Annotated in this window: 57 protein-coding genes and 2 pseudogenes (1 of these 59 running past the window's edge); 25 read left to right on the top strand and 34 right to left on the bottom strand. The window is 70.9% G+C overall.

The window, feature by feature from the left end; all coding sequences use genetic code 11:
- Positions 1-327 precede the first annotated feature (327 nt).
- Positions 328-1,305, bottom strand: coding sequence for a SecDF P1 head subdomain-containing protein (locus tag Q8A52_RS22530; RefSeq protein WP_316754505.1), 978 nt, complete (start codon positions 1,303-1,305; stop codon positions 328-330).
- Between the two features lie 547 nt (positions 1,306-1,852).
- On the opposite strand from Q8A52_RS22530, the gene Q8A52_RS22525 reads away from it, so the two are divergent.
- Entirely contained in the window at positions 1,853-2,545 is a 693-nt protein-coding gene (locus Q8A52_RS22525; RefSeq protein ID WP_316754504.1) for an NPCBM/NEW2 domain-containing protein, read from the top strand.
- 35 nt (positions 2,546-2,580) lie between these two features.
- Positions 2,581-4,257 carry a 5'-methylthioadenosine/S-adenosylhomocysteine nucleosidase gene (locus Q8A52_RS22520; RefSeq protein WP_316754503.1) on the top strand — a complete coding sequence of 559 codons (1,677 nt, stop codon included), beginning with the start codon at positions 2,581-2,583 and terminating at the stop codon, positions 4,255-4,257.
- A 27-nt stretch (positions 4,258-4,284) separates the two neighbouring features.
- Here the strand turns inward: Q8A52_RS22520 and Q8A52_RS22515 are convergent, their stop codons facing one another.
- The gene (locus tag Q8A52_RS22515; RefSeq protein ID WP_316754502.1) at positions 4,285-4,914 is read right to left on the bottom strand and encodes a DUF6629 family protein; all 630 of its coding nucleotides are present in this window, start codon (positions 4,912-4,914) and stop codon (positions 4,285-4,287) included.
- A gap of 190 nt (positions 4,915-5,104) precedes the next feature.
- Here Q8A52_RS22515 and Q8A52_RS22510 point away from each other — a divergent pair, with 190 nt between their 5' ends.
- Both Q8A52_RS22510 and Q8A52_RS22505 read left to right on the top strand, forming a co-directional pair.
- Positions 5,105-5,320 (top strand): DUF4177 domain-containing protein, encoded by a 216-nt coding sequence (locus tag Q8A52_RS22510; protein WP_316754501.1) that lies wholly within the window; start codon positions 5,105-5,107, stop codon positions 5,318-5,320.
- Positions 5,321-5,447: 127 nt separating this feature from the next.
- Positions 5,448-6,344 carry a squalene/phytoene synthase family protein gene (locus tag Q8A52_RS22505; protein WP_316754500.1) on the top strand — a complete coding sequence of 299 codons (897 nt, stop codon included), beginning with the start codon at positions 5,448-5,450 and terminating at the stop codon, positions 6,342-6,344.
- Positions 6,345-6,454: 110 nt separating this feature from the next.
- Here Q8A52_RS22505 and Q8A52_RS22500 read toward each other — a convergent pair whose 3' ends face one another.
- Complete coding sequence (locus Q8A52_RS22500) at positions 6,455-7,105, bottom strand: FMN-dependent NADH-azoreductase (RefSeq protein WP_316754499.1); 651 nt, start codon at positions 7,103-7,105, stop codon at positions 6,455-6,457.
- Positions 7,106-7,227: 122 nt separating this feature from the next.
- Between Q8A52_RS22500 and Q8A52_RS22495 the strand changes: the two genes are divergently transcribed.
- Complete coding sequence (locus Q8A52_RS22495; RefSeq protein WP_316754498.1) at positions 7,228-7,599, top strand: winged helix-turn-helix transcriptional regulator; 372 nt, start codon at positions 7,228-7,230, stop codon at positions 7,597-7,599.
- Positions 7,600-7,865: 266 nt separating this feature from the next.
- Here Q8A52_RS22495 and Q8A52_RS22490 read toward each other — a convergent pair.
- Positions 7,866-8,087, bottom strand: a pseudogene (locus Q8A52_RS22490) (TetR/AcrR family transcriptional regulator); the annotation flags it as partial.
- Here Q8A52_RS22490 and Q8A52_RS22485 point away from each other — a divergent pair.
- Positions 8,053-8,622, top strand: coding sequence for an amidohydrolase family protein (locus Q8A52_RS22485; protein WP_408649233.1), 570 nt, complete (start codon positions 8,053-8,055; stop codon positions 8,620-8,622). The pseudogene Q8A52_RS22490 and the gene Q8A52_RS22485 sit on opposite strands and share 35 nt — an antisense overlap.
- A 250-nt stretch (positions 8,623-8,872) precedes the next feature.
- Positions 8,873-9,445 carry a histidine phosphatase family protein gene (locus Q8A52_RS22480; protein WP_316754497.1) on the top strand — a complete coding sequence of 191 codons (573 nt, stop codon included), beginning with the start codon at positions 8,873-8,875 and terminating at the stop codon, positions 9,443-9,445.
- A 6-nt stretch (positions 9,446-9,451) separates the two neighbouring features.
- Here Q8A52_RS22480 and Q8A52_RS22475 read toward each other — a convergent pair whose 3' ends face one another.
- On the bottom strand, positions 9,452-10,657 hold the full coding sequence (locus tag Q8A52_RS22475; RefSeq protein WP_316754496.1) for a cysteine desulfurase-like protein: 1,206 nt from the start codon (positions 10,655-10,657) through the stop codon (positions 9,452-9,454).
- Between the two features lie 350 nt (positions 10,658-11,007).
- Here Q8A52_RS22475 and Q8A52_RS22470 point away from each other — a divergent pair, with 350 nt between their 5' ends.
- The gene (locus Q8A52_RS22470; RefSeq protein WP_316754495.1) at positions 11,008-11,499 is read left to right on the top strand and encodes a tautomerase enzyme; all 492 of its coding nucleotides are present in this window, start codon (positions 11,008-11,010) and stop codon (positions 11,497-11,499) included.
- A 9-nt stretch (positions 11,500-11,508) separates the two neighbouring features.
- On the opposite strand, the gene Q8A52_RS22465 is transcribed toward Q8A52_RS22470, so the two are convergent.
- Positions 11,509-12,093: a TetR/AcrR family transcriptional regulator gene (locus tag Q8A52_RS22465; protein WP_316754494.1), complete on the bottom strand. Its 585-nt coding sequence runs from the start codon at positions 12,091-12,093 to the stop codon at positions 11,509-11,511.
- A 501-nt stretch (positions 12,094-12,594) separates the two neighbouring features.
- Between Q8A52_RS22465 and Q8A52_RS22460 the strand changes: the two genes are divergently transcribed.
- A complete protein-coding gene (locus Q8A52_RS22460; protein WP_316754493.1) occupies positions 12,595-13,113 on the top strand; it encodes a MarR family winged helix-turn-helix transcriptional regulator in 519 nt (172 codons plus the stop codon).
- A 9-nt stretch (positions 13,114-13,122) separates the two neighbouring features.
- Here the strand turns inward: Q8A52_RS22460 and Q8A52_RS22455 are convergent, their stop codons facing one another.
- The 6 genes from Q8A52_RS22455 to Q8A52_RS22430 form a co-directional block, all read right to left on the bottom strand.
- Positions 13,123-14,820 (bottom strand): PP2C family protein-serine/threonine phosphatase, encoded by a 1,698-nt coding sequence (locus Q8A52_RS22455; RefSeq protein ID WP_316754492.1) that lies wholly within the window; start codon positions 14,818-14,820, stop codon positions 13,123-13,125.
- Positions 14,804-15,877, bottom strand: coding sequence for an ATP-binding SpoIIE family protein phosphatase (locus Q8A52_RS22450; RefSeq protein WP_316754491.1), 1,074 nt, complete (start codon positions 15,875-15,877; stop codon positions 14,804-14,806). Before Q8A52_RS22450 ends, Q8A52_RS22455 begins: the two co-directional genes overlap by 17 nt.
- A complete protein-coding gene (locus Q8A52_RS22445; protein WP_316754490.1) occupies positions 15,874-16,323 on the bottom strand; it encodes an ATP-binding protein in 450 nt (149 codons plus the stop codon). Before Q8A52_RS22445 ends, Q8A52_RS22450 begins: the two co-directional genes overlap by 4 nt.
- Entirely contained in the window at positions 16,320-16,727 is a 408-nt protein-coding gene (locus Q8A52_RS22440) for an STAS domain-containing protein (protein ID WP_316754489.1), read from the bottom strand. Before Q8A52_RS22440 ends, Q8A52_RS22445 begins: the two co-directional genes overlap by 4 nt.
- Complete coding sequence (locus tag Q8A52_RS22435; RefSeq protein WP_316754488.1) at positions 16,724-17,623, bottom strand: STAS domain-containing protein; 900 nt, start codon at positions 17,621-17,623, stop codon at positions 16,724-16,726. The genes Q8A52_RS22440 and Q8A52_RS22435 overlap by 4 nt, the downstream gene beginning before the upstream one ends.
- A 151-nt stretch (positions 17,624-17,774) precedes the next feature.
- Positions 17,775-18,953, bottom strand: coding sequence for a PP2C family protein-serine/threonine phosphatase (locus Q8A52_RS22430; protein ID WP_316754487.1), 1,179 nt, complete (start codon positions 18,951-18,953; stop codon positions 17,775-17,777).
- Between the two features lie 126 nt (positions 18,954-19,079).
- On the opposite strand from Q8A52_RS22430, the gene Q8A52_RS22425 reads away from it, so the two are divergent.
- Positions 19,080-19,565, top strand: coding sequence for a MarR family winged helix-turn-helix transcriptional regulator (locus Q8A52_RS22425; protein ID WP_316754486.1), 486 nt, complete (start codon positions 19,080-19,082; stop codon positions 19,563-19,565).
- A gap of 286 nt (positions 19,566-19,851) precedes the next feature.
- On the opposite strand, the gene Q8A52_RS22420 is transcribed toward Q8A52_RS22425, so the two are convergent.
- Positions 19,852-20,364 carry a PadR family transcriptional regulator gene (locus Q8A52_RS22420; RefSeq protein ID WP_316754485.1) on the bottom strand — a complete coding sequence of 171 codons (513 nt, stop codon included), beginning with the start codon at positions 20,362-20,364 and terminating at the stop codon, positions 19,852-19,854.
- A 96-nt stretch (positions 20,365-20,460) separates the two neighbouring features.
- Between Q8A52_RS22420 and Q8A52_RS22415 the strand changes: the two genes are divergently transcribed.
- The 5 genes and pseudogenes from Q8A52_RS22415 to Q8A52_RS22395 form a co-directional block, all read left to right on the top strand.
- Complete coding sequence (locus tag Q8A52_RS22415) at positions 20,461-21,021, top strand: hypothetical protein (protein ID WP_316754484.1); 561 nt, start codon at positions 20,461-20,463, stop codon at positions 21,019-21,021.
- Positions 21,018-22,319, top strand: coding sequence for a carotenoid oxygenase family protein (locus tag Q8A52_RS22410; protein ID WP_316754483.1), 1,302 nt, complete (start codon positions 21,018-21,020; stop codon positions 22,317-22,319). The genes Q8A52_RS22415 and Q8A52_RS22410 overlap by 4 nt, the downstream gene beginning before the upstream one ends.
- A gap of 249 nt (positions 22,320-22,568) precedes the next feature.
- Positions 22,569-22,724 carry a hypothetical protein gene (locus tag Q8A52_RS22405; protein WP_316754482.1) on the top strand — a complete coding sequence of 52 codons (156 nt, stop codon included), beginning with the start codon at positions 22,569-22,571 and terminating at the stop codon, positions 22,722-22,724.
- Between the two features lie 114 nt (positions 22,725-22,838).
- Entirely contained in the window at positions 22,839-24,254 is a 1,416-nt protein-coding gene (locus Q8A52_RS22400; protein WP_316754481.1) for a diacylglycerol/lipid kinase family protein, read from the top strand.
- Between the two features lie 196 nt (positions 24,255-24,450).
- A pseudogene (locus Q8A52_RS22395) lies at positions 24,451-24,636 on the top strand (jacalin-like lectin); the annotation flags it as partial.
- A 17-nt stretch (positions 24,637-24,653) separates the two neighbouring features.
- On the opposite strand, the gene glpK reads toward Q8A52_RS22395, so the two are convergent.
- A complete protein-coding gene (gene glpK, locus Q8A52_RS22390; protein ID WP_316754480.1) occupies positions 24,654-26,168 on the bottom strand; it encodes a glycerol kinase GlpK in 1,515 nt (504 codons plus the stop codon).
- Between the two features lie 39 nt (positions 26,169-26,207).
- A complete protein-coding gene (locus tag Q8A52_RS22385; RefSeq protein WP_316754479.1) occupies positions 26,208-26,975 on the bottom strand; it encodes an IclR family transcriptional regulator in 768 nt (255 codons plus the stop codon).
- A gap of 187 nt (positions 26,976-27,162) precedes the next feature.
- On the opposite strand from Q8A52_RS22385, the gene Q8A52_RS22380 reads away from it, so the two are divergent.
- The 3 genes from Q8A52_RS22380 to Q8A52_RS22370 all read left to right on the top strand — a co-directional run bounded on the left by Q8A52_RS22380 (position 27,163) and on the right by Q8A52_RS22370 (position 30,244).
- Complete coding sequence (locus Q8A52_RS22380) at positions 27,163-27,588, top strand: ATP-binding protein (RefSeq protein ID WP_316754478.1); 426 nt, start codon at positions 27,163-27,165, stop codon at positions 27,586-27,588.
- A 99-nt stretch (positions 27,589-27,687) separates the two neighbouring features.
- Positions 27,688-27,909 carry a hypothetical protein gene (locus tag Q8A52_RS22375; RefSeq protein WP_316754477.1) on the top strand — a complete coding sequence of 74 codons (222 nt, stop codon included), beginning with the start codon at positions 27,688-27,690 and terminating at the stop codon, positions 27,907-27,909.
- A gap of 223 nt (positions 27,910-28,132) precedes the next feature.
- A complete protein-coding gene (locus Q8A52_RS22370; RefSeq protein ID WP_316754476.1) occupies positions 28,133-30,244 on the top strand; it encodes a SpoIIE family protein phosphatase in 2,112 nt (703 codons plus the stop codon).
- Between the two features lie 118 nt (positions 30,245-30,362).
- Here the strand turns inward: Q8A52_RS22370 and Q8A52_RS22365 are convergent, their stop codons facing one another.
- Positions 30,363-30,731: a low affinity iron permease family protein gene (locus Q8A52_RS22365; RefSeq protein ID WP_316754475.1), complete on the bottom strand. Its 369-nt coding sequence runs from the start codon at positions 30,729-30,731 to the stop codon at positions 30,363-30,365.
- Positions 30,732-30,838: 107 nt separating this feature from the next.
- Entirely contained in the window at positions 30,839-31,204 is a 366-nt protein-coding gene (locus tag Q8A52_RS22360) for a DUF6479 family protein (RefSeq protein WP_316754474.1), read from the bottom strand.
- A gap of 148 nt (positions 31,205-31,352) precedes the next feature.
- Between Q8A52_RS22360 and Q8A52_RS22355 the strand changes: the two genes are divergently transcribed.
- Positions 31,353-31,916, top strand: a complete 564-nt coding sequence (locus Q8A52_RS22355; protein WP_316754473.1) for a hemerythrin domain-containing protein — start codon at positions 31,353-31,355, stop codon at positions 31,914-31,916.
- Positions 31,917-31,960: 44 nt separating this feature from the next.
- On the opposite strand, the gene Q8A52_RS22350 is transcribed toward Q8A52_RS22355, so the two are convergent.
- From Q8A52_RS22350 to Q8A52_RS22285, 14 genes are all read right to left on the bottom strand, one after another.
- Positions 31,961-32,488, bottom strand: a complete 528-nt coding sequence (locus tag Q8A52_RS22350) for a hypothetical protein (protein WP_316754472.1) — start codon at positions 32,486-32,488, stop codon at positions 31,961-31,963.
- A gap of 176 nt (positions 32,489-32,664) precedes the next feature.
- Positions 32,665-33,690 carry an isocyanide synthase family protein gene (locus Q8A52_RS22345; protein ID WP_316754471.1) on the bottom strand — a complete coding sequence of 342 codons (1,026 nt, stop codon included), beginning with the start codon at positions 33,688-33,690 and terminating at the stop codon, positions 32,665-32,667.
- Positions 33,691-33,823: 133 nt separating this feature from the next.
- Positions 33,824-35,089: a cytochrome P450 family protein gene (locus tag Q8A52_RS22340; protein ID WP_316754470.1), complete on the bottom strand. Its 1,266-nt coding sequence runs from the start codon at positions 35,087-35,089 to the stop codon at positions 33,824-33,826.
- An 11-nt stretch (positions 35,090-35,100) separates the two neighbouring features.
- A complete protein-coding gene (gene asnB / locus Q8A52_RS22335) occupies positions 35,101-36,927 on the bottom strand; it encodes an asparagine synthase (glutamine-hydrolyzing) (protein WP_316754469.1) in 1,827 nt (608 codons plus the stop codon).
- 85 nt (positions 36,928-37,012) lie between these two features.
- On the bottom strand, positions 37,013-38,431 hold the full coding sequence (locus Q8A52_RS22330) for an MFS transporter (RefSeq protein ID WP_316754468.1): 1,419 nt from the start codon (positions 38,429-38,431) through the stop codon (positions 37,013-37,015).
- A 3-nt stretch (positions 38,432-38,434) separates the two neighbouring features.
- Entirely contained in the window at positions 38,435-39,265 is an 831-nt protein-coding gene (locus tag Q8A52_RS22325) for an ABC transporter ATP-binding protein (protein WP_316754467.1), read from the bottom strand.
- Complete coding sequence (locus Q8A52_RS22320) at positions 39,262-40,344, bottom strand: FecCD family ABC transporter permease (protein ID WP_316754466.1); 1,083 nt, start codon at positions 40,342-40,344, stop codon at positions 39,262-39,264. Before Q8A52_RS22320 ends, Q8A52_RS22325 begins: the two co-directional genes overlap by 4 nt.
- A 2-nt stretch (positions 40,345-40,346) precedes the next feature.
- Entirely contained in the window at positions 40,347-41,414 is a 1,068-nt protein-coding gene (locus Q8A52_RS22315; protein WP_316754465.1) for an ABC transporter substrate-binding protein, read from the bottom strand.
- 187 nt (positions 41,415-41,601) lie between these two features.
- The gene (locus Q8A52_RS22310; RefSeq protein ID WP_316754464.1) at positions 41,602-42,216 is read right to left on the bottom strand and encodes a sigma-70 family RNA polymerase sigma factor; all 615 of its coding nucleotides are present in this window, start codon (positions 42,214-42,216) and stop codon (positions 41,602-41,604) included.
- A 167-nt stretch (positions 42,217-42,383) separates the two neighbouring features.
- A complete protein-coding gene (locus tag Q8A52_RS22305; RefSeq protein ID WP_316754463.1) occupies positions 42,384-43,052 on the bottom strand; it encodes a hypothetical protein in 669 nt (222 codons plus the stop codon).
- 92 nt (positions 43,053-43,144) lie between these two features.
- A complete protein-coding gene (locus Q8A52_RS22300; RefSeq protein ID WP_316754462.1) occupies positions 43,145-43,666 on the bottom strand; it encodes a copper chaperone PCu(A)C in 522 nt (173 codons plus the stop codon).
- A complete protein-coding gene (locus tag Q8A52_RS22295; protein WP_316754461.1) occupies positions 43,663-45,921 on the bottom strand; it encodes a heavy metal translocating P-type ATPase in 2,259 nt (752 codons plus the stop codon). The genes Q8A52_RS22300 and Q8A52_RS22295 overlap by 4 nt, the downstream gene beginning before the upstream one ends.
- Positions 45,921-46,178: a hypothetical protein gene (locus Q8A52_RS22290; protein WP_316754460.1), complete on the bottom strand. Its 258-nt coding sequence runs from the start codon at positions 46,176-46,178 to the stop codon at positions 45,921-45,923. The genes Q8A52_RS22295 and Q8A52_RS22290 overlap by 1 nt, the downstream gene beginning before the upstream one ends.
- 115 nt (positions 46,179-46,293) lie before the next feature.
- Positions 46,294-47,409, bottom strand: coding sequence for an MBL fold metallo-hydrolase (locus Q8A52_RS22285; protein WP_316754459.1), 1,116 nt, complete (start codon positions 47,407-47,409; stop codon positions 46,294-46,296).
- Between the two features lie 147 nt (positions 47,410-47,556).
- On the opposite strand from Q8A52_RS22285, the gene Q8A52_RS22280 reads away from it, so the two are divergent.
- From Q8A52_RS22280 to Q8A52_RS22265, 4 genes are all read left to right on the top strand, one after another.
- Entirely contained in the window at positions 47,557-48,408 is an 852-nt protein-coding gene (locus tag Q8A52_RS22280; protein WP_316754458.1) for a helix-turn-helix transcriptional regulator, read from the top strand.
- 204 nt (positions 48,409-48,612) lie between these two features.
- Positions 48,613-49,482 (top strand): maleylpyruvate isomerase family mycothiol-dependent enzyme, encoded by an 870-nt coding sequence (locus tag Q8A52_RS22275; protein ID WP_408649232.1) that lies wholly within the window; start codon positions 48,613-48,615, stop codon positions 49,480-49,482.
- Between the two features lie 209 nt (positions 49,483-49,691).
- A complete protein-coding gene (locus tag Q8A52_RS22270; RefSeq protein WP_316754623.1) occupies positions 49,692-50,066 on the top strand; it encodes a roadblock/LC7 domain-containing protein in 375 nt (124 codons plus the stop codon).
- A 197-nt stretch (positions 50,067-50,263) separates the two neighbouring features.
- Positions 50,264-50,632: an ArsR/SmtB family transcription factor gene (locus Q8A52_RS22265; RefSeq protein ID WP_316754456.1), complete on the top strand. Its 369-nt coding sequence runs from the start codon at positions 50,264-50,266 to the stop codon at positions 50,630-50,632.
- 9 nt (positions 50,633-50,641) lie between these two features.
- Here the strand turns inward: Q8A52_RS22265 and Q8A52_RS22260 are convergent, their stop codons facing one another.
- Entirely contained in the window at positions 50,642-51,343 is a 702-nt protein-coding gene (locus Q8A52_RS22260; protein ID WP_316754455.1) for a nucleotidyltransferase domain-containing protein, read from the bottom strand.
- A gap of 188 nt (positions 51,344-51,531) precedes the next feature.
- Between Q8A52_RS22260 and Q8A52_RS22255 the strand changes: the two genes are divergently transcribed.
- The gene (locus Q8A52_RS22255) at positions 51,532-53,169 is read left to right on the top strand and encodes a serine/threonine-protein kinase (protein WP_316754454.1); all 1,638 of its coding nucleotides are present in this window, start codon (positions 51,532-51,534) and stop codon (positions 53,167-53,169) included.
- On the opposite strand, the gene Q8A52_RS22250 is transcribed toward Q8A52_RS22255, so the two are convergent.
- Complete coding sequence (locus tag Q8A52_RS22250) at positions 53,166-53,693, bottom strand: STM3941 family protein (RefSeq protein ID WP_316754453.1); 528 nt, start codon at positions 53,691-53,693, stop codon at positions 53,166-53,168. The genes Q8A52_RS22255 and Q8A52_RS22250 overlap by 4 nt on opposite strands.
- 155 nt (positions 53,694-53,848) lie before the next feature.
- Between Q8A52_RS22250 and Q8A52_RS22245 the strand changes: the two genes are divergently transcribed.
- Positions 53,849-54,055 (top strand): twin-arginine translocase TatA/TatE family subunit, encoded by a 207-nt coding sequence (locus Q8A52_RS22245; RefSeq protein ID WP_316754452.1) that lies wholly within the window; start codon positions 53,849-53,851, stop codon positions 54,053-54,055.
- 19 nt (positions 54,056-54,074) lie between these two features.
- Here the strand turns inward: Q8A52_RS22245 and Q8A52_RS22240 are convergent, their stop codons facing one another.
- Positions 54,075-54,132 carry the 3' end of an acyltransferase family protein gene (locus Q8A52_RS22240; RefSeq protein WP_316754451.1) on the bottom strand. Its footprint extends 1,142 nt past the window's final position, so only the last 58 of its 1,200 coding nucleotides appear in the window; the start codon falls outside the window, past its right edge — the gene reads right to left on this strand; its stop codon occupies positions 54,075-54,077.

Below are 54,132 nucleotides of genomic sequence, written 5' to 3'. Positions count from 1 at the left end.
CGGCGGCACCGCCCCTGCCGGTCGGCCGGCTCCGGCCCGCTCCGGCACGGTCACAGACCGTGCCGCGACCTCACCGGCCAGTCGCACGCTCGGGCGAGCCCATCGGGTGCGTTCAGTACCCCAAGGCAGGAAGGTCGGCCAGGCCCGTGTCGCGCATGATGCGCTCGACGAGGTGGTCCATCCGGTACACCGACCCCGCTCTCCGCGCTGGTCGGAATCCCCGATCTCGCGTGCGACCAGCACGAGCCGCAAGGGCTGCCCTGCCCCTCCCCCTTGTCGCTCCTCGGCCATGACCGTGGGTCCCATCATCGCCCGCGAGCCGCGCGGCTATCCCGAGGAACGGGTGCTGACCTCGGTTACCTTCAACGGAACCGGCAGCGCGCCGGACTCCAGGATCGTGGCGAGTCGCTCGGCCTCCTGCTTGTCGAAGCTGCCTGAGATGTCCGCTCTACCACCAGTCAGGCTCTGGCTGACGTACGGTGCGGACACCACCGCGCCGTCCAGGACGATGGCGAACTCGTTCTGCGGCGCTACTTGTCGGGCCAACTGCCCGGTGAGTGCGGCCAACGCCCGGGCACCCTTCGCATCGAAGTCGAGCCGTACCCGCCAACCGCCTGCCTGCGAGTCGTACACCGCCTTGGCCGAGGCTACGTCTGAACCGTCCAGCGCCGTCGGGCCCAGCAGGTATTTGGTGTTGCGGCCGGAGGTGTTGCCGTCGGCGCCGCAGGCGACGATCAGGTCCTGCGGTCGGTCGTCCCCCGAGGCGCCTGCCCGCTGCTCCGGTTTGGCACAGTCCAGCGCGGCGTACTTCTGCTGGAGCGCCGCGTCGGGCTGCCCGGGCGATCCCGTAGTCGGCGCCGCACTGGCACTGGCACTGGGATAGGCACTGGCACTGGCACTGGCCGACTCGGCGGTGCGCAAACGCACCCCGTCCGTCACGGGACGTCCCTGCTCCGGATGAGGGCTGCTCGACGGCTGCGGTTGGCCCGGCACCTCCGTGGCCACCACGGGCCGGAAGCGGAGTCGTCCGGTACTGCCCAACTCCCGTAGTCGGTCCGTGCTGGAGGCGGGACCCGTGACGACGACCGAGTCGTCGCGCATCTCGACCCGCACGCCGGTGAGCCCCTGCGCCGTGGCCCGTCGGCGCAGCCGGTCGGCGGTCCGGCGCAGGGTGTCGGCTTTCAGCTGGGACGTCCCCTCGAAGGTCACGGTCGCCTGTGCCCCGCCGGTCGGCCCGGAGGGCTCGGCGGCAGGGCCCGAACAGGCGCAGAGCGCCATCGCGGTGACGACAGGGAGTACGGCCATGGTCAAGGCGTGACGGCAGCGCATGGACGGGATGGTTCCAAGGTCGGCCCGGCATGCGTACCCAATGACAGACCATGTTTTCTCTTTTTCCTTTGCTTTCGCTCGGCTTCGCTTGCGCGCGAGTGCGGTTCGGCTTCTTCCGGCCCTTCCGGCTCCTCTGGGCGTGCGCCAGGGGCGCGTGCGGCCGGGCGCACGCCTTGATGTGCGCTCCTTGGCTCAGTGTGCTTCCGCGCGTGGCGTCTGTGGCACGAACTCCGATGTGGGCCTGGTACCGAAGTGCTTAATGTGGTCGCGGCCCATAGGGGGCGGGCAGCCAGTGCCTGGGGAGAGACCTGGCCATCACAGGGGGACAGCACACGGGATCAGGTCGCGGGGCCGTCGTAGCAGGTCAGCAGGGCCGTCGTAGCGCCCAATTGCGCATGCCCGCCGGAAACCGCAGCCATGAGCCATGCGTCAACGCGGAGTTACCGCGCGCGGTCCGAACCACCCGTGCGCGACGTCGTGTGACGCGGTGCGGCTGCAGCACGACAGGTAAGAGGGACGGGCAATGGATCTGAACAAGCAAGAGCGGCGCGCGAGGCGACGGTGGGGCGTCGTCCCGAAGTGGCTGGAGGTCCTCGCGGTGTGCGCCGCCACGATGGCCGCGGGCTTCTTCGGTGGCCGGCAGACGGTGGTCCTGACGGGCGATCCACGACCGGCGGTCACCGTGACCGCCACGGCCACGGTCACGGCGAGTCCGCAGCCGGAGGTGAGCCAGGCGGGCGGCGGCTCCGGCACCGCCACCGACAGCAGCACACCGACCTCGGACGAGACGACGGCGACCGACACGGCTTCGCGGGTCTACCTCGCCGACCTCGATTCCGTGGACAGCGTGGGTGACGTGAGTGCGCAGCCCATCACGATCCGCGGGCACCACTACGCCAAGAGCATCCGGCTCGGCTGCGACGCCACCGGAAACAGCGTCGTCTACAGCACCAGCGGGTACAGCAGGCTGCAGGCCAAGGTCGGCATCCTGGCCGACTCGCACAACGCGATCGGTTCCATCGGGACGATCAAGGTCGCGAACGCGGCCGGCAATCCGATCGGGAACGAGGTGACCGTGAAGTCCAGTGAGGTGGACGACCTCTCGCTCGACATCTCCGGCCAGGACCAGGTCCGGATCACCTGTGTCATGACGAAGTCGGGTGACGAGTCCAGCACGTACTTCTTCAGCGGTCTCGGCGACGCGACCCTGTCCTGAGCGCCGCAGGCCTCGCAACCCAGGAAGGGGAGTTCATGCCTCCTCGTGCCGACGTCGTCGTCTTCACCGCGCTCGGCGTGGAGTCTCTTGCGGTCCGGGAACACTTGACAGGCCCCCTGGTCGAGCACGAGGCCGGCGGTGCCCTGTTCGAGGTGGGAACCTTCACCGGTCTGCACGCCGAGTGGCGGGTGGCCTGTCTGGAGACTGGTGAGGGCAACGTCGCGGCCGCGGCCCTCTTCCAGCGGGCGGTGGCGGAGTTCCGGCCTCGCCATGTGTTCTTCGTCGGCATCGCGGGCGGTCTGAAGGACGTCGTACCGGGCGACGTCGTCGTGGCCCGGTACGTCTACGACTACGAGCGCGGCAAGGACACGGAGGACGGGTTCCGCGCTCGTATCACCACCCATCTGTCGACATTCGCCCTCGTGCAGCGGGCTCAGGCCGTGGCCCGTACCCCGGACTGGCGCAAGCGGATCACGGCCCCGCCGCCCGGGGGCGAGCCGAGGGTGTTCGTCAAGCCGATCGCGGCGGGCTCCAAGGTCGTCGGACATGAACGGTCCGCCACCGCACGTCTGCTGGCCGAGCACTGCGGTGACGCGGTGGCGGTGGAGATGGAGGGCCAGGGCTTTCTGCAGGCCGCCTACTTCAACGCGGGCCTGGAGGCTTTGGTCGTGCGGGGCATCTCCGACCGGCTGTCCGACAAGGGGGAGCACAACGACCGTGTCTGGCAGCCGGCCGCGTCCCGGCACGCCGCCGCGTTCACCTTCGACGTCCTCAGCCGACTGCAGCCGCCGGAGCCCCGGGGACACGGCCTGGGCCGGCCGGTGACGGACATGCGAGCGGTCTCCCGTGCGGCCGAGGGCCAGTCGACGATCGGGTTCGGCCCCGACCACACGGTGGTCGTGGTCTCCGGAAACGGATCCGTGGAACGCTGGGACCTGGACTCGGGTGAGCCGTTGCCCGGAGCCCCCGGCGGAGGGGATCTGCGCTTCGGTCATCAAGCGGTCGTCTCTCCTTTCCGGCACAGCGTCGCCGTGGCCCGTCGGCAGAGTCTCGACCTGCTGCATTTCGCCGGGAGGTCGGGAGAGCACCGCCACTGCTCGGTACCGCTCGGTGGGGAGGAGTTCCTGGTGGCCGGGGGCGGGGACGTCCTCGCCACGCACGACCGGCATCGGGTCGCGCTGCGCGGTTTCGACGACGGCAGGATTCTCCGGGAGGTTCCGTGCCCCTCCGGTCTGGCCGCCTCGTCCATCAGCACGGACGGCTCCGTGGTGGCGCTGGCGACGACCAACTCGGTCCACGTCCATCGCCCGGGGATGCCCGCGACCGAGTGGCCGATTCGCAACCGCCTGGAATTCCTGCGCCCGGGCTGCTGCGTGGCCGTCTCCCCGTCGGGCGCGTACGTCGCCTGCGCCACGTTCCGTGAACTCGTCGTCCGGCGGATCGCTGACGGATCCGTCGTCCTGCGCCGCGACTTCAGCGGACAGGAGAGCCGTGACGGCCTGGGTGCCAAGGGGATGCGTCTGCTGTGCACGGACGCCGGCGGCGTGCTGTGGCTGCGGCGTGGACGGCTCTGCCAGGTCACCGACAGTCCAGAGATCCGTCATCTCGAACAGGCGGGCCGCTACGACGACTTCGCCGTCCACCCCGACGGCGGTCTCCTCGCTGCCGCGGGGAGCCAGAACCTGGTGCGTGTGTGGCAGTGGAGCGGATGAACCGCACCGCGCGGCCGGCGATCCGCTTCAGGTACGCACCTGCGAGGAGACCTGGGGCGCACCCGCCCAAGCGAGCAGGACCACCGAGCACACTGCCGCGAGCGCACACCAGGTCGAGACGAACTCCAGACGCCACAGGGTCCAGCAGACGAGCGCGCCGACGGCCACCACGATCCCCAGCACCACCAGCCGCCGGTCACCGGCCAGGAGCAACGAGCCCACCGTGGCCAGCAGGTAGCCCGCGACGAGCAACTGCGGATGGGAAAGGTGGACCGCGTAGCCGACTGTGCGGCCGCGGATCTCGGCCGTCACCGGGCCGGTGGCAACGGCGTACAAGAGCACCGCGCCCGTCAGCACTCCGACGGTGAGGGGAAGGATCAGCCGGGGCCGGGCCTGCCGTGGGGCGGCACACACCACAGCCACCGGCACGTAGACGGCCAACAGCGGTAGCGCGATGACCGCCCAGACCACGGTGGCGGGTCCGCTGCCCCCGCCCGCTTCCCAGACCATCGACTCGACGATCTGATGGGCCCCGAGCAGCAACGGCAGGGCGGCGAGCGGAAGATCCCGGCTCCTGCGCACGCGTGCCACACAGGCCACCCCTACGGCCGCCACACCGGTGCCGGCCACGAGATCGGCCGTCGCACTCCAGCACATCACGCCACCATGAGGTCCGTCGTCGTGCGCCTCCGCCCTCGCCGCGGACCACGCTACGTCCTTGATACCCAGGCGGCCCGGGTGACACGACAGCCGCCCCGAGCTACCCCTCGTCACCCGGGGATGATTGGCTGGCCCCGGCCATCGCACCCCGGCCCCACCGGGCCGACCCGCAGGAGGACTCCGCACCATGAGCAACCCCTACACATACGAGTACAAGGTCGTCACCTTCCGGGAGTCGCTGATCGGCGACGCCCTGGACAGCGACAAGCTGGAGAAGGTCCTCAACAAGCACGCCGAGGACGGCTGGGCCCTCAAGGCCATCACCTCCGCCGACGTCAAGGGCCGCATAGGCCCCGGAGCCGTCGAGGGCCTCCTCCTGACCTTCGAGCGCCCGCGCGGCTGACGACCCCGGACCGCGGACCACGCCACGCACCCGGCGGCCCAGAGGAAAGCGGGCGTGCCGGGTGCACCGCACTCGAGCGTGCCGGGTGCTGGATGAGCCCTCCGGAAGCAGGCCTACGATCATCCCCATGAGCGCGTGGAACGAGAGTCTTGATGCGGCGGGGATCCTGGACCCGCAGTTGCGAAGCGACTACGACGCTCAGCGGAGGCTGGTGTCGCGCGGCCGCCGCACCGCTTATCTGGCGGCCCGGTTGCTGTTGCCGCGGCCGTCGCTGCCGCACGTGGTCGCGGCAACGGCCGTGATGCATCACGGTGACAACCTGCTGGACTCCGGTCCCGAAGCGCAGCGGTTCGCGGCCTGGGCATCGTGGGAACAGCAAGTTCGCAAGGGGCTGGACGCGGGGGCGAGCGACGATCCGCTGGTCCGCACGCTCGTGCACTCTGCCGCCGCTCATCCGCGGCTGCGTGAGGCGGTGGAGTCGTATCTGTGCACCGCCACCGCGGATTTGGATTTCAACGGCTTCGCCACGGAAGCCGACTACCAGGCCTACCTGGACGCCTATTCGCTGCCGGCTTTCATGCTGGTCGCCGTGCTGCTGGGGCCGGAGACCGACAGTGCTCCGTTCCGGGCAGCCTGCCGGACGCTCATCGACGGAAGTCAGCGGCTGGACTTCGTCAACGATCTCGCCGAGGACCTGCGAGAGGGGCGGATCGGCATCTCCGCCCAGGCACTGGAGCGCCACGCCGTCACGCTCGAGGACCTCGCCAAGGGCCGGGAGCCGGCGGGTCTCGGCGAGCTGGTGAACCACCAAGTCGCCGCGGCCCGGGCGTCCTTGGAGGCCGCCCGGGAGTTGCCCGCCTTGACCACGGCTCCCGGCCGGGTGCTGTTGACCGCCCTGGTCGACATCGAACTGCTGACCGCGAAGGCGGTACTCGCGCGGGGGCCACGACTGCTGCACGGCTCGGCGAGCCCGTCACCGGTGGCTGCGTTGCGGGTACTCATCAGCGCCCGTCGGCGTAAGTAGACTGCGGCGGAACGGGGAGCAGACGCGCGCGAAGAACGGAGCGTTCCTCGAGCTCGGCTGCTCCCCCGTTCGAGCAACCGGCGGCCATGCGGACGCCGAACCAGTCGCTGTTACGCGGCAAGACGCTCGGCAACAGCCTTCGCCTTGGCGGCCGCGTCCTGCAGGGCCCGCTCCCGGGACGACTCGAAGAGCGGCACGAGCTCGGCCATGGCCGGGTTGTGCGGTGCCAGGGTGAGTTCGGGGATGATGAAGTCCAGGTCCAGGGCGAGGGTGTCGGCGAGGATCGCCTTCAGGTAGTTCTGGACGTACTCGAAGGGCTCACGCGGGGTGCCCGGCGCGTAGGAGCCGCCGCGGCTGGCCACGACGGTGACGGGGATGCCCTTCGCGGAGGGGGCCTCCCCAGCGGTACGGCCGAACAGGATCACGTTGTCCAGCCACGCCTTGAGGGTCGACGGGATCGTGAAGTTGTACATCGGCGCGCCGATCAGCACCGCGTCCGCCTGCTCCAGCTCCTCGATCAGCTTCACCCGCTCCGCGAAGGCCGCCGCCTGTTCCGGGGTGTGCGCGGCGGGCTCGGCGAAACCGGCGGTGTGGGCGTCGGCGGTGATGTGCGGGACCGGGTTCGAGGCCAGGTCGCGGTAGATCACCGTGCCGTCGGGGTGCTGCTCCTGCCAGGTCTTACGGAAGACGTCCGTGACAGCACGGGAGGCGGACCCCCCGCTCGGGAAGACGGACGAGTCGATGTGCAGCAAGGTGGCCATGCGTGTCTCCAGGAGAGCGAGCCCGAGGCGAAGCACCCGGGCTGAGTTTTCGTACTCAGCTATATCTAACACAGGTACTTACTTTTCTTCACCCCCACATGACAGGGCAGTACCCTGACCCCATGGCGGCGGATCAGAACCACGACGTGGCGGCATGTAAGCGAGTGGACGACGGCATCACTCGCGTCTTCCAGTTGCTCGGTAAGCGCTGGAGCGGCCCGATCGTGTCCGTACTGGTGGAACAACCTGCACATTTCGCAGATCTGCGCAGGGCCGTCCCCGGCATCAGCGAGCGCATGCTCTCCGACCGGCTGGCCGAGCTCGGCGCCGCCGGACTCGTGGTGCGCGAGGTCGACGAAGGGCCGCCACTGCGGGTCTCCTACCGACTGACCGAGTCCGGGGCCGCACTGGAGCCCGCACTGAAGGAGCTCGGTGAATGGGCGAAGAGGCACCTGCCGGAGGCCGGGCCCTGCATGGAGACGGCCTGGAAGTGACAGCCACGGCGGACGGGCCGGCGGCGGCCAGGCCCGGCAATAGCAGGCGGCCAGGTGGGGTCCGCGGTGAATCAGCCCTCACCGTGGGCCATTCATGAAGGACCCGCGCCCGTGGCACGCGACGGAGAAACACCCTCACACTCCGCGACGACGCGATCACAAGGAGTGGTGACCCTCGCGCGGAGTCGCCTCAGTTCCAGGCCCTGGACCCTGAGCGCTGAGCCCAAAGTCCCCAACCCCTGGCCCCGGGCCGACGACCGCCCCTCCCCCGCCGGCAGGGCACGCGCGTGACTCATGAAGGCGCGCAGGCCGACCTCGAAGGCCCGGTCTGCCCGGCCTTCGCCGACCGCGGCAAGAGCCTTCGCCAGATGGGGCGTGGGGATCCGGTCCGTCAGCTCCCACATCGTCTCCGGCGCGGCGAGGTCCAGGGCGGAGCCGAGCACAAGGTTCTCCATGGCGATCAGCAGCGGCATGACGTCGGCCACGGCCACCCTCCGCTCCGGCTCCCTCGGCACCGCCGACATCGCCTTCGTCGTCTCCGCCGCCGCTCCCCTGACCGTCATGGCCGGCGTCGCTCCCCTGGCGATCCTGCTCGGCGGCAGCGGCGCCCCCGTCGGCTGTCTCCTCGTCGGCATCACCCTCGCCGTCTTCGCCGTCGGCTTCACCGCCATGAGCCGGCACGTCAGGAGCGGCGGCGCCTTCTACGCCTTCATCACGCGCGGACTGCTCCGCCCGATCGGCATCGGCGCCGCCCTGCGCGGTGTCCTGGCCACGGCCCGCAGTCCCCAGGGCGCCGCCGCGGCGCGGTCCGGACTCACCGGCCTGGAGGCCCTGGAGGGCTGCACCACCCACGCGGCCCGCGCCGCCGGCGGGTCCGACACCGCGGGCCGCATCGCCCCGGGCTGCCGTGCCGACCTCACCGCCCTGTCCGTGGACCCGGTCCACGCACCCGTCGACGAACTGACCGACGCACCCGTTCTGTTGACCGTCACCGGGGGACACCTCGTACACCGGCACATCTGAGGCACCGAGGTCCTGCCCGGACCCCATTGGCCGGCTGCGCTCAAGAGCAGGAGCGTGGAACCGCCCCTCGGCGTGGTGACAAGGGGCGGTTCCACGCAAGCGGTCCGGCCGGGCCGAGGTCAGGTCGACGGCAGCGAGGCCCTGGGCGACGCGGAAGTCGGACGGTGACGCGATGATGGGTACGACCAAGCGCGCACGGGTCGCCCGGAAGCGCACCTGAGCAGCGGGGTTCAAGGAACGGAGTGAATGGATGACCAGTCGGGTGATGCTGATCTCGCCGGCGATGAACGCGGCCCTGCGCCAGGCCCGCTTCGACGACGGATCCCCGCTCGACACGGCCGGCACGGCCCGCGCCCGGTCGGCCGCCGATGCTCTCCCGGCTGCCGACCGCACCCTCGCCTCCCCCACCGTCCGCTGCCGGGAGACGGCCTCGGCGCTCGGCCTCGACGCCACCGACTCGTCTCCGCTGAACGGCTTGGACATGGGCCGCTGGCGAGGCCGCACACTGGACGAAGTCAGCGCCGCCGAGCCGGACGGGATGGCTCGCTGGCTGACGGACCCTCAGGCGGCCCCGCACGGCGGGGAGTCGGTGCACGAGCTGTGCCTGCGCATTGCGCACTGGCTGGACGAGGCGGCACAGTTCTCCGGCCGTACCGTGGCGGTGGTGGAACCGGAGATCGTCCGCGCCGCGACCGTGCGCGTGCTCGGGGCGCCCGAGTCCGCTTTCTGGCGTCTCGACGTACCGCCCCTGACCGCAACCGAGTTCAGCGGTCGCGCGGGGCGTTGGAACGTGGGGCTGGGGAGCCGGCTCGGGACAGCCTGACGTGCTTCAGGACCGCAGGAAGTCGGCCAGGCCCTCCAGGAGCCGGTCCACGTCCGCCGCGTTGTTGTACGGTGCGAGACCGACCCGCAGGCCGCCGGTGTCGCCCAGGCCGAGGCGCCGGGAGGCTTCGAGCGCGTAGAAGGAGCCGGCCGGCGCGTGCACGCCGCGGGCCGCCAGGAAGCGGTAGGCGTCCGTCGCGTCGCGGCCCTCGAAGGTGAGGAGCAGGGTCGGGGTGCGATCGGCCGCGCGGGAGTGGATCGTGATCCCCTCCAGTTCCGACATGCCCTTGTCGATCCGCGTCCGCAGCGCGTCCTCGTGCCCTTCGAGGGCGACGGCCGCGGCGGCCAGTCGCTCTCGGCGCGTGCCCGTCGCGGTGGTGTCGAGGCGGGCGAGGAAGTCGACCGCCGCGCGTGTACCGGCGAGGAACTCGTAGGGCAGGGTGCCGAGTTCGAAGCGCTCCGGGACCGCATCGGTCGACGGGAGCAGCTTGTCCGGGTGCAGGGTTTCCAGCAGTTCGGGACGGGCGGCGAGGACCCCGTGATGCGGGCCGAGGAACTTGTACGGCGAGCAGGTGTAGAAGTCCGCGCCGAGCTGGTCGACGTCGACCAGGGAGTGGGCGGCGTGGTGAACCCCGTCGACGTAGAGCAGCGCGCCGGCCTCGTGCACCGAACGGGAGATCTCGGCGATCGGGGGCCGGGTGCCGATCAGGTTGGACGCGGCGGTGACGGCGACCAGCCGGGTGCGCCCGGAGAGCACGGCACGGATGTCGTCGGCGGTCAGCTCACCCGTCGCGGGGTCGAACTCCGCCCAGCGGACAGTGGCACCGGCCTGCTCCGCGGCCTGGATCCAGGGGCGGATGTTGGAGTCGTGGTCGAGTCGGGTGACGACCACCTCGTCGCCGACGGCCCAGTTCTTGGCGAGGGTACGGGAGAAATCGTAGGTGAGCTGGGTGGCGCTGCGTCCGAAGACGATTCCTGCGGGGTCGGCGGCCAGCAGGTCCGCCATGGCACGTCGGCTCTCGACGACGATCACCTCGGCGTTGGCCTCTCCCACCACCTCGTGGCCGCGGTTCGACAGGGGGTTGGCGAGGGCGTCGGAGATGGCCTGGATGACCGGCTGGGGGGTCTGCGTGCCTCCGGGGCCGTCGAAGTGGGCGATGCCGGCGGCGAGGGCGGGGAACTGGGCGCGGACGCCGGTGACGTCGTAGCTCACGGGTGCTCCTGTCCAGGACTGGATTGAAGTGCGCGGGAAGCATGTCATCCGGATCGTCCGGGGCACACCACTCCCCCCAACCGACGCCTACCCGTTTGTCCCACCTGCACCGCTCTGAGGGACGGAGAAAGCCTGGTCATGGGGGCTGACCAACCCTTCGACCACTTCGCCACCGACGAGCCTCGCCATGCTCATCTGCGGCCTCGCGGTCGGCTTCATGTGGGCGTTCTACGAAAAGCTCACCACGTCGGATCCCACGACAGCGGTGAGGTACGCACAGGAGACCCCTTATAACACTCGTCATAGCCCGGTGTACGCTCCCTCTATAACGACTGTCATAGGAGGATGTCGTGACCGTGATCACCGTGGTCGCTCGCGAGGGGCGCCTGAATCTCGAGCAGCGGCGCACGCTGGCCGAGACACTGACGGATGCCGTGCTGGTACCGGAGGTCGGCCAGTTCGCCCCGGCCGCGCGGGGCGGGTTCCAGGTGCATTTCGTGGAGCGCAAGCCCGGCATGATGGCCATGGGCGGCCGACTGCTGGCGGACACCGCGGACCACCTCGACGTCATGGTGATCGATGTGGCCGTCATGGCCGGGGACTGGCGTCAGGAGGTCCGGGCCGAGGTCATCGAGCGCATCCTGGCCGCGATGGCACGGGCCTGCGGCCTCGAGGAGCCGTCGCCGACCTGGTGGGTCAACCTCCGAGTGATCGAGGAGGGCAGCTGGGGCTCCCGCGGCGGTGTCCTGTCGATTCTGTCGCTCCTGGACAGCGGCGTGTTCACCGAGGAGAAGGCCAAGGCCGTCCGCGCGGCGGTCGGCGAGGACGCCCTCCACAGCTAGCGCGCCGCCTCAGCCCTTGATCGCCGCGAGGACCAGCTTCTGCAGTTGCTCGGCGGTGTGGTCGAGCGGCTGGGTGCTGCGCTTGGCTCGGCACATGGCGACCGTCCCCTCAACGGCCGCCACGACGAGGGTGGCGAGCTGCGCGGCCTGGTCGGAGTCGGCGCCGTGCTCTTGCAGGGAGGCGGCCAGCAGTCCCTCCCACTCGTCGAAGATCTCGGCGGCCGCCACCACGGCCGCGGGGACCTCGTCGGCGGGCGGTTCCTCGATGGAGACCGCCAGGACGGGGCATCCGGCACGGAATTCGGTGTCGACGACGACCTTGCGCCACAGGTCGAGGAAGGCGCGCAGGCCGGCGGCCGGGCCTGCCCGCAGCTCCTTGCGCAGACTGCGGGCGACGGTCTCACCGGCGTAGCGGACGGCTTCCGTGGCGAGTTGCTGCTTGCCGTCCGGGAAGTAGTGGTAGGTCGAACCGAGCGGAGCCTTGGCATGCTTGGCCATCTCGCGGATGCTGGTCGCATTCAGGCCACGTCGACTGATCATGTCGGCCGCACCGGCCACGATCCGCTCGCGCGTCTGCGGACTGGTCTGGTTCACCTGCGGATTCTCCTCGCGACCGCTGGATATGACGACCGTCATAGTCTACCTTGACAGCGGCCCATGGCGACTGATCGACGGCTCGGTCCACGGTGTGGCCATGCCCTTTGCCCTGTCCGCTTCCGCTCCTGTGCCGCACGATCCGGGGCCGCCCTTCGAGCAGTGGCCTGGAGGCAGCGGTGCCACGGCATTGCTCGGCTGTTCCGCGGACGCGCCCTTGCCTCTGTGCGCCCCGATGCGACGCGCCCCTGCCTCTGTGCGCCCCGGTGCGGAGCCGGGAGGACCGATTCGGGGTGCGAGTGGTGGCCACATTCGGCAGTGAGCTGCACGTCTCTGCCGCGCGACCGCCCATCGAGCGGGCACACACCGAACTGCTGTCACTGGAACACGTATTGTCCACGGGTGGCAGGCACGCTCGCCCGTCGCAGATCGGGGGCTTGCTCCTCGGCTACTCGGGTAGAGCGATGGGAGGAGGGGGGACTCCCGTACGGCGCGGAGCTGATGACAAGTGATGTGCTCGTGACCCATGTCGGCGGCGACGGTGCAGCGGAGGGACCGGGTGACGGGCCGGAGGCTGTCGCATCGGACATCACCGCGGCCGTGGAGAGCCTGACGGCCCTGTGGGCGCAGGCGGCGCAGGAGGCGGCTCTGCGCTTGTCGCTCCACCAACTGCGGGCGCTGCACGCCGTGGAGAGCGCCCCCGGAGTCAATCTGACCGCTCTGGCGGACCGGTTGGACGTAGCCCTCCCTGCGGCCAGTCGGCTCTGCGACCGGCTGGAGGCGGCCGGACTGCTCCAGCGCGCCCTGCATCCGCACAAGCGTCGCGAGGTGCAGCTGGGCCTCACCCCGCAGGGACGGCGTGTGCTGGCCGATGTGGCGGCCCGCCGCAGACGGGCCCTGGCGGCGGCGCTGGCCGCGATGGAGCCCGCCCAACGGTCGGCGCTGCGCCGCGGCATGTATGCCTTCCTCGCGGCGCAGCAGACGCCGCCGCGCCGGCCCGGGGGGCCCGACGCTCGCTGACGACGAGGCTCACGGCGTGGTGCGGCACAGCAGGAGGCACACGTCGTCGTCGCGCTCGGAGTCGTACAGCATCGGCTTGAGCAACGAGTCGGCGCACCCGTCGAGATCCTCCAGTTCCGCCGTGCTCAGTGCGGCGAGCGACTGCGCGAGGCGGTTGATGCCCGGGTCGATGCCCTGCGCCCGGCGCTCGACCAGGCCATCGGTGTAGAGGGCGAGCGTCGAGCCGGGCGAAAGGTGTGCGGTGTGGTTCTCGAACTCGTGGGAAACGGGGACCCCGAGCATGATGCCGGGTTTGGCGTCCAGGACCCGTACCGTGGCGTCGGGCAGGCGCACCACGCCGGGCGGGTGCCCCGCGGCCGACCACACGACTTGGGGATCACCGGGCCTGAAGCGGGCGATGACCGCGGTCGCGTACAGCTCGGGCTGCTGGTGGCGGAGCATGCGGTGCAGCCGGGTGAGGATCCGCGCCGGACTGTCCCCCTCGACGGCGTAGGCCCGCAGCGCCGTGCGCAACTGCCCCATCATCACGGCCGCGTGGAGTCCGTGCCCGGTGACGTCCCCTATGACGGCGAGGACGCTGCCGTCGGGCTGGGGGAAGGCGTCGTACCAGTCACCGCCGATGTTGAGGCCGTAGGTGGCGGGCAGATAGCGGGCGGCCAGGAACAGCCCTTCGGACGTGGGCAGTTCGGTCAGCTGGGCGCGCTGCAGGGCCTCCGCGGTGTCGCGATGCTGTTCGTAGCGGCGGGCGTTGTCCAGGGCGATGGCCAGTCGTCGCGCCAGTTCGATGAGCATGACGCAGGTGTCGGGATCGAAGCGCGGACCGGGCGCCGTGAGGGTCAGTACGCCCAGGACTCCGCGGGCGCTGAGCGGGATGCACAGCAGGGGCCGGACCGGGGACAGCACCGAGGCGGGCAGGTCCTCGACGCCGGGCAGGCCTCCGAGGTGGGCCGCGGCGTGCTGGGGGCGCCCGCTGCGGGCCGCGGCGACCGCGGCGGCCGGGTGCTTGCCGGGGCGGGGTGTGCGGTCGTCGTCGAAGAGCCAGATGTCGACGTGGTGGGCGTATTCGGGGACGAGGAGCCGTGGCAGCCGGCGCAGGATGTCGTCGTGGTCGAGCGACGCGGTCACGACGGCGCTTGCGGTGGCGAGGAAGGTCAGCAGTCGCCGCGCGCTCTCGGCCTCGGCCCGGGCGGCCCGTTCGGCGTCGAGGAGTTGGCGCTGGGAGTGGGAGGCGGCGTCGAGTTCGGCGTGGAGGGCGAGGACCCCCTGATTGGTCTGGTGCAGTTCCTCGCGGTGGAGGCGGACCAGCTCCTCCATCTCGTCGAGCCTGGTCAGGACCGCCGCGGTGTCCTCGTCCGCGTTCAGCAGGGCCTCGCCCAACCCCGTGCCGTCCGGGTCAGGTTCGTCGGGGCCGGTGTGCCGCACCGGGGCGGGGCAGGTCAGGGTGAGTTGCCGAGACGGGCGGCCGGGCTGCCGTATGTCCGCTCGGATACGCCGGCCCGCGTCAGCGTCGGGCTGCTCGGTGGCGAACACCAGTTCCGCGCCTCCCTGGTCGAGGCACTGCCGCAGCTGGGCGGTGAGTGCGGTCAGGAAGCGGGCACGTTCGCGCGCGGGTGCGCCGGCCGCCGACGCGAGCCGTGCCGCGAAGGCGCGGGCGCGGGCGGCATCGGCGGCCGAGCCGATCTTCCAGGGGTCAGGTGCTGTGATCATGCGTGCGGGTCCGGCGGTCGGGGGCGAGTACGGCCACGCTCGTGTCGTCGCGTACGGGTCGGGCGGGGCTGCTGGCGTCGCGCAGGATGACCGCGGCGACCACCGCCGGGTCATGGGCGAGCAGTTGCGGGTCGTCGGGAGGCGACCAACGGCTGGGCAGTCCGTCGCTGTGCAGCACGAGGAGACTGTCCGGGGTCCACGGCACTCGTCGTACGGGGACACCGGCCGGGAAGTGGCCGCCGACGATGCCGGGGTGGGAGAGCAGCGGCTCCCAGGCGTCGCCGGTGCGCAGCCGGGCGCCGATGTTGCCGACCCCGGCGAAGTGGAGTTCGCCGGCGTCCTCGTCCAGCTGTGCCACGGCGACGGCCGCGCCGCGGGTGGGCCGCAGCGCCGAGTCCAGGCGCCGCAGCATATCGGCGGGCGGCAACTGCGCCGTGCGGCGCAGCTCCCCGACCGCGGAGGTGGATGCCTCCGCCGCCTTGGGGCCGTGACCGAGGCCGTCGGCCAGCATCAGGGTCAAGCGCGGGCCGGAGCGCACGAAGGTCCAGGCGTCACCGGAGTGCTCGGCGTGGGCGAGCGGCACGTTGATGCCTCCCGCACGGGGGCCGGGCTCGGGCCGCTCCTGCCACGGGCCGGGTTCCTGGTCGATGCGTGCCATCGCGACCGCGCCTTTGCCCGGCGCGCTGTGCAGGTCGAAGGCGCTGGATATGCGCAGGCAGGTGCCCAGTCCCGCGCCGAGGGAGGTGGCGGCGGTGCTGTAGCCGTCGCGCATGGCCGCCACCACGTCGGCGATGCCGGGACCGTGGTCGAGGGAGAAGAGGTGCACGGACGGTCCGCGGGTGCCGTCGGCGGCGGGTGTGTGCTCCACGATGTTGATCACCACATGACCGCCGCCAGCGTGCTTGAGCAGGTTGGTGGCCAGCTCCGTGGCCGCCAGGGCCGTGATCGCGGTGCGGTGCGCGCCGAGGGCGGCGTGGGAGCCGGCTTCCTCGGCCGCCACGCGGACGTCCCGGACGCGGGTGGAGTCGTGTACGGGGATGTCCCACACCCTGCTCATCCGGACCCCCTGCGGGAGGCGGGCACGGGGGCGACCCAGGCGATGACGGTGACGGTGGTGCCCCGGCCGGGTTCGGTGTCGACGCTGAACTCGTGGACGAGTCGTCTGGCACCGCTCAGGCCGAGGCCCAGGCCGCCGCCGGTGGTGTAGCCGTCCGTCATGGCCAGTTCGAGGTCCCGGATGCCGGGGCCGGTGTCGGTGAAGGACAGCTGCAGGCCACGGGTCCGTCCGTTGTCGAGCGGGCAGATCTCGGTCACTCCCCCACCGCCGTGCACGAGGGTGTTGCGGGCGAGTTCACTGGCCGCGGTGACCAGTTTCGTCTGCTGCACCAGCCCGAAGCCGAGCCGGGCCGCGGTCTGCCGCACCTGCTGACGTGCCCGGGCGAGGTCCCCGTCGGAGCGGATCGGCAGCCTCGTCGGCGCGTTGGGGTGGGAGGCAGGGGTCACATCTCTCCCCTCCGCCCGCTCGTGGGAGCCGGGCCGGTCGGCTGCAAGAGCAGATCCATCGCGCGTCCCACATCGAGTGCGGTGGTCAGCCCCGGGAGGGTCAGCCCCAGTTCGACCAGAGTGATCGCCACGGCGGGCCGCATGCCGGCGAGTACCGTGCGGGCGGCCAGCAGCCGGGCGCTGGAGGCGATCTCGGCGAGGATCCGGCCGAGGAACGAGTCGACGATGTCGACGCCGGAGACGTCGATCACCACGCCGGTCACCTTGCTGTGCGCGATGCGATCCGTGATGTCCAGCTGGAGCTGCTCGGCCATTTCGTCGTGCAACTCGCCCTGGAGGCTGACGAGGAGAACGTCTCCCAGCGTCAGGACAGGGACGGCGGGACCCGAGGACAGGCCGCTCACCGCGGGCTCGCACTGGCGTCCGCGCGCGGCGAGACCTCGACGCCCTGCCGGCCGAGCGCGTAGGCCAAGGCGTCGGCGAGCGAGGCGCGGGTGAGTACCGAGCCCAGGTCGATGCCGAGGTGCACGATGGTCTGCGCGATCGCGGGCCTGATGCCGGAAACGATGCACTCGGCGCCCATCAGCCGAGCCGCGGCCACCGTCTTCATCAGATGCTGGGCGACGAGCGAGTCGACGGTGGCGACGCCGGTGATGTCCAGGATGGCGAAACTGGCGCGCTGTTCGACGATCGCCTCCAGCAGGCTCTCCATCACCACCTGGCTGCGGGCGCTGTCCAGGGTGCCGATGAGCGGCACCGCGACCGTGCCCTCCCACAGCTTGATCACCGGGGTGACCACTTCGAGGAGTTGCTCCCGCTGACGTGAGATCAGCTCTTCGCCGGCGCTCAACGCGGTCTCCATCACGACCAGGCGCAGGGTGCCCATCAATACGGTCAGTGCCGTCAGGCTCTCCATGGCCCGTGGGTCGGTCAGGTCCGCGAACTCGGCCCGCAGCAGCTCGTCGGCCGACGGGCGCAGTCCGGCGACCTCGTTGGCGACCGCGGCCGGCCCGGAGCCCGCACGGGCCCGGGCCGCGGCCATGCGCCCGAGCTGGTCGCGCACCGCGTCGAAGCCGGGCGCCGCAACGTCCTCCAGTCTCCCGGCACCCGCCACCAGGGACAGGGCGTCCACGACCGCCTTGCAGGCCTCGACCGCCTCGTCCCGGGAGACGGTGAAGACCGTACGGAACAGGGGAGCGTCCGCCCAGCGCTGGGCGATCTGCTCCCGGCGCCGTACGAGGAAGTCACTCATCTGCCGCGCTGCCGACGCGTGCGCCGCGTCCTGTTCCGACACCAGCATCGTCTCCCTCTGCGCAGGCTGAGTGCCTGCCGGTCGTCGTCGGCCCCTCGACGGCCGATAGTTGCCGCATGACAAACATTAGCGAAGAGCGTCCGACGCGAACAACACGTGATCGCAATCCACGAGCAGACCGTCGACCACGCCGGACCGGTCAGCGTCCGCGCCAGTCCAGGCAGACCACCATGGCGTCGTCCTGGGGCGCGTTCTGGCCGCGGTGGCCCGGCAGTTCGCGCAGGACGGCTCTGGGGACCTCGGCAGCGGGCAGCAGCCGGGTCGACATGATCGCCCGTGCCAGAGCGCCGTCTCCGTACGCCTCTCCACCGGGGGACGCGACCGCATAGACGCCGTCGCTCACGAAGACCAGACGGTCGCCGGACTCGACCCGGAACTCCTGCTCCACGTAGTCGGTCTCCTCGAACATCCCCAGCGGTAGCTGCGCGTCAAAGGTGATGCGCTCCACGCTACCGCTCCGCAGCCGCAGCAGCCGGGGGGAGCCGGCATCCACCACCCGAACGAGCCCCGTGGCCAGGTCGAAGTCGAACATGAGCACGGACAGATAGCAGCGGCCCCGGTAGTGGGCGTACAACGCCTGGTCCGCCAGGGCGGCCTGGTCGGCGATCGGGATGCCGGCCCGCCGCGCATTGCGCAGGGCGTTGATGGCCAGGTTGGTCAACAACGCGGCCTCTATGCCCTCGCCCATGCCGTTGGTGACGTACAGCGTGAGGCGCTCGTCCGTCGCGGACCAGTCGAAGTTGTCACCGAAGATGGCGTACGCGGGCTCCAGTTGGGCTCCCAGCTCGTACTCCGGACGCGTGCAGGAACAGCCGGGCAGCAGCTGCCACTGCATCTCGGCGGCCAGGGTCAGCCGGTCCTTGCGCCGGGCCTGCAGATACAGGTCGGTGTCCCGTTCGGCCGCGAGCACCTCGTGCGCGAGCACTTCCGCGATGTCCTCCAACTCGCCCAGACACTCGCCGAACGACTCCCCCGCGGGCAGAGTCACCGACAGCACACCCAGCCGGTCACCCCGCACACTGACGGGCAGATGCACCCGCAGCGGGCCATCGCGGAGGGCCTCGACGAACGGCTCCTGGGCGCCGAAGGCCCGGCCTGCCGCACTGTTGTGCAGTGACAGCGGCTCGAGCGTGTGCGGCTGTACGGACACCGGCTGCAGCACGGTCATGCCGTAGTCGGCCATGAACAGCTCCACCGAGTCCGCCGCGTACTCGTCCACCAGCACATGGCGGACGGCATCGAGCAGAGCGTGGGGCGCCGCCTTCCGCAGAGCGCGCTCAGCGGTCACAAATCTCTTCACGACGGTAAGTACACCCATCCTTCGCCGAACACCTACGGGCTCGGCTGATGTCACGAAGCCGCGCGGTTCAGCCGCGCGGCGGCCATGCCTTGTCCGGACCGCTGCCGCGACTAGTACGCTGTTCGTCCCAGCGCCTGCGAGAGTGTGACAGTGACTGCCTTCCGCCACCGCCCGGAACCCGACGAGGTCGCTCGTGTGACCTCGACGGCCGCGGAGCTGCTGGAAGTCCTGTGGGGCCGGGCGTCGACCGCGCCGGCGTCGGCGTCCCAGCTGCGCGTGCTCCTCATCCTCGAACACCACGAGGGCATCAATCTGCGCACCCTCGCCGACTCCCTCGCCTCCACACCGCCCTCGACCAGCCGCCTGTGCGACAGGCTGCAAGCCGCAGGCTTCGTCGAGCGCGTGGTGAGTCCGGCGGACCGGCGCGAGGTGCGCCTGCGCCTGAGCGACCGGGGGCGTGCCTTCCTCGCCGATCTGCGCCTGCGCAGGGAGAGCGCGCTGCAGGCGGTACTCACCCTGATGCCCGCCGCCAAGCGGGCCGCACTGCTGGAAGGGCTGGAGGCGTTCTGCGACGCGGCGGCGACACGGATAAACGACGACGCCGAAGGCCCCGGCAGCCGAACCGCCTGAGCCGCGCTTCGCGGCACCGCGCTGCCCGGCACCTGTCGGTGTCGGTGAACAGCACACGGAGCGGCCTTTGCCGAGCCGAGCATTCCAGCCCCTTCCCCGTGCACATCTGACACGGCTACTTTGTTGCCCCATAACCATAGTTGTCAAACGGCAACTGTCTGTTCGTTCGGTCTGTCTCCCAACCCGAATACCCCCGTCCCGCGGCGACTTGCGCGACCTGTGGCCAATCTCCTCCGATTAACCCGTCCGGGTGAACCGGCAAGGGGCCGCCGGTGCCTGCCGATCCCTATGCGATCTGGTCAGCGGCCCACCGGGCCCACTCCTGGCGCATGGCGTTGAAGCGCAGGCCGTACTCCAGGGCGATCCGGCCGTAGACGGAGAGGTTGTCGTCGTCCCAGTCGACGGCCCCAGCCAACTGGTCGAGTTCCGCGTAACTCTGCTCGGACATCTCGGTGAGCTCGGCGAGATACGCGCGCGCCTGTTCCGGCTTGAGCACCCCGAGGAAGAAGACCCGCAGCAGCAGATCACTACGGGTGTTCCGCTGGGGTTTCGTCTCGGTCAGCCAGTGCCGCAGTTCGGCCAGACCGTCCTCGGTGAGGGCGTATTCCTTGCGGCCGCGCGGCCCCTCGGCCGCCACCGTGATCAATCCGGCGCCGGCCAGCTTGGTCAGCTCCGTGTAGATCTGGCTCTGCGTGGCCGGCCAGACGTTGGCCAGCGAGGTCTCGAACCGCTTCAGCAGGTCGTACCCGCTGGCGGGGCGCTCCGACAGGAGACCGAGCAGTGCATGTCTGAGGCTCATGCCTCCACTGTACCCCTCATATTCCAGTATTGACATGTCACTAATGGACCTTCTATTTTTGACATGTCAAGAGCGGGACCCCGAAACGGAGAGATCATGTCCTACCTGCGTACGTTCCTGCCGTGGATCGTCTTCGCCGTACTCCCCTCGGGGGACTGGCAGTGGGCAGCACTGGCCGCACTGGTGGTCGCCGTGGCGCTCATCGCCCAGCAGGTCAGGGCAGGCACCGGATTCGACGCGCTGATCATCGAGTTGGGCTCGGCGGTCTTCTTCGCCGTACTGGCCGTCATCGCCTTCGCGGATCCTCACTCGGGTGTGCACGACTACTCGGCGGCTCTGTCCTCGGGCACCCTCGCGGTGATCGCAGGCGTCTCGCTGGCCATCGGCAGGCCGTTCACCCTGGGCATCGCCAAGCGCACCACCCCGCCGGAGGTCTGGCAGCTCAAGCCGTTCATCCGCACCAACGTCGTCATCACCGCCGTATGGACCGCGGCCTTCGTCCTGACCGCCGTCGTCCTCGCCCTGGTGGCACATGCGGGAGATGCCCACTCCACCACCGCGACAGTCGTCCAGATCGCCGGCTTCGCCGTCCCGATGGTCTTCACCATCCGCTACGTCGCCTACGTCCAGGCCAAGGCCGGGCAGGTGGCCCGGTGACGACCCCGCGCCATCTCGCCGGCAACTACGCCCCGGTCACCGAGGAACTCACCGCGCACGACCTGCCGGTGACCGGCGCCATCCCGCCGGAGCTGTCCGGCTGGTACCTGCGCAACGGGCCCAACCCGGCCGACGCCGCCTCCGGGCACTGGTTCTTCGGTGACGGAATGATCCACGGCTTACGGCTCGAGGGCGGGCGCGCCGTCTCGTACCGCAACCGCTGGGTCCGTACCAGCAGCTTCACCGACGGGGCGCGGATGTACGACGCGCAGGGGCGGCGCGACCTGACCGCCGGCCAGGCCAACACTCACGTGGTCAGGCACGCGGGCCGCACACTCGCCCTGGTCGAAACGGCCCTGCCGTACGAGCTCGGCTGCGACCTGGACACCAAGGGCCCCTACGACTTCGGCGGCAGGCTGCGTACCGCCATGACCGCGCACCCCAAGACCTGCCCCACCACCGGAGAGCTGCACTTCTTCGGCTACGGGATCCTGGAGCCCGAGCACCTCACCTACCACCGGGCCGACGCCTCCGGCGAACTGGTCGTCAGCAGGACCGTCGAGGTGCCCGGGCCGACCATGCTGCACGACTTCGCCCTGACCGCCGAGCACGTCGTCTTCATGGACCTGCCCGTCGTCTTCGACCTCGAACTCGCCGTGGCCGGCACCACCATGCCCTACTGCTGGGACGACCAGTACGGCGCCCGGCTGGGCGTGCTGCGCCGCGACGATCCGCACGGCGCCGTGCGCTGGTTCGACATCGACCCCTGCTACGTCTTCCACACGCTCAACGCCTATGACGCCCCGGACGGCACCATCGTGGTGCACGTCATGCGCTACGCCGAGATCTGGCGGCGTACCGACCAGGGCATCACCCCGCCCCAGGACGCCGTCCTGTGGACCTGGACCATCGACCCGGCCACCGGCACGGTCCGCGAGGAGCAACGCGACGACCGGCCCGGCGAGTTCCCCCGCGTCGACGACCGGCTCACCGGTCTCACCTCCGCACACGGGCACATGACCAGCGACAACTCACTCGTGCGGTACGACCTCGCCACCGGAGCGGTCACCGCGCACGACTTCGGCCCGCACCGCACGCCCGGCGAGGCCGCCTTCGCCCCCGCCGACGACACGCCCGGCGGCCCCGGCTGGCTCGTCACCTACGTCCACGACGCCACCACCGACCGCAGCGACCTGGTCGTCCTCGATGCCGACGACCTCCGTGCCGACCCCGTCGCCACCGTCCACCTACCGGTGCGGGTGCCGTTCGGCTTCCACGGCAACTGGCTGGAGGACTGAGCCCCGACTGATCGACCGCAGGGCCGAAGGCCACCCTTCGGCCCTGCGGTCGATCACGGCTCCACGACATTCGTCACCACCCAGTGGTGCTTGCCGAGCCGACGGCTTCGCTCGAAGCCGCGCCGTTCGAACATCGCCACCGTTCCGTTGTGCAGGAGGGAATCGGAGACCGATCGGCCCTCGGTTTCCTCGGACAGCTCTGCGCCGCCGCGGTGGTCGCGAGCGCTTCGAGGACGGTGTCATACGGCGATGCGCCACCGAGTCACGCGGGCACTCGCTCCGCCGACCGGCAAGACGGAGCCCCCGGAGGATCCGCTCGCGGACAGCGAGCAGATCCAGCGGCAGGCCCGGGAGGACTTCGAACGCGCGGCACGACGCGAGCGCGACGAGGACGTCGGCTCCTGAGCTCACTCCGACAGCACCCGCCGGCAGCGGGGTCGGCCCCTGCTCCGCGTCCTACCATGCTGCTGCCACGCACGTGATCGTCGGCGGACCGAGGGCGGAAAGGCGGAGCAGGACTTGGAGGACAAGGGCGCGGGGCCTGGAAGCGGTCCGAGTACGGGCTCGGGGCTGGACGAGCGGGCGCACGCGCGGCAACGGTGGGCGGCGCGGGCGTCGCTGACGTTCGCCGGGCTGGCCGTGCTCGTACCGCTCGGCACCGCGTCCTCGGGCGGGGTGGTACTCGTCCTGGTCGGGGGCCTGTCGATCGTGGTGAGTCTGGCGGCGCTGTGGTGGACGCTCACCCGGCGGGGCTGGCTCAGGGCCGCCGCAGGAGTGCTCGCGGTCGCCGCGCCCGCCGCCGCGATCGCGCTCTTCGTCGTGGCGGAGCTGCTGTGGTTGCCCGTCCTGCTGGTGGCCCTGTGGGGACTGGCGGTATGGACCGGGAAGGTCGCGCTCAGCGGCACCCGGTCGCACGTCGTACAGGTCGTCGAGTACGAGACGCCGCCTCCCGCACGGCCGTATCTGATCATGAACCCTCGGTCCGGGGGCGGGAAGGTCGAGCGGTTCGGGCTGAAGGCGAAGGCCGAGGGGCTCGGAGCCCGGGTGCATCTGCTCGGCACCGGCCGTGCGGAAGGGCCCGAAGACGTCGTCGCGCTGGCCCGTGCCGCCCTGGCGCAGGGCGCCGATCTGCTCGGAGTCGCCGGTGGGGACGGAACGCAGGCGCTGGTCGCGGCGGTCGCGGCGGAGCACGACGTACCGTTCCTGGTGATCTCCGCCGGGACCCGCAATCACTTCGCCATGGACCTCGGGCTCGATCGCAACGACCCCTCGGCATGTCTGGACGCGCTCAGCGACGGGGTCGAGCTCCGGGTCGACCTCGGCTTCGCGGGCGACCACCCCTTCGTGAACAACGCGTCCTTCGGGGCGTACGCCGCGGTCGTGCAGAGCCCCGAGTACCGGAGCGACAAGGTGCGCACGACCCTGGATCTGCTGCCCGAACTGCTCACCCACGAGCGCGGGCCGCGGCTCACCGCGCGTGTCGCGGGCACCGGCGGCCCCGACATCGTCATCGACACGCCCCAGGCCGTCCTGGTCAGCAACAACCCCTACCGCATGGACGACGTGGCAGGCCTCGGCTATCGGGAGCGGATGGACCTGGGCGTGCTCGGGGTGCTCGGCGTCAAGGTGGAGAGCGCTGCCCAGGCTGCCGGGCTGCTGCGCGGACGGCACGCCGACGGGCTCACCGCGGTCACCGCCCGGCAGGTCGTCGTCGACTGCGGCCAACGGAACGTCGAGGTCGGCGTGGACGGCGAGGCCCTGGTGCTGCCCGCACCCGTGCACTGCCGCGTCCAGCCCGGCACCCTGCGGGTCCGAGTCCCCCGCAGCCGGCCCGGCGTCCCGGCGGTCAAACCGCCCCTGGAGTGGCGGAGGCTGCGCAAACTGGCGGCGACGGTGGGGCGGACGGCTCTCCCGAAGCGCCGGCAGAGCCGGTAACGGGCTGCTTCTACAAGCCCCTTCGTGGTCATGGGGGACACCACACCCGCTGCACCCGCACCGGCGACACCATCGCCGAGTTCACCGCGGGCTGACCGACGCCTGGGTGCAACTGATCCGCGGCGGCACGCCGCCGGCCAAGGGCAGTGACGCTCTACCAGGACATCGGCAAGGTCCCCGCCGGCGCCCGCGCGTGAAGGACAGCCGCACCCGGATCTTCTACGCCAAGTTCACTACCAACCTGGGCCGTAACATCGCGGGCGGTACGGCCACCTCGGAGTGCGTGACCCGTACGGCACCGCCGGGCCGGCAGATCGCCGGGTTCCACGGACGTGCGGGCGACGAGCTCGACAAGGTCGGCTTCATCCACACCCAGCACTGACACCGAGCCTCGGCGTATCAAGGCGACCTCGGCGATCTGACCCAGCCCAGCGAGCGCTCGACGGCCCGCTGCCAGTCCGCGTACTCCAACTCCCTGCGCGCGGGGTCCATGTCCGGCAGCCACTGGGCGGCCCGGTGCCAGTGGCGGCGCAGGACCTCCAGGTCCGACCAGTAACCGGCGGCGAGCCCGGCGGCGTAAGCGGCGCCGAGGGAGACCGTTTCGGCGACCATGGGCCGTACCACGGGCACGTCGAGCACGTCGGCGACGAACTGCATGAGCAGGTTGTCCGCCGTCATGCCGCCGTCCACCTTGAGCTGCTTGAGGGGGACCGAGAAGTCGGCGTTCATGGCGTCGACGACCTCGCGGGTCTGCCAGCCGGTGGCCTCCAGCACGGCCCGGGCCAGGTGTCCCTTGGTGATGTACGAGGTGAGGCCGACGATGACACCGCGGGCGTCGCTGCGCCAGTGAGGTGCGAACAGACCGGAGAACGCGGGGACTATGTAGCAGCCGCCGTTGTCCTCGACCGTCCGTGCGAGGGTCTCGATCTCCGGCGCGCTGCTGATCAGGCCCAGGCGGTCACGGAACCACTGGACCAGTGAGCCGGTGACGGCGATCGAGCCTTCCAGGGCGTAGACGGGGGCCTGGTCCCCGATCTTGTAGCCGACGGTCGTGAGGAGCCCGTTCCGGGATCGCACGACATCGGTACCGGTGTTGAGCAGCAGGAAACTGCCCGTACCGTAGGTGCACTTCACCTCTCCCGGGGAAAAGCACGTCTGGCCGAACAGGGCGGCCTGCTGGTCGCCGAGGGCCGCCGTGATGGGGACGCCCGGGAGCACCAGACGGGCGGCGCCGTACCGTTCGGCGGACGAGCGGATCTCGGGCAGCATCGAGCGGGGCACCCGGAAGAACTCCAGCAGCTCCTCGTCCCAGGTGAGCGTGCGGATGTTCATCAGCATGGTGCGGCTGGCGTTGGTGGGGTCGGTGATGTGCAGGCCGCCGTCCGCTCCCCCGGTGAGGTTCCAGATCAGCCAGGTCTCCATCGTGCCGAAGAGCACCTCGCCGTCCCTGGCACGCTGCTCCAGCCCGTCGACGTGATCGAACAGCCAGCGCAGCCGCAGTGCGGAGAAATAGGTCGAGGGCGGCAGACCGCAACGCTCCACGAAGAACTCCTCTCCGGGGTGCTGTCCCAGTTCTTCGACGAGCGATGCCGTGCGAACGTCCTGCCAGACGATGGCCTTGTCGAGCGGGGCACCCGTGCGCCGGTCCCAGAGCACCGTCGTCTCCCGCTGGTTGGCGATACCGATCGAGGCGACGTCCTTCGCGCCCACACCCGTACCGGAGAGGGCTTCGGGCACGATGCGCTGCAGATTGCGCCAGATCTCGAGGGCGTCGTGCTCGACCCATCCGGGCTTGGGGAAGTGCTGCTGGTGCTCACGCTGAGCGACCGTCACCAGCCGCCCCTGCTGGTCGAACAGAATGCATCGAGTGGAGGTGGTGCCCTGATCGATGGACATTACATACCGTTCAACCATGATCAGCTCTGCCTTCCGATGTGTCGAAGAGGCGGGTGGCTACCAGCGAGCTGCGCCCAGGTCTCTGGAGATCGCCCGTGCGGCCTCACGGAGCAGGGTGATCAGGTTCGGGAGGGGACGGCCCTGGCTGTCGCAGATCCTCTCGACCGGGCCGGACAGTCCGATGGCGCCCACGACAAGACCTCCGTGCCCTCGGATCGGCGAGGCGACGCCGGCCTCACCCATGCTCATTTCCTGGACCTCGGCGGCCCACCCGAGCTCCCGGACCTCGGCGAGCGCCCGGCTGAGCTGTTCCGGGTCGACGATCGTGTGCCGTGTGTAGGTCTCCAGCCCGAATTCCAGCACCGCCTCCAGGGGGGCGGTCCCGAAGGCCAGCAGGACCTTGCCGAGCGAGGAGGCGTGCAGCGGCAGCAGCGCACCCACGTCCAGGGTCTGGAGCGTGTCGTCCGGCCGGAACACATGGTGGACGACCAGGACCCTGCCCTCCAGGGCGGTGCCCAGGCGGACGGCCTCCCCGCTGCGGGCGGCCAGCGCGTCGGCCCAGTTGATGGAGCGCGACCGCAGCTCATTGACGTCCAGGTAACTGGTGCCGAGATGCAGCAGCGCGGCGCCGAGCTGGTACTTGCCCGTCGCCGCGTCCTGTTCCACGAAGTCCACGTGCTGGAGCGTGCGCAGAATGCCGTGCGCAGTGCCCTTCGCCAGCCCGAGCGAGGCCGCCACCTCGCCGAGTCCGAGCCGACGGGGCCCACCAGCGAGCAGCCGCAGAATCGCCGCCGCCCGTTCGATCGACTGGACTGGGCCGGCCATGGAACGAGCCTAGTACGCCCGTGGAGGGACCGCCTTACGTGCAGCTCACCGGCTCAGCACCAGATGGGGGCCACCGTTCGACAATGCCGACCACCGTTCATTGACCGGCTTCGCCCGGCTGCCTAACGTGCGGGGAAGCGCACTGAGCCCCGGCGACCCGCCGGCAGCGCTCACCGGAGGAGAGCAGATGGCGGCACAGCTCGAAATCAGGCCTCGGGGGGTAGTCGAACACGTCTTTCCGTTGCCGCCCGTCGCCGGGGCCGTCTCGGCGATACGACGGCATGCGAGGGTGGTCCTGGCCGCCTGGAACGTGTCTCCGGAGATTGTCGAGGACGCGATCCTGGTGGTGACGGAGCTGCTCACCAACGCGCTCGTCCATGCCTTGCCGCCGGCGGAGCTGCGGCTGTCCTGGGGCCGGTGGGACGGACTGAGGACCCTGCGCGTGGAGGTCACCGACGCCGGACCCGCGCCGGCGGCGGGGCCATCGCCCGACGGAATCGACCCGGACGAGCACGGCCGTGGCAAGCAGATCGTCCACGCACTGTCCACGCGGCACGGCATGCGCATCCACTGCGGCGGGGTCACCCGGTGGGCCGACCTGGTGGCGGAGTGAGCACGGTCCGCCGTACTCACGGCCACTGTCTGTGACCGGACCGTCGAAGGGGACGCCCTGCCGGATGCGCGTCCGGACCGTCCGGCTGATGCTGGTGACGTGACCAGGCAGTTCCGAGTCGTTGTCTCGCCGCCCTCACCGAGCGGAGGCCGCAGGGTGCGCGTGGACGGCGAGATCCTCGGACTGGCGTACGGCGTGCCGGACGTCGCGGAGTTCCTGCGCCGGGCCGGGCTGGACATCGACCCCGACGAGGTCGCGCATTCGCCGCTGATCGAATGGCGCGAGGTCGGGCCGGATCAGTGGGGCACGCAGCAGAAGTGACGTGCCCCGGGTGTTCAGAGATCGAGGTCCGCGGCGGCGCGCTATAGGCGAAGTAGCCACAGCCCTGCGCACCTGAACAGGAGAGACCTTGGCGCGGGGCGCTTCGGCGGGTCATCCGGGTTTTCGGGATGGGCCGGGCTTCCGGTTCCGCCGGATCGTCAGCGGAACGGACGCTCGTCATCCTGACCGAGTGCAGTCAGCCATTTGGGCATATCGTCCTTGTATGAGCGGTGGCGGATCACCCGACGAGGTCCTGGCGACAGCGCTGGCCGACGTCGTCCGCCGCACCGGTGCCGCGATCGGTGGGGTGTACCTGATCGAGGAGGCCACCGAGATGCTGCGCCTGGTGGCGTTGTGCGGGCTGCCGGTCGACTTCAGCGCGCCATGGCAACGGCTGTCGCTGACCGCTCCCGTCCCGGTCAACGACGCGATCCGGCAGAACGGGCTCGTGTGGGTCGGGAGCCAGGACGAGATGGCGCGCCGCTATCCCCGCACCGCCGCGGTCCTGCCGTACCCCTTCGCCCTGGCCGCGGCCCCGCTGAACGGGGTACGCCGCCGCTGGGGCGGCATCGTGCTGATGTGGCCCGCCGACCACCCGCCGGAGGCGACACCGCGAGAACGGGCCCACATCACCGCCAGCACCCACCGCCTGGCGCGTTTGCTGGACGAGTCGCCGATCCCGCCCGAGCTGCCCGACCGACCGCATGTCGTCCCCGCCGACTCCGTACGCCACCCCGACCAGACCGGGCTGGCCGCCGTCGACTACCTGGACCGCCTCCCGGAGGGCGCCCTGTCCCTCGATCTGGAAGGCCGCATCACCTTCGTCACCGCCACCGCTGCCCGGCTGCTCGGCCGCCGCCCGGACCAGCTGCTGGGCACACGGCCCTGGCAGTCTCTTCCCTGGCTGGACGGCCCCGGGTACGAGGACCAGTACCGTACGGCGGTCGTCAGCCGTGCGCCGGTCTCGTTCACCGCACCGCGCCCGCCGGACCAGAGGCTGACCTTCCACATGTACCCGGACACCAGCGGCATCAGCGTCCGGATCATCAGCCATGACGACGGAGGCCGAGACCCCGGGGCACTCGCCGCCGTCCAGCGGACCCCGGTGACGCCCACCGGCCGGCTCTACCAACTCGTGCATCTGGCGGCCGCGCTCACGGAAACGGTGACCGTGCGCGACGTCAAGGCGCTGGCCGTCGAACAGATCCTCCCGGCCTTCGGCGCCCAGGGCCTGGTCCTGTCCGTCGCCGAGGCCGGCCGTCTCAAGATCATCGGCCACCACGGCTATCCGGCCGACATCATCGAACGCCTCGACGCCCTGCCGCTCGACACCGATGTCACTCCCGCGGGCCAGGTCCTGGCCAGCGACACCGCCGCCTTCTTCGCGAACCCCGCCGACCTGGCCCGCAGCTACCCCAGGGCACCTTGGCTCAGCGGCAAACAAGCGTGGGCCTTCCTGCCCCTCGTCATCACGGGACGCCCGGTGGGCTGCTGCATCCTCTCCTACGCGCAGCCCCACTCCTTCACCGCCGACGAGCGCGCCGTCCTCACCTCACTGGCCGGTCTCATGGCCCAGGCACTGGACCGTGCCCATCTCTACGACACCCAGCACCGCCTCGTCGCCGAACTCCAACGCGCGCTTCTGCCCGGCAGTCTGCCCGCGCTGCCCGGCCTGGAGGTGGCCGCCCGCTACCTGCCGGCCGGCCACGGGATCGAGGTCGGCGGCGACTTCTACGATCTGCTGCGCCTGGACGACACCACCGCCGCGGCCGTCATCGGCGACGTCGAAGGCCACAGCATCGCGGCAGCCGCCCTCATGGGGCAGGTCCGCACCGCCGTACACGCCCACGCAAGTGCCGGGGCCACGCCTGACCAGGTCCTGGCCCGCACCAACCGGCTACTGATCGACCTGGACTCCGATCTGCTCGTCGCCTGCCTCTACGCACATGTCGACCTCCGCCGCGGTGAATTGACCCTCGCCAGTGCGGGTCACGTACCTCCCCTGCTGCGCCACGCGCCACAGCAGGCCCGCATCCTGGACTTCGAACCCGGGCCGCTCCTGGGCATCGACACACACGCCCAGTACCCCCTCACCGCCACTCCCCTGCCCGCGGGCTCCATCGTCGCCCTCTACACCGACGGCCTCGTGGAACGGCCCGGAACCAACCCCGCACAGGTCACCAACGACCTGGCCCATCACCTCGCACACGCCGACCACGACAACCTGGAGTGCCTCATCGACAGCCTCGTCCACCACGCCTGGCCCACCGGTCAGCGCACGGACGATGTCACGGTGCTCCTGCTGCGCTGCGTGGGGCAGTCGTCGCCCTCTTGAAGCCCTGGTGCCCCCGACTACGTGCCCGCTCACTCTGTCGGCCGCCCTGCGGGGCCCGCGTACCTGCCGAGACATCCGCTCGCGGACTACGCAGTGCCCATGAGTCTCATGGCCGGGCTCAAAGTTGCTCCTCCATACGGATCGCCTCCCGCAGGTCGGCGTGCGCCTTGCCGCCCTCGCCCTCGTGTTGTTCGATCAGCGCGGCCGCGATGCTGTCGAGCTTGCGCTGGATGGCGTGCTCCGCGCGGCGCTCCGAGTTCTTCAGGAGGGCCAGCAGCAGGAGGTTGACGCTGGTCATGACATCGCCGACGAGCAGCTGCCAGGTCAGTGGGAGACCAATGGCGTGGACGGCGATGAAGGCGGCGACCAGAACCAGGCAGAAGCAGGCGAACAGCCTGGAGCTGGTGAAGTTCGAGGCTCCCTCGGCCAGGTGCTCGAACCAGCCCCGGCCGTTCCGGTTCCGCTCGGCGGGATGCGGCACGGACATGGGTCCCTCGCCTCTCAGGGCGGGCGCGCCGCCCTGCCTGTCGGAGTTCGCTGCGCTCGAGTACCCCTGCCGGCGTCCAGCCACGCGCTCGGACCGGCCGGACACCCTCAGCTGCCGCCGCTGTCGGAGGCTCCAGGCTCCCAGCGGGGGCGGTCCTGGTTCTCGCTCCGTTTGCTCGGGGAGTGCCGGAGTTCGTGGGGTGTCAGTCGAACGCCGTGATTGCGCGCCCGGGGCACCTCGTCCGGCTCACGCATCTGGCGTTCCTCGCGCAGGGGCCCGGAGTCCGGCAGCGTGGGATGCGCTCCGCGCCCGGGCGGTGCGGGCTCTCGTCGTCGCACCTTGATCCCCAGTCGTACGGCCCACACCAGTGCGCCTGTGACGAGGACACCGAGTATGAGCATCACCACCGCACCGGCGGTGGACGCGGACGCGACGATGTCGGACGCGACGATGTCGTGGAGCGCTGTGTTCATGCGGCGCGGGTACCCGGCCCGGCCGTGGACAGACCCGGCGGACCCGTGACTGTCTGCAAAGCGTGTGATCCCCACCGCCCGGGGCACTCGTGGACCGTGCCGGTTCAGGCCCGGAAACGGCGCGCTCGAACTGCTGGAGGTGAAGGACATGGGTCACGGTGGAAATGTCATCGACGAGCTGATGACCGATCACCGGGAAGTGGCGGAACTCTTCGGCCGGATCGAGGCGCTGCCGTCCGGCGACAAGAACCGCAAGCTGTTCGTCGACCAGGTCACGATGGAGCTGGTCCGGCACTCCGTGGCGGAGGAGGAATACCTCTACCCGGCGGTTCGCAAGCATGTGCCGAACGGGGACGCCATCGCCGACCGGGAGATCGAGGACCACTCCAAGGCCGAGCAGGTCATGAAGGATCTGGAGGGCCTCGATGCGGACGCCCCGGACTTCGACCGGCTCGTCACCACACTGATGAGTGAGGTCCGTATGCACATAGCCGACGAGGAGCAGAACCTCTTCCCCAGTCTGCGCACGGTCTGCCCCGCGGACGCGCTCGACGACCTCGGCGACAAGGTCCGTACGGCGAAGAAGACGGCGCCGACCCGCCCGCACCCGTACGCTCCGGACAAGCCCCCGGCCAACAAGCTGCTGGCGCCCGGCGTCGGAATGATCGACCGGATGCGCGACGCGCTGACGGGCCGCGGCAAGCACGCCTGACGCCCACTGCGCGCCCCCATACCGGCGGGCGCCCGGCGGGGGTGTCAGGCCACGAGCGGCCGCCCCGGCTTGAGACGGTCCAGAAGCTGGGCACGGTGGAGTTCGGCCACCGGAGCCACCAGGTCGGGGTGCCTCAGGAGCGCCCCCGCCCGCCGGTCGGCCTCATCGGGCCTGGTCAAGCGCATGAACCGGACGGGTGCACCGGTGATGTGCTCGCCGTCGGGGAGTGCGGCCACCGCCAGCGCGGCCAGCTCGGCGTCGGTGAGCAGGCCGGCCGCCCAGCTGGCGACCACTTCGTCCACCCAGGTGCGCCAGGCGGTCTCCGTCCCCGCGTGATCACCGGCGCCGTCCGAGCCGGTGATCCAGTCGAGCCGGTCCGCTCCTCCCGGGCCCGTCATGACGACCAGGGCGACGTCGACGGTGGTGGGGTACCGAAGCCATGCCGCGACCGTCACGGCCTGCCGTGCCTGCGCCTCGCACAGGGCGGAGGACAGTGCGCCACCACAGGGCGGGTAGGCGCGCGTCAGCCACTGTGTGGTCGCCGCGATGAGTGGAGAGAGATCTGCGAGCACTGTCCGGCCGTCTGAGCTGCTTGAAGGGAAGAAAGGACTGCTGAAGACGGTAGCCCGGGGCAGGAGAGGGAGGAAGAACCGGGCGGGTCCCGGTGACGTGGCCTAGCCCACACCGGTACCGGGTGATCTGCACGGGTCCGGTCTTACCTGGAAGCCGGGGCAGGCGTCGGAGTGGATCACGGGAGGGCGGGAACCATACGCACTCGGCGATCGGCCGCGCGGTCGGGCCCTTCGGCAACGACGGAATCGGCGGACCGGTTCGAGGGTGACCAGCCCTCGAAGTGACTGGCCCGGCCGTCCCGCAGCACCAGGCGCCCCAGCCCGGCCGCCCGGGACCGGGGCATCAGGGTCCATGTGCCATCCGGACGGAGCAGGGCGCTGGAGTGCCAGGGAGTGGTCCAGGCATCGGGCGCGTCGAGGAGGCGGATGCCGAATTTGGGGGCGCCGACCGGCTGGGGGTGGATCGACAGACGTACGGCATGGGGATGGTGTTCGGCGACCAGATTGCCCCAGGCTCGGCTGCGCTGGATGACGCCGTAGGCCCGTTGACGGCAGGCGCGTTGGAGCGCCGATCGCGTGCCCGGGTGGTCGGCGGTGTCCTCGACCAGGAAGCGGGTGATCCCCCGATAGAGCGCGAGAGCCTGGTCGTCGGCGCGGATCTCTGCGCGCAGGGCGTCCAGGGCGGGGGCATGGCGCTCGTGGACATGGGCGCGCTTCGCGTCGGACGGGAGGTCGCCGAGTACGTCCCGCAGGTCGAAGACGGACAGTCTGTCCAGCGCCGACTCGGTTATGAGCAGGCGCAGTTCGTCGGCGTAGGCGTCGATGTGCGGGTCGGGGACGTTGATCAGGTCTGAGAAGACATGACCGTCGGAGCAGATGATCACGCGGGCGCCGGGCGGGTGGATCCGCTCGATCTCGGTGCACAGGGTGTTCAGGAAGCCGAGGGAGAGGCGTTCCGCCTGGTCGGGGAGGTGACCGAGGACCTTTGCCGGGTTGGGGGACTTGCAGGGGAAGCCGGGCAGGGTGAACACGACGGGGGCACCGTCATGTACGAAGCGGGTGATCCGGCGCAGTTGGTGGGGGAACGCCTCCGCCGGGGCGGGGGCGTCGTCGGTCGTGCGGTGGTGCGGCAGGAGCAGGGCGAGGATCGCGGTGCTGATGGCCGTGGTGCGGGCGTCGTCCGGCACGGTCGTCAGGGGCATGCTGGTCTCCGGGAGGGGTACGGGCACGTCGGCATGGCGCCTTGGCGTGGGGCCGGGCGCCGTCGGGCAACGGGGACGGGTCAGCGGGGTCCGGGGCGGCGGCAGACCGGCCCCGATCGACCGTGGAGGGGGGTCAGCGACGTCGGTCGTATCCGACCGGCAGACGGTTGGTGCCGCGGCCGAGGACGGCCGTGATCCACTCGATGTCCTCGTCCCCGATGGCCAGGTGGACTCCGGGCAGGCGAGTGAGCAGGGTGCTCAGCGCGATCTGCAGTTCGGCGCGGGCGAGGGCGGCGCCGGGGCAGAAGTGGATTCCGTGGCCGAAGGCGAGATGCGGGTTGGGGCTGCGGCCGAGGTCGAGGGTGTCGGGGTCGGGGAAGCGGCGGGGGTCGCGGTTCGCCGCGCACAGAGAGACGATCACCGAGTCGCCGGCCGGGACCCGAGTGCCGTGCAGATCGCTGTCCTCGGCGAAGAAACGCCAGGTGGTCAGCTCGAAAGCGCTGTCGTAGCGGAGGAGTTCCTCGACCGCTCGGGGCAGGAGGTCCGGTTCGTCCCGCAGCCGGGCGAGCTGGTCGGGGTGCCGGAACAGGGCTGTCAGGGCCGTGGTGATCTGGTTGGTGACCGGCTCCTGGCCGGCCACGAGGAGCTGGAAGATCATCGAGTCCAGTTCCTCCGGGGAGAGTTCGCGGCGGTCGCGGGCCAGCACGAGGCGGCTGAGCAGGTCGTCCTCCCCGTGCTCCCGCTTGTGGGCGACGACCTCGGCGATGTAGCTCTGCAGGCCGTGCAGACGCGCCTCGTACAGCGGGCGTCCGGGATCGGTGGGGCCGACCGGCTGGACGACCTTGCCCCAGTCGCGGTCGAAGCGGGCCGCGAGCTCGGGTGGGAGGCCGATGACTTCGGCCAGGACCTGGAAGGGGAAGTGGGCGGCGAAGCCGGTGACGAGATCGGCGGGTCCCTGTTCGGGCAGGGCGTCGACGAGGGCGTCGGCCAGTTGCCGGAAGCGGGGGCGGAGTTGCTCGATGCGGCGTGGGGTGAACGCGTCGGTGACGTACCGCCGCATGCGGGTGTGCTTCGGCGGGTCCTGGTGGAGGAGATGGACCTGGAGCTGGGAGTGCTGCGGCTCCGGCATGATCGAGGCGCGGGCGCGCCAGCGGTCGTTGCCCCGGTCGTGGTTCTTGCCGAGGCGGTCGTCGTTCAGGGCGCAGTGCGCGGCGTCGTAACCGGTGACGAGCCAGGCCTGTACGCCGCTGGGGAAGAGGACGCGGTGGACCGGTCCGGCCTCTCGCATGCGCTCGTACAGGGGGTAGGGATCGGTCTTGTAGGGGCAGCCGATCAGTGGGACGGGGTCGGGGAGCGTCTCCGGGGCCACGGCCGGCGGGGGTTCTTCCTGGATCGTCATGCTGAGGCTCCTCAGAGGGCGAGTTCGGGCCGGTAGTGGTCCAGCCACAGGGCGAGGTCGACGACGCGTTCGAGTCGCAGGCGGTGGCCCCACTCCAGTCGGTCGGGCGGAGTGTCGAGGCAGGGCTTGACGAGGGTCTCGTCGGACAGGGCACGCACCTGTTCGGTGGCGAGTGCGTCACGGGCCATCTCCTGCAGGCCGCGGTTGTAGGCGGGGTGGTGAGTGGCCGGGTAGTGGTTCTTGGGGCGGTGCAGCACCGATCCGGGGGCGAGACCGGTGCCCGCCGCCCGGAGCAGGCTCTTCTCCCTGCCGTCGAAGCTCTTCAACGCCCAGGGCGTGGCGAAGGCGTACTCGACGAGGCGGTGGTCGCAGTAGGGGACGCGCACCTCGAGACCCTGGGCCATGCTCAACCTGTCCTTGCGGTGCAGGAGTTGACGCAGCCAGCGGGTCAGCGACAGATGCTGCATCTCGCGCTGCCGGTGTTCGACGGGGTGCTCGTCCTCCAGGTGCGGTACGGCGGCCAACGCGCTGCGGTACGTGTCCTCGCGGAACTCGCCGATGCGCAGGTCGAGTTCCGGGTTCAGGGGCATGGCGGCCTCGTCGCCCGTCACCAGCAGCCAGGGGAAGGTCGGGGCGGCGAGCGCCTTGGGGTTGTGGAACCAGGGGTAGCCGCCGAAGACCTCGTCGGCGGCCTCTCCGGACAAGGCGACGGTGGAGTGCCGCCGTATCTCCCCGAGGAGCAGATACAGCGAGGTGTCCATGTCGCCGACGCCGATCGGCGAGTCGCGGGCGACGACGACCGCCCTGCGGTGCTCGGGGTCGAGGAGCGCTCGCGGGTCGAGTACGACCGTGCTGTGGTCGGTTCCGACGAAGGCGCCCGCTTCGATGGCGTACGGGGTGTCGTGGCCGGTGCGCAGGACGTCGCCGGTGAAGCGTTCGGCCTGGTCGCTGTAGTCGACGGCGTACGAGCGGATACGGGCGTGCGGGCCTTCGCGCAGCCGGAGTTCGTCGGCGAGCAGGGCGGTCAGGACGGTGGAGTCGATGCCGCCGGACAGCAGGCTGCAGAGCGGGACGTCGGCCTCCAGCTGGCTGCGTGCCGCGGCGCCCACCAGCTCGCGGATCCGCTCCACCGTCGTGTCCTGGTCGTCGTCGTGCGTCCCCGCCGCCAACTGCCAGTAGCGGCGCTCGCGGATGCCGTCGCGGTCCAGCACGAGCACGCCACCCGGTTCGACCTCCCGCACGCCTGACCAGACCGTCGGCCCGGTGTTGAACAGCAGGCTGTACGCCTCGCGCAGCCCGTGGGCGTCCACCTTGGGCGTGATCTCGGGGTGGGCGAACAGGGCCTTGGGCTCGGAGGCGAAGGCCAGGCCCCCGTCGACGACCGCCCAGAACAGGGGCTTGACGCCGAGCCGGTCGCGCACCAGCAGCAGCCGCTGGGCGCGCTCGTCCCAGACCGCGAGGGCGAACATGCCCTCCAAGTGGTCGGCGACGTGCTCGCCCCACTCGGCGTACGCCCGCAGCACCACCTCGGTGTCGCTGCGCGTGTGGAAGCGGTGCCCTCTGCCACGCAGTTCGGCCCGCAGCTCGTGGTGGTTGTAGACCTCGCCGCTGTAACTGAGCACGGCCGTCGGCCGGTCGGGTCGGTCGGTCATCGGCTGCACCCCGCCGGCCAGGTCGATGACGGCCAGGCGGCGGTGCCCGATCGCGGCGTGCTCACCCAGCCAGACGCCGCGCGCGTCGGGGCCGCGGGGCGTGAGGGTGGCGGTCATGGCCTCGATGACCGGGGCGCGGGTACGCGCGTCGTGGTGGAAGGACACCCAGCCGGTGATTCCGCACAAGGGACGACTCCAGGGTCAGGGACGGGCGACGGGCGCCGCGTCGGTGGATCGGACCGCTCCTCGGTCGAGTCGGACCGCTTCTCGGTCAAGGACGAGCGGCGGGCGCCGTGTCCGTGGCCGTGCCCGGTGCCGGGGCACGCCGTCGTCCGGGCACGGCGAGCAGGGGTACGGCGAGACAGGCGGCCGTGGCGGCCAGGAGCAGCCCGGCGTGTACGCCGTTGTCGGCGCCGGTGAGTCCCCGTACGGCCGTGGCGAGCGCGGGGCCGAGGGTGAAGCCGAGGCTGCGGGCGAGCTGGGCGGTGGATCCGACGGTCGCTGTGCGGTCCGGCGGGGCGGCGCCCATGACCAGGGCCTGGGTCGGGCCGCCGTTGAGGCCCATTCCGACGCCGGCCAGGGCCAGCCGCCAGGCCACCTGCCACGGCGACCAGTGGTCTCCCAGTGGGACGAGCAGGAGCAGGCCGGCCGTGGTGAGCACGGCGCCCGTGACCGCTACCGGCCGCGCGCCGCACCGGTCGGCCAGCCGCCCGCCGAGCGGTCCGGCCAGCCCCATGCCGAGCGGGAAGGCGAGGACGGTCAGCCCGGTCGTCGTGGCGCTGATTCCGTCGTCGCGCTGGAGGTGCAGGGCGACGACGTAGTGCATCGCGGCGAACCCGGCGGCCAGGGCCAGTACCGCCCCGTGCGCCCGCAGCAGGCCGGCCGTCCGCAGCACAGCGGCCACCGGGCGGCCACCCCTGCCCCGCAGCCACCACCACAGCGGCGGGACGGCCGCGAGGGCGAGCGGCAGCCGGGACGGACCGCCCGGTGCCGAGGTCAGCGTCAGCAACAGCACCGCCACACCCGTGGCCACCAGCAGCGCGTCCACCAGTGACCGACGGTCGGGCAGCCGCAGCCGGCCGTCGCCCGGCATCACCCGCCGGGTCACGGCGAAGGCAAGGAGGCAGAACGGGATCTTGACCAGGAAGACGGCGTGCCAGCCCCAGTGGTCCAGCAGCAGGCCGCCGACGGCCGGTCCGGTCACGGCTCCGAGCGGACCCAGCGTCGCGGGCACGCTCATCGCCCGTCCGCGCGACTGCGGCCGCACGGAACGGACGGCCAGGACCGGCATCAGCACGAACAGCACCGCACCGAAGACGCCCTGGATCAGGCGCGCCGCGATCAGCCAGGCCGCCCAGGGCGCGGCGGCCGCCAGCGCGCTGCACAGTCCGAAACCGGCCGTCGCGACCAGCACGGCCGAGCGCAGCCCCACGCCATCGAGCCACCGTCCCGCAGGCAACAGCAGTGCGACGACCGGGAGTTGATAGGCCAGTACGGCCCACTGAGCGGTCGCGGCGGGGACATGGAGGCTGTCCGCGATGTTCGCGAGGGCCACGTTGACGATGTTCATGTCCAGCATCGCCACGAACGCCAGCACGCCCGCCACCGCGACCAGCAGCCAGCGGTCCTCACCGCCGGGTATGTGGCCGGGCTGTTCCGAGCCGGGTGTGTGTTTCTTCCGAAGTGGCATGGGTCATCCGCCGGTCCGTGTGCGCGCGATGTGCGTCCGCGCCGCCAGGGACGGTCCCGCGTCGGCCGACGTCCGGTGATCGAAGGCAATGAGCGGGTCGCCGGTCAGCGGGTGGTCGACGACGGCCGCGCGTACGCCGAACACCTCGGCCATCAGGGCGGGCGTGAGGACGTCGCGCGGTGGGCCGGAGGCGACCACCTGTCCGGCGTGCAGGACGTGCAGCCGGTCGCAGACGGATGCGGCCGCGTTCAGATCGTGCAGCGACACCAGGGTCGTACGACGGTGCGCCCTCAGCAGGGTGAGCAGTTCCACCTGGTGGCGGATGTCGAGGTGGTTGGTGGGCTCGTCCAGGACGAGGACGTCCGGGTTCTGCGCGAACGCCCGGGCCAGCAGGACGCGTTGGCGTTCCCCGCCGGACAGGGCCGTGAACCGGCGTCCCGCCTGTTCGCCCATGCCGACGTCCGTCAGGGCGCGGGCGACGATGTCCCGGTCGGCGGCGTCCTCGGCGGCGAAGGCCCGCTTGTAGGGTGTACGGCCCATGGCGACGACCTCGTGCACGGTCAGCTCGAAGTCGCCGCCTCGCTCCTGCGGAAGCGCGGCCACGTGCCGCGCTGACCGGACCGGGGTCAGCTCGCGCAGATCGGTGCCGGACAGCAGGACTCGTCCGGCCGTCGGCTTCAGGTGCCGGTAGACGGTGCGCAGGAGCGTGGACTTGCCGCTTCCGTTGGGGCCGACGAGTCCCGTGATCTCGCCCTCGGACGCCACCAGATGGGCCCCCGCCACGACCGTGCGGCCGGCGTAGGCGACGTGCAGATCCTCTATGTCGATTCTCAACTGCCGCTCCCGAGGCGCCGATCCAGCAGATACAGCAGAGCCGGAGCCCCGATGAGCGAGGTGACCACACCGACCGGGAGCTCCTGGGTGTCCATGACCGTGCGGCAGACGATGTCCACCACGACCAGCAGCAGCGCCCCGAACAGGGCGGACACCGGCAGCAGGCGGCGGTGGTCACCGCCGACGACGAGTCGGCAGGCGTGCGGCACCATCAGGGCGACGAACGCGATCGCGCCCGACACCGCAACCAGTACGCCGGTCAGCACACTGGTGATGGTGAACAGTTCGCGGCGCAGCCGCGTGGCGTCCACACCGAGCCCGGCCGCCGTCTCGTCGCCCATGGTCAGGGCGTTCAGTGCCCGGGCGCGCGCCTGCAGCCACAGCAACGTGACGGGCACGGCCGCCGCGGGAGCCGCCAGCAGCGGCCAACTCGCCCCGCTGAGGCTGCCCATCAGCCAGAACAGCACGCTGTGGGTCTGTTGCTCGTCCCCGGTCTGCAGGACGAGATAGCTGGTGAAGCCGGACAGGAACTGGCCGACCGCGATACCGGCCAGCACCAGTCTCAGCGGTGCGAATCCGCCGCCGCGCCGGGCCACGGCCCACACGAGCGCGAAGGTGGCGAGGGCACCGGCGAAGGCCGCACCGGACAGCCCCAGGCCGAGCGCCCCGCCCGCGCCGACGCCGAGCACGATCGCGGCGACGGCGCCGAGCGAGGCACCGTTGGAGATGCCCAGGAAGTACGGGTCGGCCAGCGGGTTGCGCACCAGTGCCTGCATCGCCGTACCCACGAGTCCGAGACCCGCGCCGACGAGGGCGGCCAACAGGGCTCGTGGCAGCCGCAGTTGCCACACGATGAGGTCGTCCGTGCCGGGGCGTGGCGCCTCGCCGGACAGCCGTCGCCACACCACGCTCCAGACCTCGCCGGGCGGGATGGAGGTCGAGCCCCGGGCCACCGCCGCGGTCAGCGCCACGAGCAGCGCGATCCCGAGCGCCAGGGCGAACGGCGCGGCGGGCAGGCTGCGTGTCTCACGGTTCCCGGCCGCCGCCCGGCGCCGGGACGGGGAGAGTGCGGACAGCACGGCTAGCCGACCTTGCCCGGGTGCAGGGTCTTGGCGATGGCCTCGACCGTGTCGGCGTTCTCGACCCCGGCGATGGTGGTCGGTTCGGAGCCGATGCGCAGGAAGTGGCCTTCCCGCACTGCCTTCAGACCCTTGGTGGCGGCGTTGGACCTGAGCCACTGCTCGGCCTCGTCGAACGCCTTCTCGTTCGCCGCCGCACTGCCCCTGTTGCGGACCCCGAGCTGGATCCAGTCGGGGTTCTTGGAGATCACGTCCTCCCAGCCGACCTGCTTGTAGTCGCCGTCGCAGTCGGCGAAGACGTTGCGGGCGCCGGCCAGGGTGATCACGGCGTTGGCGAGCTGGCGGTTGCAGACGACGGTGGGCTGCTTGGTGCCGGCGTCGTAGTCGAAGAGGAAGTACGTCGGCCGCTCGCTGCCGACCGTGCCGCCGACCGCCTTCTGGACGGCGTCCACCTTCCTCTTCATCCCGGCGACGATCTCCTTCGCCCGTGCCCGGGTGCCGGTGACCGCTCCAAGGGAGGTGATGTCGGCCTCGACCGCGGAGAGATCGGTCACCGGGCCCTTGCTCTGCGCGGCGCAGGCGGTGGACTTCAGGTAGATGTGCTTGATCCCGGCCGCCTTGAACTCCTCCTCCGTCGGCGCGTCCCCCATGCCGCCGCCCATGCTCCCCATGGAGGCGAAGGTGTCGATGTACAGGTCGGCGCCCGAGCCGAGCAGTTTCTCCTTCGGGATCACGCTCCGGCCGAGCACCTTCACCTTCCCGGCCTGTGCGTCCAGGGCGGCGGGCAGAGTGCCCCTGCCGGGCGGGAAACCGGTGCCGATCACCTTGTCACCGGCGCCGAGACGGAGCAGCAGCTCCAGGCCGGAGGCGTTGCTCGTGACGATCCTCGCCGGGGCGGTGGAGAAAGTGGTCCTGGCGCCCGCGCAGTCGGTGACGGACACCGGGTAGGCGCCGGAGACGGCCCTTGCGGCGTTCTCGTCCGCCGTTTCCTTCCCCCCGCCTCCGCACCCCGCCGCCAGCAGGCTGCCGAGTACGACGGCCGCCGTACCGGCCCACACACGAGCACGCATCGAAAATCTCCTGGATCTACTCGGTACACGGGGCGAATTTCCGTCACCCGGTCCAGTAGTCGGGACGAACGCGTCATGAGTTCCCGCCGGTTGGCAGTCCGGCTCGAATGAATCCCTGTCGGCGCCCGGGTGCTGACGAGGGGCCGGCTCAGGCCGTGACCGGGGCCCGCCCCTCGCAGCAGTCGGCTCAGGCGGCAGCGACGGCGGGCCTGTCCGCCTCGTCCAGCAGATCCATCAGGGTCGCCCGGGCGCGGGCCACGCGCGAACGGACCGTGCCGATCGGGCAGTCGCTGACCTCGGCCGCCTCCGCGTAGGGCAGGCCAACCAGTTGGGTGAGGACGAACGCTTCCCGCCGATCGTCGGGCAACGACCCCAGCAGATCGAGCAGGGCTATGCCGTCGTCGAAGCCGGGCAGGTTCTGCGGCTGGGCGAGTTCCACGGCCACCTGCCAGTCCGGTACGTCGGACAGGCGTGGCCGGGCTGCGGCGTACCGATAGCTGTCGATCACGGCGCGCCGCGCGATGGAAAGCAGCCAGGCGCGCGCCGAGGAGCGGCCCTCGAAGCGGTGCAGGCTGCCGAGTGCCCGCAGAAACGTGTCCTGCGCCAGGTCGTCGACCGCCTGGGGGTCGGCGCAGAGGTGGGCGACATAGCGATGGACGTCGCGGTGCAGGGCGCGGACGAAGTGCTCGACCGCGTCCGTGTCTCCGCCTCGTGCGGCGAGCGCCCAGGCGGTCGTCGACTCGTCGAGCGCTCCGGTGTTGTCGCCTTTGCGGCGCGAGGTGGGCAGGGCAGGGATGGTCACCTGGTGTCCTTCTCGGTCATCCGTGATCCGGACCGGTGACTCGCTCATGTGCGAACGGTCCGGTGAGTGGGGAGACGGCCTACGCCACTTGCGCACCAAGGCGTTCGTGCGGGCGTACGGCCGTGACCCGAGGCGCGTCTGCGCGGCCTCGGGTGATCCAGCTGTCCTCAGACGACAGCGGTCCCCACGGGCGGGCCCCGAGAAGTGATCGGGTCGGCCGGCAGGAGGCGACGCGGCGTCCGGTCCGGGCGGCGGCGCCGTACGCGGAGCCGGGGCCGGTCCGGGGTGACGGGCAGGCCCAGCAGCAGCCGCAGGGGCGCCGCCAGCCGGGCCGCCACGGCCCGCAGGATACGGAACGCGGCCTTCTCGCCGTAGGCCAGCCACAGCCCGCACAGCAGCGCGGCGAGCAGGTGGGCGGCGAGCATGCCGAGGGACGACGAGTCTGCGCCCGCCGAGTGGCCCATGTGGCTTGCGCCCATGTGCCCCATGTTCATGGAGCCCATGTCCATGGAGTCCATCCGCATCGAGCCCATGTCCATGCCGCCCATGGTGCTCATGTCCATGGAGGACAGGCCGTCCGCTGCCGACTGGGCGAGTGAGAACGCCTCGTGCAGCAGCGTCTGGGCGGCGACCACGACGGTCACGATCAACGGCAGGCCGCGCTCACGGCCCGCAAGGCACCAGCCCGCGCCGCCGGTCACCGCCACACCGCCGGCCAGCGTCCAGCCGGGCACGTCGCTCCCGGACATCAGCACGTGGCCCAGGGCGGCGAGCAGCACGCACACGGCCGCGAACACCGCGGCCCGTATCGTGCGAGCACACCACCCTGCTGTCATGGCGCCTCATCCTCGCATCCGGGCACAGGTGGTCATACGGGAGTACGGAAATCCGCGGTGCACCCGACTCGATCCGGCCTGCGTGATCCGGGTCACGAGGCACGCCCGCCGGGCCGGATCACCACGGCGATGGCCCGGACCGTCCCGCTGCGCTCGAAACGCAGGGTGAACGCGACGAGGTCACCCGCCCGCCACCTTGCCCCGGCGTGCAGGCTCACGTCCACGCCGTGCGGGGACATGGCCAGTTTCCCGCCCGCCGGGACGGTGGCCGAGGGCGTGTCGGCCTTGTAGGCGGCTCCGCGTCGGGTGGTGCGGTGACGGCTGAGGGTGATCTCGCCCCGGGCCGCCGGGGACGTCACCTCGACCAGCCGGTCGTCCGCGCCGCCGAGGTTGGTGAGGTCGAAGAAGGCGGCGGTCTCGGTGCTGTTGCCGTACGGCAGGAAGACGCGCCCGGCCGAAACGGTGATCCGTGCTGGGGTGCCCGCCTTCCCGGCACCGACCCACGTGGTCAGGCCGGCCAGGGCAAGGCTGCAGGCCGCGAGCGGAGCGATCGCGGCGAGCAGGGTGTCGGTCAGCCGACGGCGGGTGGGCCGCCAGGGGTGCTGCTCGGTCAACGGGTGGGCCTCCGGGCGGGTGAGGGCTGCCGCGCTCGGAGCCGCAGGCTGTTGCCGACCACCAGCAGCGAGCCGGCCGACATGGCCGCCGCGGCGAGCATCGGGTCGAGCAGGCCGACCATGGCGAGGGGGACCGTGACGACGTTGCAGCCGAAGGCCCATACGAGATTGGCGCGGATCGTGCCCAGCGTGCGGCGAGCGAGGCGGATCGCGTCCGCGAGGACGTCGATGTCGCCGCGCACCAGCGTCACGTCGGCGGCCCCGATGGCGACGTCGGCGCCGCTGCCCATGGCGATGCCGAGGTCGGCACCCGCCAGTGCGGCGGCATCGTTCACACCGTCGCCGACGACCGCGACACGGTGGCCCTGTTGCTGCAGGTCGCGTACCAGGGCGGCCTTGTCCTCGGGGGTGCGGCGGGCGTGCACGTCGTCGATGCCCAGCGCCTCGGCGACGGCACGGGCGGGCGCAGGCGCGTCGCCGGTGACGAGCATGGGGCGCACGCCCAGGCGCCGGAGGCGCTCAACGGCCCGGTAACCGCCCGGTCGTACGACGTCCCCGACTTCGATCAGGGCTTCGGCCACGCCGTCCACACGGACCAGTACGGGTGTGTGGGCGCAGGCTTCGGCGACCGGCCGGGCGGCAGCGAGGGTGGCGGGCAACTCGCCTTCCGCGGCCAGGACTTCGACCAGTCGTCCCTCGACCCGGCCGCACACGCCCCGCCCCGGCAGCGCGCGGAACCCGGTCACGTCCGGCAGCCGCTGCCCGGGCAGCTCTCGGCGGGCGTATGCGGACACGGCGCGGCCGAGTGGGTGTTCCGAGCCCTGCTCCACGGCTCCCGCCAGCCGCAGCAGCGTGTCACGACCGAGACCGTCGGGTACGGCGGTGACCCGGACGACACTCATCTGGCCGGAGGTGAGAGTGCCGGTCTTGTCGAGGACGACGGCATCGATGTGCCGGAGCCCCTCCAGGGCCTGTGGACCGGTGACCAGTACGCCCAGTTGGGCACCCCGGCCGGTGGCCGCCATCAGCGCGGTCGGCGTCGCCAGGCCGAGCGCGCACGGGCAGGCCACGACCAGGACCGCGACGCATGCGGTGACGGCCGCCTGCGGATCGGCCCCGGCGCCGAGCCAGAACCCGAGTGCGGTGACGGCGAGCGCCAGGACGACGGGCACGAAGACGCCCGCGGCCGAGTCCGCCAGCCGTTGTATCCGCGCCTTGCCCGCCTGCGCCTCGGTCACCAGCCGATCGATCCGGGCAAGTCGGGTGTCCGTGCCGACGGCGGTGGCCCGCACGAGCAGCAGCCCTCCCGCGTTGACCGCTCCGCCGACCACGGTCGAGCCCTGACCGACCTCGACGGGCTCGCTCTCCCCCGTGACCAGCGACTGGTCCACAGCGGAGCTGCCTTCCACCACGTCGCCGTCGGTGGCCACCCGTTCTCCGGGCCGTACGACGAAGACCTGACCGGCCTCCAACTGCTCGACGGGAATGTGCCGTTCCGATCCGCCTTCACGCACCGAGACCTCTTTGGCCCCGAGTCGGACGAGCGAGCGCAGCGCAGCCCCCGTACCGCGTCGGGCGCGTGCCTCCAGGAATCGCCCGGCCAGCACGAACAGCGGTACTCCGACGGCGCCTTCGAGGTAGATGGGGGCGATGCCTTCGGACGCCGTGGGCACCAGGGTGAACGGCATCCGCATGCCGGGCTCCCCTGCGCCGCCGAGGAAGAGCGCGTACGCCGACCAGGAGAAGGAGGCCGCCACGCCCAGCGACACCAGTGTGTCCATGGTCGCCGACGCATGCCGCAGCCCGCGCACCGCGCGCACGTGGAACGGCCAGGCGCTCCACACCGCGACCGGAGCGGCCAGCACGAAGCACAGCCACTGCCAGTTGCGGAACTGCCAGCCCGGCACCATCGACAGGACGAGCACCGGCACAGCGAGCAGCACGGTGACCAACAGCCGGTCCCGGTCCTGCCGTTGTCCGTCGCTGGCGCCTTCTGCCTCCTCGCTGCGGTGCCGCTTGGGCCACTCGGGCAGGGCGGCCGTACAACCGGCCTTCTCCACGGCGGCGACGAGCTCCTCCGGACGGGTCTGCGCCGGATGGCTCACCCGGGCCCGCCCGGTGGCCAGATTGACGGTCGCCGTGACCCCGTCCAGCCTGCCGAGCTTCTTCTCGACCCGGTTCACACAGGCGGCGCAGGTCATGCCGCCGATGGTCAGATCGGTGGTGACCAGGGTGACCACGGGTTCCGCGCCCATCAGTGGCTTCCTCCGGGCATGTCCCCCATGTCCATGCCTCCTCCCCCGCCGCCTCGGCCGTCGTCGCCCCCGCCGCCACGGCTCGTTCCGGTGCCGTGCATACCGGGGGCGACGGGTCCGGCCGAGGCGCCGACGGCGTACGACACCGTGAACAGCAGCGCCAGCAGCACGACGAACCCGCAGAGGGCGGGCGGGGGCATCAGCCTGCGCAGCGGCAACGCGCCCCCGCCGAGGGAGGGTTGCCGGGACTCGTCCATCAACCGCGTCTCCAGATCACATCCGTACGTCCGTACCTCTTCAGGAGTCGGAGCGACCGGCGGCAGAGTTCCGGAACAGGGATGTGGCGCGCGTCACGCTGTAGCGCCCTCTCGGTCAGAGGAAGTTGACGGGGACGTCGGTGTTGATGGAGACGATGGCGGCACCGACGGTGTCCGCGGTGAACGTGTCGACGGCGGCGATCTTCGTGCCCCACCGGTCGATCAGCTCCGAGGTCACCGACTGCGCGACCTTGTCGATCCAGACCTTCTGCGCCGCCCAGAGATTCGCGGGCTCGGCCAGCGCCGCGGTCACCTCGGCGAACGAGATGTCCCCCGCCTTCTTCTTCGTGGTCGACCACAGGTCCAGGAAGAACTCGCGCGACTGGCGCACCTCCGCGCGCTGGGCGGTGCGGTAGACATGGCCGCCGACATAGGTGTCGAAGTCCAGGTCCAGGATGGCGTCATGGGCGGTCAGGATGCCCGGCATGTAGTCGGCGTTCCCCCACGCCCGGTAGGGGGCCCAGCCGGGCATCACGATGTCGGTCATCTGGGCCAGCCGCTGTGCGGGGAAGTGGACCAGGATGTTGCCGGCCTCGTGGTTGGGCCCCGGGTAGATCAGGTGGATCTCCTCCCCGCCGACGTGCAGCACCTTGTGGTTCTCGTGGATCACCTTGTGGGGCAGCGGCCGCGCCGGGTCGTTGTGCACGGCGAGCAGCGAAGCGGTGTCCCGGTGCGCGATACGGATCGCGCCCGGGAAGTTCGTCGCCCCGCCGATGTGGTCGAAGTGGTCGTGGCTGTAGATGAGATGGGTGACCGGCTTGTTCGTGACGGACGCGATGGCCTTCTCGACGGCGGGGCTCGTCGTCGGCGGCGCGTCCATGAGGACGACGCCTTCACGCGTCACGACGAAGATGTTCTGCACGAAACCGGAGATGACGACATAGCCGTTGCGACCGACGCGCTCCAGCCGGTAGCCGTCGGCGTTGACCGGCAGCGGCTTGCTGTGCTCCGGCAGCGGAAGAAAGGCGGGGACCGGCCCCTCCGACGGGGCCGGGTCGGTGCCTGCGGCACGGGCGGACGCCTGGCCGGGCAGGCCCGCGCCGAGGGCGAGAGCGCCTGCGGCCACGCCACCGCGCCGCATCAGTGAACGACGGTCTATCACGTCAGTCTCCCAGGGGATCAGGGCATCATCGAAGAAACGGGAGTCCCCGGTGGAAGGGGATTCGTCCATGCCCCCAGGTTTCAACGCGCCCACCGACGGCAGCCATGGGCGCATCTCGCGGATGTATGGATGTTTCTTCCCGCGGGAGTGCCACGCCTCGCCACGCCGTTGAACCGGTCACCCTCGTTGTTGTGATCGACTCGGCAGGAGCCACTGATGAGACTCGTTGTGGACAGCTTCCCCTCGGCCGGCCCCGCGCTGCATGTGGGGCTCTATGCCAACGAGACCTTCACCGACGCGGCCTGCCCCGTCGGCGGCCCCCACCGCCATGACTTCCACGAGCTGTTCTGGACCAGCGACGGCATCGGCCGGCACCTCCTGGACGGTCGTCGCTCCACCACCGTCGCGAACACGGTGATGCTGATACCGCGCGGCCAGGTGCACCACTTCGAACGGGCCGAAGGCCTGTCGGGAGCGTACGTCCGCTTCGGCGCGGAACTCCTGGACGCGAGCGCGAGGCCGGGCCGGCTGTCCGCCGGGCGCGAGGTATCGACGGTGCAGGTGCCACCGGAGGACACCGCGCCCCTCGACTCGGTGATCCGAGCCCTGGCCGCTGAGACCCGGCGCCCGCTGGACGCGCAGAGCGCGCCCATCCACCGTCATCTGCTGCTGACCGTACTCGCCTGGATCGAGCGCTGGCACAGCGCCGATGCCCGGGCGCCCGCGGCGGAGGCCCGGCTCTGTCGTCGCTTCGATGCCCTGCTCGAACGTGACTTCGCGCGTCGACACGACGTGGGTCACTATGCGGCCGAGCTACGGGTCTCCACCGGCGCGCTGTGGCGAGCGGTGTCCCAGGTCACCGGCCGTCCCCCACGGGCGCTGATCACCGACCGGGTGATGCTCGAAGCCGCCCGACTGCTGCGGTTCACGGACCTGAGCGTCGGGGAGATCTCCGCGAGCGTCGGCGTGCAGGACCGCCTCTACTTCTCTCGCGCCTTCAAGCGCCAGTACGGCCTGTCACCGCTTGCCTATCGTGAACGCCTCGAGGGCGGCAGCGAGGCTCCTTAACTCCGGCTCCGGCTCCGGCTCCGGCTCCGGCTCCGGCTCCGGCTCCGGCTCCGGCGACGATCACCAGGTGGACGGGCTCGGCCCGGACGTCGTCGCGCCGGAGGTGTGGCAACCGTGGCCTGGCCTGCGCCGCGGCCCGTCGGGGAAGCCGTGCGCCGAGGCTTGTCGCGGGGCGCGGAGTCTGATTGGGTACCCCGGCGCGCGATGGGCGCGGCAGGCGGAGGGGGAGCGGGCGGCGTGCATCCGACGGTACGGCAGGACATCAGGGAGCCTTTGCCCGAAGGGCTGGGCCAGGCGATACGCGAGACCGCCGGTGACATCGCCGCGCTGTTGCGAGGCGTGCCCGACACGACGGTGCCCGTACCGGGATCCGAGTGGACCCTCGGCGAGGCGGCCGCCCATCTGGCACTGGCGAACGAACTGATGGCCGACCTCGCGGCCGGGCGTGAGCGCCCCTACGGGGACGGCACCCCGCAGAGTCTGGCCGCGGCCAATGAGCGGTCCCTCGCCGCCTACGCGGAGCGCCGGGCGGAGCCACTGGCGGCGGTGATCACCGAGCAGGCCGATGCCTTCCTGGACACCGTGGCGCGGGCCGCGGCCGAGGGGACCGCCGACGACACGCCGCTCGTCACGCCACTCGGCCCCCTGAGCAGGCCCCTGCTCGCGTCCTACCTGCTCACCCACATGCTGGGCCACGGCTACGACCTCGCTCGTGCGGTGAAACACCCGCACATGATCGACCCGAACCGGGTCGGGCTGTGCATGCCGTTCATGCTCTCGGTCATGCCGCGCGTGGCCGACGCGGCCGCCACGGCCGGTCTCACCGCCCGCTACACCATCCGGCTCAGGGGCGGCGCGGCGTTCGGCGTGACCCTGACTGACGGCGCCGTGCAGGTGACCTCGGAGCCGCAGGACCGCCCGGACTGCACCATCCTCATCGAGCCCGTGACCTTCCTGCTCATCGCGCTGGGCCGGCGCAACCCGTGGCCGGCCATCGCCCAGGGACAGATCATCACCTGGGGACGCAAGCCCTGGCTCGCGCCGCGCTTCCCGAACCTGTTCACCGCGCCCTGATCCGGCACGACGCCGTCGGTCGCCGATCCAAGTCAATCGAAGTCGATCGTTCCCCGATTCAAGATCAGTCGTCTTATGTGATCTATCAGGCATCGGCCGTCAGTCCCGGAGACGCCCCCATCGCGCCGCATATGCATGTCTACGGTGCAACCACCGGGCGGGACGGCAACGCGCCGCGCCGCCGCAGCCGACAACCAAGGGGAGGCACGATGGCGAGTGTTGAAGTGTCCTTAAAGGAGATCATGGCCTCGATCGAGGGGGCGCTCGGGGCAGCGGTCGTCGATTACACCAGCGGCATGGCCCTGGGCACCCTCGGCGGGAGCAAGGACCTCGACCTGAACATCGCCGCGGCGGGCAACACGGATGTCATCCGCGCGAAGGTGCGCACGATGGACCAGCTGGGCCTGAAGGGTGACATTCAGGACATCCTGATCACACTCGAGGGACAGTACCACCTGATTCGTCTGGTCAGCGGGCGCAACGGCAACGGGTTGTTCCTCTACCTCGTTCTCGACAAGGCCCGGTCCAATCTGGCGATGGCCCGGCACCAGCTGAAGCGCGTGGAAGAACAACTCGAGGTCTGAGCTGACGTAAGCCCGGGCACACGCATGCCCAGAATGTGAAGACTTCTTCAAGTCACGAGATCAGCATGACCCCAACTCGTGGATGCGCACGGTCCCGGGCGACAAGGATCGGCTCATGAAGCCGGATCAAGCGGCGGCACCTTCGCGGTGCCGCCGCATCCTGGCGACCACTCCGACCCGGCAGGGAGCGAACGCGCATGCAAGTCCCCCTCTACCAGGCCAAGGCGGAGTTCTTCCGCATGCTCGGTCACCCGGTACGCATCAGGGTTCTGGAGCTGCTTCAGCACGGCCCCGTCCCCGTACGGGACCTGCTGGCGGACATCGAGATCGAGCCGTCCAGCCTTTCGCAGCAGCTGGCGGTGCTGAGACGATCGGGGATCGTCGTGTCCACCCGCGAGGGTTCTACGGTCCTCTACGCACTCGCCGGCGGTGACGTCGCCGAACTGCTGGCCGCCGCCCGCCGCATCCTCACCGAACTGCTCGCCGGCCGGAACGAGTTGCTGGCCGCACTGCAACAGGCTCCGTCGTCCCCACCGCCGGCGACCACCAGCAGCGGCCACCGGTGACGGCCGAAATCATCCCCGCGCTTGTGCGTCGGCGTACAGGTGGCCCCGTACGCGGCGCAGCCACGCTTCGGCGGCCGCTTCGTCCGGTTGCTCCGGGAGCACACTGGGCGTCTCGTCGAACGCGGCCTCGTAGGCCCGGAGCGTGGGCAGTGCCGCGGACGCGTCGGCCGCCACGCGCTCGCCGAAGTCGTGGTACTCCTGCGGGTTCTCGACCCGGATGGTCAGCCGGCCGGTGGCGTACAGCTCCAACCCTTGCTGACACAGCCGCTTCAGGTGCCGGGCGTGCTTGGCGGTGCGCTTGCGGGTGTCCGCGGAGAACGATCCGTCGCCGCGGGCTTGCAGGCGCCGGAACTGCTGTGTGGCATAGCCGAGGTAGGCGTCCCTGACACGCTTGGCGCACAGCAGCGAGGACCGTATGCCGATCAGCTCGTCCCCGAACGGCGTCCGCACCTCGTACAGCTCGTCCGGAAGCCACACCAGCTCCATCGCGGTCGGATTGCCGCCGAGGGCGAGGCGGCACCACTTCGCGGCTTCGTGCAGGGTGCGGTCGGGCTTGGTGGTGACGTGGGACTCCTTCGGCCGGTGCAGACCGTGCAGTTCCGCGGTGGGTACGGCGAAGACGCCGAGGCGGTCGATGTCGGAGCCCTCGTGAGCGAGTCCGTACGCGGTGGAACCGACGATCCCGGACAGGATGACGTTCGGGACGGTCACGGGCGGCCGCCTTCCTTGTACTTGCGCCCTTGTACGTGCGCGGTGAGCCTGGTGCGTGGGGCTCCATTGTCATGACGTGCCAGGCGGCGGTCACCCGGATATTGGCCGGCGACCGCTGACCCATCTGACGCATACACGCCATGTAGCATGAGCGCCCATGTAATCGGCGGGATTGCCCGGAGATGCTCATGAGGAATCTGGATCCCACCGATCCGCCCGCCATCGGCGGTTACCCCCTGCTGGCGCGGCTCGGGGCCGGCGGCATGGGGCAGGTGTTCCTGTCCCGCACCCCGTCCGGCCGCCCGCTGGCCCTGAAGACGGTGCGGCCCGAGTTCGGTGCGGACCCGGCCTTCGAGGAGCGGTTCGCCCGCGAGATCGCCAGCAGCGACCAGGTGCGCTCCCCCTGGGCGGTTGCGGTCGTCGACTACAGCCCGGCAGGTCAGCGGCCGCAGTGGCTGGCCACGGAGTATGTCGCCGCGCCCTCACTCGCCGACTGGGTGCAGCGGTACGGCCCGCTGCCCGAGCCCGCCGTACGGGCCCTGGCCGCGGAACTCGCCGAGGGGCTGCGGGCCGTGCACCGGGCGGGGCTGGCCCACCGGGACGTGAAGCCGTCCAACGTGCTGCTCGGCCGCCGCCACCCCCTGCTCATCGATTTCGGCATCGCGCGTGCGGCCGACGACACCCGCCATACCCGTACCGGAGGTGTCGTCGGCTCACCCGGGTACATGGCGCCGGAGCAGGTCACCGGCGGGGGCGCGGCCGAGCCCGGGGACATCTTCGCGCTGGGCGCCGTGCTGGCGTACGCGGCCACCGGGGAGGGCCCGTTCCTCCGGCCCGGCGAGGACTCGTCGGCCGCGCAGCTGCTCTACCGGATCGTGCACGAGGAACCGGCGCTGGAAGGCGTTCCGCGGTCACTCGTACCGCTGCTGGCCGCCTGTCTGCACAAGTCGCCTCAGGACCGCCCGACCGCCGAAGCGCTCCTGGAGCGAATCGGCGCCTCCTCAGGTGGCTGGGCATCCGAGCCGCTGCCCGGCCTGGAGGCGGAACTCGCGGCCAGGGAAGCCGAGTTGCGGGCACGGCTGGAACCGTCGGCGACCCTTCCCGCGCCGCCGCCCCAGGCTCCCCCGGGCGCCATGGCCCCAAGTCCCATACTCGTGGCCGCAGTCGAACCCGCCTCGGCCACACCGGTCACGCCCGTCGGATTCGGACCGCCCGTCGCGTACTCGTCGCCCGCCGCCCTGTCCGCCGCGACGGTTCGAGAGCGGCGCACGTCCCTCGCCCGGACGTCGGCCATCTGCGCGGGTGTGGTGGCAGCCGTGGCCGTCGTCGCAGCGCTGTCCTGGCCCGACGGCGGCAACGACAACAAGTCGGACGGCCAGCACGGTTCGTCGCCCTCCCCGTCACGCTCCACGGCCACGGCGGGCGCCCTGCCCGCCTCCTGGGTCGGCACCTGGAAGGGCACCGGGCCGGGCAGCAAGTCGGCCGACGGGGTGGTCAACTCCCGCACGAGCGGGGTCACCGTCGCCGTCACCCTGCACGCGGCGGCGCGCGGTGAACTCGTCGGCCGGCAGGTCAGCCACATCACCGAGGCCGGCAGCGGCCGGGACCTCGGGTGCACCGAGACACTGCTCCTGCGGGAAACCCATCGGACGTCCATGGTCTTCGAAGCGGCGACGAGCACGCCCAGCGATCCGTCGGCCGGGGTGGTCTGTGTGCGCGGCAACGTCTACACGCTGACCAAGACGGGCGCCGACACCCTCACCCTCGTCGACGAGGGAAGCCAGGCGGCCGGCTCACCGTCCCGTCTGCACCGCTCGTCGTCCTAGCGAACGATGTTCAACTCGGGGTGATGATGGCGCATGGCCGCCAACACCTCGTCCACACCGACCGGGAGCGTGGTCGCGGAGATGGCCGCCGGGCTGTAGCCCATGCGCAGGTTGGCCTTGCCTGCGATGCGAGCCATACGCGGTGCGCGTGCCAGATAGGCGCCCGGGTCGTGGAGGATCAGCTCGATCATGCGCTGGGGCCTTGAACTGACCTTGATCTCACAGATCCCCACGGCGGCGATCTCCGTCCAGCTGATCGAGCCCAGCATGGCATGTGTCAGACCCTCGCCGGTGATGACCAGCTCGGGCCGCCGTCGTACGAGACGGCCGATCGCGACCGCGGCGCACAGACCGAAGAACGGCACGCCCACTACGCCCGCGAGTATGGCCTTGATGCTGGAATGGCTGATCAGAGCCCATATGCACAGCACCACGAACACGATCGAGCCGAGGGCGACGAGTGCGGTGCGACGTATGGAGGACGGGTAGGCGGTTCTCGGGAGATCCGCGGGTTCGTTGGTCACGCGATCACTTTAGACAGTCGACGACTGTCGGCCGGGGGCCGGATTCCTGCTCCGGCAGTACTCCCCCGAGTACTCCCCGGGAGGAGGACTTGTTGAGCGATCACCTCACAGGAGACACTTCTACAGCACTGTAGATTGCGGAAGGAAGCAACCCGATGTTCGGCTTGAGCGAGTTGGCGCTGATCCTCCTCGTGGTCGTCGTGGTCCTGGGGATCAAGAAACTCCCCGAGCTGACACGGTCGGCGGGCAGGGCGGCGCGCATCTTCAAGAGCGAGGCGAGAGCACTGAAAGAGGAGGACACCGGGCCGGGGAAGGTCATCCCGGGCACCGTCGTCGACCGCAATGAGCCGCCCCGCTCCTGAGCGCGTCGTACTCGCCGGCTCAGTTGTCGGCGTGCTGTGTGTCTTCGGTGCACCTGCTGAGCGGGGCGGGCTTCGCC

This window comes from Streptomyces herbicida, assembly GCF_032656585.1.
In the GTDB taxonomy this organism is placed as follows: Bacteria; Actinomycetota; Actinomycetes; order Streptomycetales; family Streptomycetaceae; genus Streptomyces; species Streptomyces herbicida.
The sequence above is the reverse complement of the archived record's forward strand: the minus strand, read 5'-3'. Positions and strand labels throughout refer to the sequence as shown.

What these genes read in the sequence shown, in the direction of transcription:
- Q8A52_RS22530 (WP_316754505.1), bottom strand. Translation starts at nt 1,305, where the DNA reads ATGGCCGTACTCCCTGTCGTCACCGCGATGGCGCTCTGCGCCTGTTCG.
- Q8A52_RS22525 (WP_316754504.1), top strand. Translation starts at nt 1,853, where the DNA reads ATGGATCTGAACAAGCAAGAGCGGCGCGCGAGGCGACGGTGGGGCGTC.
- Q8A52_RS22520 (WP_316754503.1), top strand. Translation starts at nt 2,581, where the DNA reads ATGCCTCCTCGTGCCGACGTCGTCGTCTTCACCGCGCTCGGCGTGGAG.
- Q8A52_RS22515 (WP_316754502.1), bottom strand. Translation starts at nt 4,914, where the DNA reads ATGTGCTGGAGTGCGACGGCCGATCTCGTGGCCGGCACCGGTGTGGCG.
- Q8A52_RS22510 (WP_316754501.1), top strand. Translation starts at nt 5,105, where the DNA reads ATGAGCAACCCCTACACATACGAGTACAAGGTCGTCACCTTCCGGGAG.
- Q8A52_RS22505 (WP_316754500.1), top strand. Translation starts at nt 5,448, where the DNA reads ATGAGCGCGTGGAACGAGAGTCTTGATGCGGCGGGGATCCTGGACCCG.
- Q8A52_RS22500 (WP_316754499.1), bottom strand. Translation starts at nt 7,105, where the DNA reads ATGGCCACCTTGCTGCACATCGACTCGTCCGTCTTCCCGAGCGGGGGG.
- Q8A52_RS22495 (WP_316754498.1), top strand. Translation starts at nt 7,228, where the DNA reads ATGGCGGCGGATCAGAACCACGACGTGGCGGCATGTAAGCGAGTGGAC.
- Q8A52_RS22485 (WP_408649233.1), top strand. Translation starts at nt 8,053, where the DNA reads ATGGCGATCAGCAGCGGCATGACGTCGGCCACGGCCACCCTCCGCTCC.
- Q8A52_RS22480 (WP_316754497.1), top strand. Translation starts at nt 8,873, where the DNA reads ATGACCAGTCGGGTGATGCTGATCTCGCCGGCGATGAACGCGGCCCTG.
- Q8A52_RS22460 (WP_316754493.1), top strand. Translation starts at nt 12,595, where the DNA reads ATGACAAGTGATGTGCTCGTGACCCATGTCGGCGGCGACGGTGCAGCG.
- Q8A52_RS22455 (WP_316754492.1), bottom strand. Translation starts at nt 14,820, where the DNA reads ATGATCACAGCACCTGACCCCTGGAAGATCGGCTCGGCCGCCGATGCC.
- Q8A52_RS22450 (WP_316754491.1), bottom strand. Translation starts at nt 15,877, where the DNA reads ATGAGCAGGGTGTGGGACATCCCCGTACACGACTCCACCCGCGTCCGG.
- Q8A52_RS22435 (WP_316754488.1), bottom strand. Translation starts at nt 17,623, where the DNA reads ATGCTGGTGTCGGAACAGGACGCGGCGCACGCGTCGGCAGCGCGGCAG.
- Q8A52_RS22430 (WP_316754487.1), bottom strand. Translation starts at nt 18,953, where the DNA reads ATGGGTGTACTTACCGTCGTGAAGAGATTTGTGACCGCTGAGCGCGCT.
- Q8A52_RS22420 (WP_316754485.1), bottom strand. Translation starts at nt 20,364, where the DNA reads ATGAGCCTCAGACATGCACTGCTCGGTCTCCTGTCGGAGCGCCCCGCC.
- Q8A52_RS22415 (WP_316754484.1), top strand. Translation starts at nt 20,461, where the DNA reads ATGTCCTACCTGCGTACGTTCCTGCCGTGGATCGTCTTCGCCGTACTC.
- Q8A52_RS22405 (WP_316754482.1), top strand. Translation starts at nt 22,569, where the DNA reads ATGCGCCACCGAGTCACGCGGGCACTCGCTCCGCCGACCGGCAAGACG.
- glpK (WP_316754480.1), bottom strand. Translation starts at nt 26,168, where the DNA reads ATGGTTGAACGGTATGTAATGTCCATCGATCAGGGCACCACCTCCACT.
- Q8A52_RS22385 (WP_316754479.1), bottom strand. Translation starts at nt 26,975, where the DNA reads ATGGCCGGCCCAGTCCAGTCGATCGAACGGGCGGCGGCGATTCTGCGG.
- Q8A52_RS22380 (WP_316754478.1), top strand. Translation starts at nt 27,163, where the DNA reads ATGGCGGCACAGCTCGAAATCAGGCCTCGGGGGGTAGTCGAACACGTC.
- Q8A52_RS22370 (WP_316754476.1), top strand. Translation starts at nt 28,133, where the DNA reads ATGAGCGGTGGCGGATCACCCGACGAGGTCCTGGCGACAGCGCTGGCC.
- Q8A52_RS22365 (WP_316754475.1), bottom strand. Translation starts at nt 30,731, where the DNA reads ATGTCCGTGCCGCATCCCGCCGAGCGGAACCGGAACGGCCGGGGCTGG.
- Q8A52_RS22360 (WP_316754474.1), bottom strand. Translation starts at nt 31,204, where the DNA reads ATGAACACAGCGCTCCACGACATCGTCGCGTCCGACATCGTCGCGTCC.
- Q8A52_RS22355 (WP_316754473.1), top strand. Translation starts at nt 31,353, where the DNA reads ATGGGTCACGGTGGAAATGTCATCGACGAGCTGATGACCGATCACCGG.
- Q8A52_RS22345 (WP_316754471.1), bottom strand. Translation starts at nt 33,690, where the DNA reads ATGCCCCTGACGACCGTGCCGGACGACGCCCGCACCACGGCCATCAGC.
- Q8A52_RS22340 (WP_316754470.1), bottom strand. Translation starts at nt 35,089, where the DNA reads ATGACGATCCAGGAAGAACCCCCGCCGGCCGTGGCCCCGGAGACGCTC.
- Q8A52_RS22330 (WP_316754468.1), bottom strand. Translation starts at nt 38,431, where the DNA reads ATGCCACTTCGGAAGAAACACACACCCGGCTCGGAACAGCCCGGCCAC.
- Q8A52_RS22315 (WP_316754465.1), bottom strand. Translation starts at nt 41,414, where the DNA reads ATGCGTGCTCGTGTGTGGGCCGGTACGGCGGCCGTCGTACTCGGCAGC.
- Q8A52_RS22305 (WP_316754463.1), bottom strand. Translation starts at nt 43,052, where the DNA reads ATGACAGCAGGGTGGTGTGCTCGCACGATACGGGCCGCGGTGTTCGCG.
- Q8A52_RS22295 (WP_316754461.1), bottom strand. Translation starts at nt 45,921, where the DNA reads ATGGGCGCGGAACCCGTGGTCACCCTGGTCACCACCGATCTGACCATC.
- Q8A52_RS22290 (WP_316754460.1), bottom strand. Translation starts at nt 46,178, where the DNA reads ATGGACGAGTCCCGGCAACCCTCCCTCGGCGGGGGCGCGTTGCCGCTG.
- Q8A52_RS22285 (WP_316754459.1), bottom strand. Translation starts at nt 47,409, where the DNA reads ATGGACGAATCCCCTTCCACCGGGGACTCCCGTTTCTTCGATGATGCC.
- Q8A52_RS22280 (WP_316754458.1), top strand. Translation starts at nt 47,557, where the DNA reads ATGAGACTCGTTGTGGACAGCTTCCCCTCGGCCGGCCCCGCGCTGCAT.
- Q8A52_RS22275 (WP_408649232.1), top strand. Translation starts at nt 48,613, where the DNA reads ATGGGCGCGGCAGGCGGAGGGGGAGCGGGCGGCGTGCATCCGACGGTA.
- Q8A52_RS22270 (WP_316754623.1), top strand. Translation starts at nt 49,692, where the DNA reads ATGGCGAGTGTTGAAGTGTCCTTAAAGGAGATCATGGCCTCGATCGAG.
- Q8A52_RS22265 (WP_316754456.1), top strand. Translation starts at nt 50,264, where the DNA reads ATGCAAGTCCCCCTCTACCAGGCCAAGGCGGAGTTCTTCCGCATGCTC.
- Q8A52_RS22255 (WP_316754454.1), top strand. Translation starts at nt 51,532, where the DNA reads ATGAGGAATCTGGATCCCACCGATCCGCCCGCCATCGGCGGTTACCCC.
- Q8A52_RS22245 (WP_316754452.1), top strand. Translation starts at nt 53,849, where the DNA reads ATGTTCGGCTTGAGCGAGTTGGCGCTGATCCTCCTCGTGGTCGTCGTG.